The sequence below is a fragment of the Candidatus Nitrosacidococcus tergens genome, assembly GCF_902810445.1.
Taxonomy (GTDB): Bacteria; Pseudomonadota; Gammaproteobacteria; order Nitrosococcales; family Nitrosococcaceae; genus Nitrosacidococcus; species Nitrosacidococcus tergens.
This window is the reverse complement of the sequence record NZ_LR778175.1, coordinates 1,481,029-1,538,172: the sequence shown is the minus strand read 5'-3', so window position 1 is coordinate 1,538,172 and position 57,144 is coordinate 1,481,029. Positions and strand designations below refer to the sequence as shown.

61 protein-coding genes (2 of these 61 cut by a window edge) are annotated in these 57,144 nt (G+C 37.8%); 41 read left to right on the top strand and 20 right to left on the bottom strand.

Going from position 1 to position 57,144, the window contains the following annotated elements:
* A protein-coding gene (gene glnA, locus NSCAC_RS07375; RefSeq protein ID WP_197745351.1) for a glutamate--ammonia ligase crosses the window boundary here: on the top strand, window positions 1-1,390 show its 3' portion. Its footprint begins 20 nt before the window's first position; only the last 1,390 of its 1,410 coding nucleotides appear in the window; the start codon falls outside the window, past its left edge; its stop codon occupies window positions 1,388-1,390.
* 95 nt (window positions 1,391-1,485) lie between these two features.
* Window positions 1,486-2,097 carry a DUF4124 domain-containing protein gene (locus tag NSCAC_RS07370; RefSeq protein ID WP_197744170.1) on the top strand — a complete coding sequence of 204 codons (612 nt, stop codon included), beginning with the start codon at window positions 1,486-1,488 and terminating at the stop codon, window positions 2,095-2,097.
* A gap of 183 nt (window positions 2,098-2,280) precedes the next feature.
* Here NSCAC_RS07370 and mutM read toward each other — a convergent pair whose 3' ends face one another.
* Genes mutM through NSCAC_RS07345 form a run of 5 tightly spaced genes read right to left on the bottom strand, consistent with a single transcriptional unit; the run spans window position 2,281 to window position 7,569 of the window.
* Window positions 2,281-3,108 carry a bifunctional DNA-formamidopyrimidine glycosylase/DNA-(apurinic or apyrimidinic site) lyase gene (gene mutM / locus NSCAC_RS07365; protein WP_197744169.1) on the bottom strand — a complete coding sequence of 276 codons (828 nt, stop codon included), beginning with the start codon at window positions 3,106-3,108 and terminating at the stop codon, window positions 2,281-2,283.
* 34 nt (window positions 3,109-3,142) lie between these two features.
* On the bottom strand, window positions 3,143-4,084 hold the full coding sequence (locus tag NSCAC_RS07360; protein WP_197744168.1) for a DUF4340 domain-containing protein: 942 nt from the start codon (window positions 4,082-4,084) through the stop codon (window positions 3,143-3,145).
* An 18-nt stretch (window positions 4,085-4,102) separates the two neighbouring features.
* Complete coding sequence (locus tag NSCAC_RS07355) at window positions 4,103-5,833, bottom strand: GldG family protein (RefSeq protein ID WP_197744167.1); 1,731 nt, start codon at window positions 5,831-5,833, stop codon at window positions 4,103-4,105.
* Window positions 5,834-5,863: 30 nt separating this feature from the next.
* Window positions 5,864-6,619, bottom strand: coding sequence for an ABC transporter permease subunit (locus NSCAC_RS07350; protein ID WP_197744166.1), 756 nt, complete (start codon window positions 6,617-6,619; stop codon window positions 5,864-5,866).
* 2 nt (window positions 6,620-6,621) lie between these two features.
* Window positions 6,622-7,569: an ABC transporter ATP-binding protein gene (locus NSCAC_RS07345; protein WP_197744165.1), complete on the bottom strand. Its 948-nt coding sequence runs from the start codon at window positions 7,567-7,569 to the stop codon at window positions 6,622-6,624.
* 178 nt (window positions 7,570-7,747) lie between these two features.
* Here NSCAC_RS07345 and NSCAC_RS07340 point away from each other — a divergent pair, with 178 nt between their 5' ends.
* Entirely contained in the window at window positions 7,748-8,917 is a 1,170-nt protein-coding gene (locus NSCAC_RS07340; protein WP_197744164.1) for a DesA family fatty acid desaturase, read from the top strand.
* Window positions 8,918-8,984: 67 nt separating this feature from the next.
* Here NSCAC_RS07340 and rpmG read toward each other — a convergent pair whose 3' ends face one another.
* The 7 genes from rpmG to gatC all read right to left on the bottom strand — a co-directional run bounded on the left by rpmG (window position 8,985) and on the right by gatC (window position 14,209).
* Window positions 8,985-9,140, bottom strand: a complete 156-nt coding sequence (gene rpmG / locus NSCAC_RS07335) for a 50S ribosomal protein L33 (RefSeq protein WP_197744163.1) — start codon at window positions 9,138-9,140, stop codon at window positions 8,985-8,987.
* A 12-nt stretch (window positions 9,141-9,152) separates the two neighbouring features.
* Window positions 9,153-9,389: a 50S ribosomal protein L28 gene (gene rpmB / locus NSCAC_RS07330; protein WP_197744162.1), complete on the bottom strand. Its 237-nt coding sequence runs from the start codon at window positions 9,387-9,389 to the stop codon at window positions 9,153-9,155.
* A 264-nt stretch (window positions 9,390-9,653) separates the two neighbouring features.
* Window positions 9,654-10,031, bottom strand: coding sequence for a hypothetical protein (locus tag NSCAC_RS07325; protein WP_197744161.1), 378 nt, complete (start codon window positions 10,029-10,031; stop codon window positions 9,654-9,656).
* 49 nt (window positions 10,032-10,080) lie between these two features.
* A complete protein-coding gene (locus tag NSCAC_RS07320) occupies window positions 10,081-11,091 on the bottom strand; it encodes an NAD-dependent epimerase (protein ID WP_197744160.1) in 1,011 nt (336 codons plus the stop codon).
* 43 nt (window positions 11,092-11,134) lie between these two features.
* On the bottom strand, window positions 11,135-12,412 hold the full coding sequence (tviB, locus tag NSCAC_RS07315) for a Vi polysaccharide biosynthesis UDP-N-acetylglucosamine C-6 dehydrogenase TviB (RefSeq protein WP_197744159.1): 1,278 nt from the start codon (window positions 12,410-12,412) through the stop codon (window positions 11,135-11,137).
* A 34-nt stretch (window positions 12,413-12,446) separates the two neighbouring features.
* Window positions 12,447-13,898 (bottom strand): Asp-tRNA(Asn)/Glu-tRNA(Gln) amidotransferase subunit GatA, encoded by a 1,452-nt coding sequence (gene gatA, locus NSCAC_RS07310; protein WP_197744158.1) that lies wholly within the window; start codon window positions 13,896-13,898, stop codon window positions 12,447-12,449.
* Window positions 13,899-13,921: 23 nt separating this feature from the next.
* Window positions 13,922-14,209 carry an Asp-tRNA(Asn)/Glu-tRNA(Gln) amidotransferase subunit GatC gene (gene gatC / locus NSCAC_RS07305; protein ID WP_197744157.1) on the bottom strand — a complete coding sequence of 96 codons (288 nt, stop codon included), beginning with the start codon at window positions 14,207-14,209 and terminating at the stop codon, window positions 13,922-13,924.
* A gap of 265 nt (window positions 14,210-14,474) precedes the next feature.
* Here gatC and mltB point away from each other — a divergent pair, with 265 nt between their 5' ends.
* The 8 genes from mltB (at window position 14,475) to NSCAC_RS07265 (ending at window position 21,622) form a co-directional block, all read left to right on the top strand.
* Window positions 14,475-15,464 carry a lytic murein transglycosylase B gene (mltB, locus tag NSCAC_RS07300; RefSeq protein ID WP_197744156.1) on the top strand — a complete coding sequence of 330 codons (990 nt, stop codon included), beginning with the start codon at window positions 14,475-14,477 and terminating at the stop codon, window positions 15,462-15,464.
* 19 nt (window positions 15,465-15,483) lie between these two features.
* Window positions 15,484-16,287 carry a septal ring lytic transglycosylase RlpA family protein gene (locus NSCAC_RS07295; protein WP_197744155.1) on the top strand — a complete coding sequence of 268 codons (804 nt, stop codon included), beginning with the start codon at window positions 15,484-15,486 and terminating at the stop codon, window positions 16,285-16,287.
* 6 nt (window positions 16,288-16,293) lie between these two features.
* On the top strand, window positions 16,294-16,692 hold the full coding sequence (locus NSCAC_RS07290; protein WP_197744154.1) for a septal ring lytic transglycosylase RlpA family protein: 399 nt from the start codon (window positions 16,294-16,296) through the stop codon (window positions 16,690-16,692).
* A gap of 87 nt (window positions 16,693-16,779) precedes the next feature.
* Window positions 16,780-17,940, top strand: coding sequence for a D-alanyl-D-alanine carboxypeptidase family protein (locus tag NSCAC_RS07285; RefSeq protein WP_197744153.1), 1,161 nt, complete (start codon window positions 16,780-16,782; stop codon window positions 17,938-17,940).
* Window positions 17,940-18,803, top strand: coding sequence for a D-amino acid aminotransferase (locus tag NSCAC_RS07280; RefSeq protein WP_197745350.1), 864 nt, complete (start codon window positions 17,940-17,942; stop codon window positions 18,801-18,803). Before NSCAC_RS07285 ends, NSCAC_RS07280 begins: the two co-directional genes overlap by 1 nt.
* 2 nt (window positions 18,804-18,805) lie before the next feature.
* The gene (gene lipB / locus NSCAC_RS07275) at window positions 18,806-19,435 is read left to right on the top strand and encodes a lipoyl(octanoyl) transferase LipB (protein ID WP_197744152.1); all 630 of its coding nucleotides are present in this window, start codon (window positions 18,806-18,808) and stop codon (window positions 19,433-19,435) included.
* A 9-nt stretch (window positions 19,436-19,444) separates the two neighbouring features.
* Window positions 19,445-20,413 (top strand): lipoyl synthase, encoded by a 969-nt coding sequence (lipA, locus tag NSCAC_RS07270; protein ID WP_197744151.1) that lies wholly within the window; start codon window positions 19,445-19,447, stop codon window positions 20,411-20,413.
* Window positions 20,414-20,470: 57 nt separating this feature from the next.
* Window positions 20,471-21,622 carry a citrate synthase gene (locus NSCAC_RS07265; protein ID WP_232085918.1) on the top strand — a complete coding sequence of 384 codons (1,152 nt, stop codon included), beginning with the start codon at window positions 20,471-20,473 and terminating at the stop codon, window positions 21,620-21,622.
* Window positions 21,623-21,629: 7 nt separating this feature from the next.
* Here the strand turns inward: NSCAC_RS07265 and epmB are convergent, their stop codons facing one another.
* Complete coding sequence (gene epmB / locus NSCAC_RS07260) at window positions 21,630-22,634, bottom strand: EF-P beta-lysylation protein EpmB (protein WP_197744150.1); 1,005 nt, start codon at window positions 22,632-22,634, stop codon at window positions 21,630-21,632.
* Window positions 22,635-22,697: 63 nt separating this feature from the next.
* Between epmB and efp the strand changes: the two genes are divergently transcribed.
* From efp to sucD, 5 genes are all read left to right on the top strand, one after another.
* A complete protein-coding gene (gene efp, locus NSCAC_RS07255) occupies window positions 22,698-23,267 on the top strand; it encodes an elongation factor P (protein ID WP_197744149.1) in 570 nt (189 codons plus the stop codon).
* A 6-nt stretch (window positions 23,268-23,273) separates the two neighbouring features.
* Entirely contained in the window at window positions 23,274-24,269 is a 996-nt protein-coding gene (gene epmA / locus NSCAC_RS07250) for an elongation factor P--(R)-beta-lysine ligase (protein ID WP_197744148.1), read from the top strand.
* 49 nt (window positions 24,270-24,318) lie between these two features.
* Window positions 24,319-24,456: a hypothetical protein gene (locus tag NSCAC_RS07245; protein ID WP_197744147.1), complete on the top strand. Its 138-nt coding sequence runs from the start codon at window positions 24,319-24,321 to the stop codon at window positions 24,454-24,456.
* A gap of 91 nt (window positions 24,457-24,547) precedes the next feature.
* Entirely contained in the window at window positions 24,548-25,708 is a 1,161-nt protein-coding gene (sucC, locus tag NSCAC_RS07240) for an ADP-forming succinate--CoA ligase subunit beta (RefSeq protein WP_197744146.1), read from the top strand.
* A gap of 13 nt (window positions 25,709-25,721) precedes the next feature.
* Window positions 25,722-26,591: a succinate--CoA ligase subunit alpha gene (sucD, locus tag NSCAC_RS07235; RefSeq protein WP_197744145.1), complete on the top strand. Its 870-nt coding sequence runs from the start codon at window positions 25,722-25,724 to the stop codon at window positions 26,589-26,591.
* A 1-nt stretch (window position 26,592) separates the two neighbouring features.
* On the opposite strand, the gene NSCAC_RS07230 is transcribed toward sucD, so the two are convergent.
* On the bottom strand, window positions 26,593-27,450 hold the full coding sequence (locus tag NSCAC_RS07230; RefSeq protein ID WP_197744144.1) for an outer membrane protein assembly factor BamD: 858 nt from the start codon (window positions 27,448-27,450) through the stop codon (window positions 26,593-26,595).
* 143 nt (window positions 27,451-27,593) lie between these two features.
* Here NSCAC_RS07230 and NSCAC_RS07225 point away from each other — a divergent pair, with 143 nt between their 5' ends.
* From NSCAC_RS07225 to NSCAC_RS07180, 10 genes are all read left to right on the top strand, one after another.
* Window positions 27,594-28,388, top strand: coding sequence for an inositol monophosphatase family protein (locus NSCAC_RS07225; RefSeq protein WP_197744143.1), 795 nt, complete (start codon window positions 27,594-27,596; stop codon window positions 28,386-28,388).
* A 100-nt stretch (window positions 28,389-28,488) separates the two neighbouring features.
* Window positions 28,489-30,318: a translational GTPase TypA gene (gene typA / locus NSCAC_RS07220; protein ID WP_197744142.1), complete on the top strand. Its 1,830-nt coding sequence runs from the start codon at window positions 28,489-28,491 to the stop codon at window positions 30,316-30,318.
* Window positions 30,319-30,324: 6 nt separating this feature from the next.
* The gene (locus tag NSCAC_RS07215; RefSeq protein WP_197744141.1) at window positions 30,325-30,558 is read left to right on the top strand and encodes a PP0621 family protein; all 234 of its coding nucleotides are present in this window, start codon (window positions 30,325-30,327) and stop codon (window positions 30,556-30,558) included.
* A 48-nt stretch (window positions 30,559-30,606) separates the two neighbouring features.
* Complete coding sequence (locus NSCAC_RS07210; RefSeq protein ID WP_197744140.1) at window positions 30,607-32,766, top strand: two-component system sensor histidine kinase NtrB; 2,160 nt, start codon at window positions 30,607-30,609, stop codon at window positions 32,764-32,766.
* A gap of 1 nt (window position 32,767) precedes the next feature.
* The gene (locus NSCAC_RS07205) at window positions 32,768-34,102 is read left to right on the top strand and encodes a sigma-54-dependent transcriptional regulator (protein WP_197744139.1); all 1,335 of its coding nucleotides are present in this window, start codon (window positions 32,768-32,770) and stop codon (window positions 34,100-34,102) included.
* Window positions 34,103-34,735: 633 nt separating this feature from the next.
* On the top strand, window positions 34,736-35,215 hold the full coding sequence (locus NSCAC_RS07200; protein WP_197744138.1) for a pilin: 480 nt from the start codon (window positions 34,736-34,738) through the stop codon (window positions 35,213-35,215).
* A 149-nt stretch (window positions 35,216-35,364) separates the two neighbouring features.
* Complete coding sequence (locus NSCAC_RS07195) at window positions 35,365-35,529, top strand: type IV pilin protein (RefSeq protein ID WP_197744137.1); 165 nt, start codon at window positions 35,365-35,367, stop codon at window positions 35,527-35,529.
* Window positions 35,530-35,534: 5 nt separating this feature from the next.
* Window positions 35,535-36,023, top strand: a complete 489-nt coding sequence (locus tag NSCAC_RS08905; RefSeq protein WP_269474121.1) for a pilin — start codon at window positions 35,535-35,537, stop codon at window positions 36,021-36,023.
* 50 nt (window positions 36,024-36,073) lie between these two features.
* A complete protein-coding gene (locus tag NSCAC_RS07185) occupies window positions 36,074-36,535 on the top strand; it encodes a pilin (protein WP_197744136.1) in 462 nt (153 codons plus the stop codon).
* A gap of 43 nt (window positions 36,536-36,578) precedes the next feature.
* On the top strand, window positions 36,579-36,989 hold the full coding sequence (locus tag NSCAC_RS07180) for a YqaA family protein (protein ID WP_197744135.1): 411 nt from the start codon (window positions 36,579-36,581) through the stop codon (window positions 36,987-36,989).
* Here NSCAC_RS07180 and NSCAC_RS07175 read toward each other — a convergent pair whose 3' ends face one another.
* From NSCAC_RS07175 to NSCAC_RS07160, 4 genes are read right to left on the bottom strand one after another with little or no spacing between them, the layout of a single operon-like run.
* Window positions 36,990-37,451 carry a hypothetical protein gene (locus NSCAC_RS07175; RefSeq protein WP_197744134.1) on the bottom strand — a complete coding sequence of 154 codons (462 nt, stop codon included), beginning with the start codon at window positions 37,449-37,451 and terminating at the stop codon, window positions 36,990-36,992.
* 55 nt (window positions 37,452-37,506) lie between these two features.
* Window positions 37,507-38,712 (bottom strand): ABC transporter permease, encoded by a 1,206-nt coding sequence (locus NSCAC_RS07170; RefSeq protein ID WP_197744133.1) that lies wholly within the window; start codon window positions 38,710-38,712, stop codon window positions 37,507-37,509.
* A 3-nt stretch (window positions 38,713-38,715) separates the two neighbouring features.
* A complete protein-coding gene (locus NSCAC_RS07165) occupies window positions 38,716-39,417 on the bottom strand; it encodes an ABC transporter ATP-binding protein (RefSeq protein ID WP_197744132.1) in 702 nt (233 codons plus the stop codon).
* Between the two features lie 2 nt (window positions 39,418-39,419).
* Window positions 39,420-40,760, bottom strand: a complete 1,341-nt coding sequence (locus tag NSCAC_RS07160) for an efflux RND transporter periplasmic adaptor subunit (protein WP_197744131.1) — start codon at window positions 40,758-40,760, stop codon at window positions 39,420-39,422.
* Between the two features lie 173 nt (window positions 40,761-40,933).
* On the opposite strand from NSCAC_RS07160, the gene NSCAC_RS07155 reads away from it, so the two are divergent.
* From NSCAC_RS07155 to NSCAC_RS07115, 9 genes are all read left to right on the top strand, one after another.
* A complete protein-coding gene (locus NSCAC_RS07155) occupies window positions 40,934-41,614 on the top strand; it encodes a TPR end-of-group domain-containing protein (RefSeq protein WP_232085916.1) in 681 nt (226 codons plus the stop codon).
* Between the two features lie 30 nt (window positions 41,615-41,644).
* Entirely contained in the window at window positions 41,645-42,508 is an 864-nt protein-coding gene (locus tag NSCAC_RS07150) for a YicC/YloC family endoribonuclease (RefSeq protein WP_232085915.1), read from the top strand.
* A 7-nt stretch (window positions 42,509-42,515) separates the two neighbouring features.
* On the top strand, window positions 42,516-43,130 hold the full coding sequence (gmk, locus tag NSCAC_RS07145; protein WP_197744130.1) for a guanylate kinase: 615 nt from the start codon (window positions 42,516-42,518) through the stop codon (window positions 43,128-43,130).
* 88 nt (window positions 43,131-43,218) lie between these two features.
* The gene (gene rpoZ, locus NSCAC_RS07140) at window positions 43,219-43,485 is read left to right on the top strand and encodes a DNA-directed RNA polymerase subunit omega (RefSeq protein ID WP_197744129.1); all 267 of its coding nucleotides are present in this window, start codon (window positions 43,219-43,221) and stop codon (window positions 43,483-43,485) included.
* 8 nt (window positions 43,486-43,493) lie between these two features.
* The gene (locus NSCAC_RS07135; protein ID WP_456298420.1) at window positions 43,494-45,671 is read left to right on the top strand and encodes a RelA/SpoT family protein; all 2,178 of its coding nucleotides are present in this window, start codon (window positions 43,494-43,496) and stop codon (window positions 45,669-45,671) included.
* Between the two features lie 12 nt (window positions 45,672-45,683).
* The gene (locus NSCAC_RS07130) at window positions 45,684-46,067 is read left to right on the top strand and encodes a RidA family protein (RefSeq protein ID WP_197744128.1); all 384 of its coding nucleotides are present in this window, start codon (window positions 45,684-45,686) and stop codon (window positions 46,065-46,067) included.
* On the top strand, window positions 46,045-48,180 hold the full coding sequence (gene recG, locus NSCAC_RS07125) for an ATP-dependent DNA helicase RecG (protein WP_197744127.1): 2,136 nt from the start codon (window positions 46,045-46,047) through the stop codon (window positions 48,178-48,180). Before NSCAC_RS07130 ends, recG begins: the two co-directional genes overlap by 23 nt.
* A gap of 28 nt (window positions 48,181-48,208) precedes the next feature.
* A complete protein-coding gene (gene ubiA, locus NSCAC_RS07120; RefSeq protein ID WP_197744126.1) occupies window positions 48,209-49,066 on the top strand; it encodes a 4-hydroxybenzoate octaprenyltransferase in 858 nt (285 codons plus the stop codon).
* Between the two features lie 5 nt (window positions 49,067-49,071).
* A complete protein-coding gene (locus NSCAC_RS07115; RefSeq protein ID WP_232085914.1) occupies window positions 49,072-49,920 on the top strand; it encodes a thermonuclease family protein in 849 nt (282 codons plus the stop codon).
* Here the strand turns inward: NSCAC_RS07115 and NSCAC_RS07110 are convergent.
* Entirely contained in the window at window positions 49,913-50,632 is a 720-nt protein-coding gene (locus NSCAC_RS07110; RefSeq protein ID WP_197744125.1) for a ComF family protein, read from the bottom strand. The two genes, NSCAC_RS07115 and NSCAC_RS07110, sit on opposite strands and share 8 nt — an antisense overlap.
* A 29-nt stretch (window positions 50,633-50,661) precedes the next feature.
* On the opposite strand from NSCAC_RS07110, the gene bioB reads away from it, so the two are divergent.
* The 6 genes from bioB to NSCAC_RS07080 all read left to right on the top strand — a co-directional run bounded on the left by bioB (window position 50,662) and on the right by NSCAC_RS07080 (window position 56,074).
* Window positions 50,662-51,696, top strand: a complete 1,035-nt coding sequence (bioB, locus tag NSCAC_RS07105) for a biotin synthase BioB (protein WP_197744124.1) — start codon at window positions 50,662-50,664, stop codon at window positions 51,694-51,696.
* A gap of 8 nt (window positions 51,697-51,704) precedes the next feature.
* Window positions 51,705-52,865, top strand: a complete 1,161-nt coding sequence (gene bioF, locus NSCAC_RS07100) for an 8-amino-7-oxononanoate synthase (RefSeq protein WP_197744123.1) — start codon at window positions 51,705-51,707, stop codon at window positions 52,863-52,865.
* Window positions 52,862-53,638: an alpha/beta fold hydrolase gene (locus tag NSCAC_RS07095; protein WP_197744122.1), complete on the top strand. Its 777-nt coding sequence runs from the start codon at window positions 52,862-52,864 to the stop codon at window positions 53,636-53,638. Before bioF ends, NSCAC_RS07095 begins: the two co-directional genes overlap by 4 nt.
* Before the next feature lie 18 nt (window positions 53,639-53,656).
* Entirely contained in the window at window positions 53,657-54,556 is a 900-nt protein-coding gene (gene bioC, locus NSCAC_RS07090; RefSeq protein ID WP_232085913.1) for a malonyl-ACP O-methyltransferase BioC, read from the top strand.
* A gap of 13 nt (window positions 54,557-54,569) precedes the next feature.
* On the top strand, window positions 54,570-55,241 hold the full coding sequence (bioD, locus tag NSCAC_RS07085; RefSeq protein ID WP_197744121.1) for a dethiobiotin synthase: 672 nt from the start codon (window positions 54,570-54,572) through the stop codon (window positions 55,239-55,241).
* Window positions 55,242-55,372: 131 nt separating this feature from the next.
* Window positions 55,373-56,074, top strand: coding sequence for an MlaC/ttg2D family ABC transporter substrate-binding protein (locus NSCAC_RS07080; protein WP_197744120.1), 702 nt, complete (start codon window positions 55,373-55,375; stop codon window positions 56,072-56,074).
* Window positions 56,075-56,113: 39 nt separating this feature from the next.
* Here NSCAC_RS07080 and NSCAC_RS07075 read toward each other — a convergent pair whose 3' ends face one another.
* Window positions 56,114-57,144: the 3' portion of an NAD(+) synthase gene (locus tag NSCAC_RS07075; RefSeq protein ID WP_197744119.1), read on the bottom strand. It continues 1,003 nt past the right edge of the window; the window shows 1,031 of its 2,034 coding nt (coding positions 1,004-2,034); its start codon lies off the right edge, out of view; its stop codon occupies window positions 56,114-56,116.

The following is a 57,144-nucleotide window of genomic DNA, read 5'->3' as shown; positions in this document are numbered from 1 at the left end:
AAGAATCGTAAAAGAGGAGGAGATAAAATTTATTGATTTTCGCTTTACAGATACTAGAGGAAAGGAACAGCACCTTTCTATACCTGCCTATCGGCTTGATGAGGAAGTGTTCCAGGATGGAAAAATGTTTGATGGCTCGTCAATTGCAGGTTGGCGATCTATTCACGATTCAGACATGATTTTGATGCCTGACTCGACAGGAGCAATGATTGATCCTTTTATGGAAGATAAAACCCTAATTCTACGTTGCGATATTATGGAGCCTGCTACACTACAAGGGTATGATCGGGATCCTAGATCCATTGCAAAGCGGGCTGAAATATATCTTAAATCCACTGGAATTGCTGATATAGCTTATTTTGGCCCTGAACCTGAATTTTTTATATTAGACGATGTACGTTGGGGTTCTGGAATATCTGGATCGTTTTACAAGATTGATGCCCAAGAATCCCATTGGAACTCTGAGCGAGTATATGAAAAAGGCAATATAGGTCATCGCCCTTCAGTCAAGGGAGGGTATTTCCCTGTACCTCCTGTGGATTCTTTACAAGATCTCCGCTCTACTATGTGTCTTATTCTAGAGCAGCTAGGGTTACCTGTGGAAGTACATCACCATGAATCAGCCACAGCAGGACAATGCGAGATTGGTACCCAATTTAATACCTTAGTACGTAGAGCAGATGAATTACAAGTACTTAAGTATGTAGTGCTCAATGTAGCCCATACTTTTGGGAAAACAGCAACTTTTATGCCAAAACCTTTAGTTGGAGATAACGGTAGTGGTATGCATGTTCATCAATCCTTAGAAAAGGATGGGAAAAATCTTTTCTCTGGTAGTAAATACGGTGGCCTTTCAGATACTGCGCTTTATTATATAGGGGGAATCATTAAGCACGCTAAAGCACTTAACGCCTTTACTAACCCTTCTACTAACTCTTATAAACGGCTTATACCTGGCTTTGAAGCACCGGTATTATTAGCTTATTCTGCTCGAAACCGATCTGCATCTATTCGAGTGCCCCATGTCACTAACCCTAAAGCTAGACGTATTGAAGTAAGATTCCCTGATCCGACTGCTAACCCTTATCTCGCCTTTTCTGCTATGTTGATGGCGGGATTAGACGGTATTCAGAATCAAATTCATCCTGGCGATCCTATGGATAAAAATTTATATAATTTACCTCCGGAAGAAACAAAAAATATTCCAACAGTATGCTTATCTTTAGAGCAAGCTTTAAAATCTTTAGATAAAGACAGAGAGTTTCTAAAAGGAGGAGGAGTATTTACTGATAATGTCATTGACGCTTTTATTGCACTTAAAATGGAAGATGTGACTCGTCTTCGAATGACTACTCATCCTATTGAATTTGATATGTATTACAGTCTTTAGTATAAGAAAGAATAAATATAAGTAATTATGCTGCCTAGAGTTATATTGTTATTATAAAAAATATTTTTATTACTCTTCTTACCAATAAAAATGAAATGGTCCATTTATTTCTATATTCTATTTTTTTCATACCACTTGCTATCCAAGGCAAAGTTTATGAATATACTGACTCCGATGGCACCGTTGAGTATTCTGATCAGCTAAGAAGTGGCGGGAAAGAAGTGAAAATAATACCACTGCGGACTTATACACCTCCTGTTCGAGAATCCTCTTACTCAGAAGAGTTGAAAGATGAATCTCAATCTCCAGAAGAGAGGAAAGAAATAACTTATCAAATAGGTATTTTAGCCCCACCAGATGGCGCAAGCATCCAGAATGATGGTGGTCAAATGGAAATAGTATTACAAATTGCCCCTAAGCTTGAAGCAGATGAACAATATATATTTCGAATCATAATGGATAACGAAATCGTTGGCATGGGTAAAGCAGATAACATGGTTAGATATATTCTGACTAATATTAACCGTGGTGCCCATATGCTTCAAGCACAGCTATTTAACCCTTCGCAGAAGTTAATTGCTCAATCACAAATTATCACTGTTTACATTCACCGCATGTCTATATTATTTCACAGCCAAGGCGATGGGGTACAACGAGCACCCATGGTGCCAATGGCACCTAGTATGCCAGGTCCCGCTCATCCTTAGTGAATACAATATGCTTAAGTATGATAAGTGTTTTTAAGTAAAAATCCGTATCTAGATGGGGACTTATACCCTTCAGGTTTAGTAAACCATCCAATAAAATTGATCAGAAAAAATAGCAGAACCATAGCAATAAGAATTTTAGGTACTAAATTATTCATAATTTATCTTCACCCTGTTAAATAATTAAATATTACTCATAGATTGACACTTATCACAGTAGTAACTTGCTCTTTGATGAGTACGCTCATAGACAATAGTACTACTACATACTAAACAAGGTTGATCCTTGCGTCCATACACCTTAAGTTGTTGAGTAAAATAGCCGGGACTACCATCAATAGCATGAAAATCCTTTAAGGAAGTGCCGCCTGCTTTAATCGCATTAGATAATACTATTTTGCTATTTTTAGCGAGTTTTTCATAGCTAGATAAAGAGACTTTCCAAGCAGGCATCCGGGGATGTATACCTGTTTGAAATAGAATTTCATTAGCATAAATATTCCCAATGCCGACTACTATCTTATTATTCATTAAGAAATTCTTAACTATGATCTGTCTAGTTCTTGATTTTTGAAATAGGTAAGAGCCATTAAATTTAGAAGTTAGAGGTTCTATACCTAAATTCTTTAATAAAGGATGGCATAGTGGATCTTCTGTAGTCCATAGCATGGTACCAAATCGTCTAGGATCCCGGTAACGTAAGCAATAATTACTACTTAAAATAATGTCAATATGATCGTGTTTTTCAGGCGGCTTATTAGCGGATAAAACTCGCAGTGTACCGGACATACCTAAATGGAGAATAATAGTACCTTTAGTGCAAACTAATAGAAGGTACTTACCTCTTCTTTGAACCGCAAAAACAACCTGATCTATTAACCCTGTAGATAAAAATAAAGGAACTGGCCAACGAAGATTAGGTTGGCGGATAATAACAGATATTATTTTCTGATTGACTAAATATAGCTCTATACCCTGTCGTACCGTTTCAACTTCAGGTAACTCTGGCATCTATATTTTCATTACTGCTTAGTTACTCTATTTTTTAATCTCCTTGATTGTCATCTGTTAGCCCTGGTGATACTTGTTCTTCTTGCGTAAGTTGGAATAAATTTTTCCAAGCAAGTGCTGGAAGATTATACTGAACTCCAAAGTCTGGGCGTGCTAATATTAATTGAGGTAGATCAGAGAGTAATTCAAAGCGGATAGGAGCAGTACCTTCCCCTTGAATTACCTCAATAGTAGCAAGCACTGCTTTATTACCCCTAAGATCTACTTGCCGAGTAGTTTGATCTTGCCATGCCTGTACTAACTTTACGATGGATCCAGTAGAAAATCTGTGATCAGTAGTACCTTCAGCTGTCCAATGTCCCTTTTCTTGTTTTAAAATAATTGTATGTTTTACGTCTACATTTGGGTTACCGCCACTGGTTGTGACTAAGGGAAGATGTATTTCAGTAATTTCCTTATTTCCAGGCAATAGGGCAGGATCAACAAATTTAGCTGAATTTCCACTAATGGACGGAAAGACAATATCATCAACTAAATGTACCGTATCTTTTAACAATACATATCGACGATGGTTTATGGGCTCAGTAGAGCCAAAACCAAATTTTGTATTATTAAGGTATAAATTAATTTCAGGTAAGTTTAGTTTTAACTCACCTAAGTTTATATTTTCTACCGAATAATGACTATAACTTGGGGTTTTTAATATATCTAATAGGGTTTCTACCTTCACGATATTTGCAGGAGCTTGAATAGGTGCAACAATCTCCCATTTCCCTTTTTCTTTTTTCTTAAACTGAATCTGGTTTTGAGATTGAGTATGAATAATTTTAATTGTGTCAATTTTATCTGCATTAGTAGAGGTTAGTGGAGAAGTTTCTACCTTATCCTCACTTTTATCTGGTCCATAAAAGAATATAAGTGCCAAAATAATAACAGCTGCAGATAAACCAAGATTAAGTAATATACGAGTATTCATAATGTTTATAAATGCTACTTAATACTGACGACGACGCCACCAAATAAGTAATCCAGATATTAATAACATAACAGGCAGTATAAATAGGAACCCTAGCCCCATAAGCCATGAAGTCATAGGAGATATCTCAAGGGTACTATCTACTCGTGTCCTTGCAGGAACAGAGATTAATTTATCCTCATGGGCAAGCCAATTTACTAAATTTAGTGCTAGATCTAAGTTCGATCCATTACCAAGATAAGCATTGGAGATAAAATCTCCATCACCAATAACAGCTATTCTCTGCTGTCCATTTCTTATAACCTCTTGATCGCTCTCTTTAGTTCCAGAACTATCTAACTCATCCTGATTTTCTTCTATATCATCTTCTTCAGTAATTTGTTCCAAATTTTCAGAATCATTTTGAGTCACTGTAGCTTCTATAGACTCTTGCATTTCTTCATTTGAAGTAGCATTTGCAATCTCTTGACTATCCTCTTGAATCGAAGTAGTTTCACCCACAGTATCGTCTTTAAGAGAAGACTCCGTAGATTCCAATTCTTGATCAGCTTCAGAAGCTTTTTCATCCTCCACTATTTTACCTTCAGGAATAGGAGAGGCTTTTTCAAATTTAAGTGCTGGTGTACTAGTTTCTACCTCTTCTTTCTCCTCTTTAATAGAATCTGTCTTGGACTCAGAAGATTCCAATTCACGGGTTAATACATATCCGATGGTTAAAGGACCTAATATATCCTTACCTTCATCATACTGTACTTTTCTATCAAGTCTTGAAGTTTCTACCCAAGCCTGTGGTAAGGTTGTTAATATAGGCTGTTGCTGCCATGTATTACTTTTTAATGTTTCTAAAGCAGCTGCTTGAGGAAATATACTTACTGAAGAAAGCTCTTCAGTTATAGGGTGGTTATCATATTTGCTTATTAAGGCAAGTGCAGCACTACCAAATAGAAGTTGAGCATTTGGATCAATAACTGTACCTGAAAGCATTTTAATATCTAAGCTCTTAGCCAAGGAGTCTAGTCCGTGTGGAGACCCAGGCTCTACAAGCCATAGTAAATGCCCACCAGTTTTAACATAGTTTTTAATTAAATTAGCTTCTCCAGGAAGAAAATTAGTTTGTGGACTTGCAATAACGATAATCTGATTAGGATTATTAGGAATTTTAGGATCAACAGATAAGTTTAAAGTTTGAATATGAAACCCTTTTGATTCTAGCTGCTGGCTAAAATTCCCCAGTGCAAACTTAGCACTTCCATTGGGATCTCGTTCTCCATGACCCTCAATAAAGATCATTTCTACTTCTTCATTGCTACGTGCTACCTTATTTAGGGCGTTAGTCAAGCTTTTTTCAGTAAGATCCTCTACTTTTTCTTGTCGATTGTTTTTTTCAACCACTAATTCATTTTCAAATCTAACCCCTAGCTCACGTACTTTTTCTGGGGAAAGCTCGGGATTAACATATTCTAGTTTTAGATCTGGTTTATACCGTTGGTAACGATTAACTAATTTTGTAATTTCCTGCTTAACCCCTGGTTTTTGAGCAAAGCTTAGAATAGTAATTGGTCCTTCAATTTGCTTTAAAAGCTTTTGGCTTGACTCAGTCAAAGAATTACGACCGCTAGCAGTCCAGTCAGCTTCATAATTATAACGAGCACTTAATGCTGCAATAAAGCCAATAATTGCTAGAAACAAAAGAATAAAAGAATGATTTTGTAACTTAATATGCCTATGGGTTTTTTGAGTGACACGCATATGCTTTTAGTATGAATTTTTTACTGTTAATCAATAGAGTCGATCTGAATCAAGTCGACGAATACTAAGCACTAAAAAGGTAGTGACAATAAGTAGATAATAAATGATATCGCTACTATTAAATTGACCTTCTACTAGTGCTTGATAGTGATGGAGTAAAGAGAGATAGGTAAATATTTCACTTCCCTTCTCCAAAACACCACTACTGCCTATCCAATCAATAATCCAGAGTAGAAGAAGCACACCAAAAGATCCTGTGGCTGCAACAATTGCTTGTTGCGTAAGTGAGGATAAAAATAAACCAATCGCAGTAAAACTAGCAAGTAGTAAGCTTAACCCAAGTGCTCCTGAAACTAAAAGCCCTAAATCAAGGGGGCCGCCGAATAAGAGAGATAGAGGCATTAATAGGAGTAGTAATGCCATAATAGCAAAAAAGATAAGTGTGCCTAAATATTTTCCTAGTACGATTTCAGTCATGGATAAAGGGGCTGAAAATAACAAAGCAAGAGTACGACTACGTCTTTCATCGGCAATTAAGCGCATAGTCATCAAAGGAGCAATAAGTAGCATAATGACTGCTGCATTTTGAAACATAGGCATAGCTACTACTTCAGTGACTCCAGGTGCCTCTGGCATCCCCATAAGCTGAGGTTGAAGTTGCTTAAAGTAAGATACTTGAGCTAAAAACATATACCCTAAAAGGATTTGAGTAACTGCAAGTGTGACCCAAGCCAAGGGGGAAAGGAAAAGGCGACGTAATTCATGCGAAGCAATTGTTAGAATCATCCTTAAGTAGCCTCCTGTTGCGTTTGGTTTTGCTGAGTGATAGCAACAAATATTTCTTCTAAACTATGCCGCTCTGGAGTAAGTTCTCGTAAACGCCAACCTTCATTAGCTGCACGAGTGACCAATTCATCAATAGGATCTTGTTCAGGGTTATAACTGATACGAATTTGACCATCTCCTTCAATAGTAACTTGATTCACCCCTTTAAGCGACATAAGGATTTCTTTTTGTGGAGGCTGGTTAAATCGTACAAAGATACTAGAAGAACCCATCCGATGGCTTAGCCCTTCAATGGTATCTGTTAATACAAGCTCACCTCGATTAATAATCTGTACTCGATCACAAATGGTCTGAACTTCTGGCAAAATATGGGTAGAGATAATGACACTATGCTCTTGTGCTAATTGGCGAATCAGATCCCTAATTTCACGGATTTGAATTGGATCTAAACCTACTGTAGGTTCATCTAAAATAATCACAGGTGGAGAATGGATAATAGCTTGGGCAATACCTACCCGTTGCTGATATCCCTTAGATAGATTACCAATAAGCCTTCCATAGACATTTTTTAAGCCACACCGCTCAACAGCAGTCATCACCGCATTGGTTTGCTGATTATCTGGTATGCGATTAATACGCGCACAAAATGAAAGGTATTCTTTAACTATTAGATCTCGGTAGAGTGGAGGGTCTTCTGGGAGATAGCCTAAGCTTTGTTTTGCTTCTTTAGGCCGATCAAGCAGATCAACCCCATTAATCCAAATTTGCCCAGCACTAGGAGCTAGATTTCCTGTAAGCATTTGCATTGTGGTAGATTTTCCAGCCCCATTAGGGCCTAGAAAACCCAGCACCTCACCTCTACGAACATCAAAACTAACTTCTTTAACAGCACAGTACCCACCATAGTACCGATAGAGCTGTTCTGCACGTATAAGTGTATCTTGATCCATAAAAATAGTATCTATTTGTATTATTTCCGATTAATGTTTATTAATAATACGGGCTTAAGATGTTTGAATACAATAAAAGTTACTAAGAACAGTAGCCCAAGATCTTACTATTATAGTATTCTAAGCACATTATTTGAAATAATTATTAAAAAAAAACAAAAAAGCGGAGATTAAACTTATGTTTTTTGGTCTACTTAATCTATCCTTTTGGGGATATGTAGCAGTTACACTAATATTAACCCATATTACAATTATCAGTGTAACGATTTATCTTCATCGGCACCAAGCCCACCGTGCCTTAGATCTTCACCCATGGCTTGCTCATTTTTTTAGATTTTGGCTTTGGCTAACTACAGGTATCATTACAAAACAATGGGTAGCAGTACATCGTAAACATCATGCCAAATGTGAAAGTCAAGATGATCCCCATAGTCCACAAGTTTTAGGAATTAATAGGGTACTTTGGCAAGGTGCTGATGTATATCGGATATCAGCTAAGGATCAAAAAATTAATGATCAGTATGGTCATGGTACCCCTGACGATTGGGTAGAAAACCATCTCTATACAAAACATGGCAATTCAGGCATTGTATTTATGTTGTTATTAGACTTAGTGTTATTCGGTGTGCCTGGAATTCTAGTGTGGTTGGTTCAAATGATTTGGATTCCTTTCTTTGCAGCAGGTGTGATTAATGGATTGGGGCACTATTGGGGGTATCGCAGTTATGAAGTTGCAGATGCCTCTACTAACCTGCTTCCTTGGGGAATTTTAATTGGTGGAGAAGAATTACATAATAACCATCATGCTTATGGTAGCTCAGCGAAGCTTTCTTCAAAATGGTATGAGTTTGATATTGGTTGGATGTATATTCGTTTGTTTAGAGCATTAGGTTTAGTTCAAATAAAGAAAATTGCTCCAAAGTTGCTTGTTCGCTTTGATAAGCGAGATGTTGATCAGGAAACGGTGCGTGCCGTTATTGCTCATCGTTTTCACTTAATTACTACTTATGGTAAAAAAGTAATTATCCCTGTGCTTAAGGAAGAGGCTAATTACTTCTCAGGTAAGAAGCTATATCAACAAGCTAGGAATTGGCTTACTCGTAATAGTGCTTTGGTAGATTCTAAAGATCAGGCAAAACTAACCAGTATGATCCAGCAGAATCAAAAATTAGAAACAGTTTACAGATTCCGCCAACAATTACAGGAAGTCTGGACTCAAGCTTGGTCAAGCCAAGAAGCTCTTCTGCAAGCTCTTCAAGAATGGTGCTATCAAGCAGAGCAATCTGGGATTAAAGCACTTGAGGATTTTGCCTTTTCTTTGAAAGGCTATGCTCTACAGAAGATATAAAGAATAAATTCTAAAAAAACCCGCTATGTTGCTAGCGGGTTTTTACTTTTATTAGGTAAAAAATAATTTACTTAATTTTTGCCTCTTTATAAAGCACGTGCTTACGTACCACTGGATCGTATTTTTTCATTTCTAACTTCTCTGGAGTAGTACGTTTATTTTTAGTAGTCGTATAGTAGTGGCCAGTGCCTGCACTAGAAACTAATTTAATTTTATCTCGCATAAAAATTACCTCCTATACTTTTTCTCCACGAGCACGCATATCAGATAAAACGTGATCAATTCCTAATTTATCAATAATGCGAAGCCCTTTACTGCTTATCCTTAATCTTACCCAACGCTTTTCGCTTTCTACCCATAATTTATGATGATGAAGATTAGGTAAAAAACGACGTCTTGTTTTATTGTTGGCATGGGAAACATTGTTGCCACTCATAGGGCGTTTCCCTGTTATCTGACATACCTTTGACATTTTTAGTTGTTCCTAGCTAGATTCAAAAAAATAGTGCTATCCCCTTAGTTTTAATAATTCTTATCTAAAATCCGCTAATACCTAATACTCAGTGACAGTAGATCTTTTGAATATTAAATTAATAGATTTTAGTTAAACTACTAGAGCAAGTAATATATTCTCTTAATTCTAAACGAGTCCTCTACCTTATTCCAATTTTTTCTACTTATTCTAATAAAACAATTTTAATTCTCATTAAGAGAGAATAATTAGATGCCCTAGCATTTATAGATAAGGAAAATCCTCAGAATCCGTAATTATATAGTCGGGATTTGGTAGTGTTGGCAAGAAATACCCATAGATATGAGTATGACCCTCTAATAGAGCTTTTACAACTCTATGCATACCATCCATAACTCTTTTATTAGGGCATAAAATAATTGGATAGGTAAGATCTGCTTCTTGTACTAAGCGCATATGATTAGCAATTGATTTACAGGATGGAATTTCGTTGTTGCTGTACCAGTAAGGTTCATTTAGTTCCAATATAGAATTAAGAGGTATTACCTCTATTTTAAGTTTAGAAGTAAGTAAAACTAACTTATGAATGTCCCAAGCTAAGATACCATCAGAGCTATTACGAAAATGGTATTGCTTTCTCATTCTAAAGCAATCAACAGTATTCTACAAAAGTAGATATTACTACACTACTTTAGGCTTTAAAATAATCCTTATACCAAGCAACAAAATTTGCTATCCCATTTGCAATAGGAGTAGCAGGGCAGAATCCTACATCTTTTATTAAATCATCCACATCTGCGTAGGTTGCAGGCACATCACCTGCTTGCATAGGTAGCATATTTTTTTCTGCGGTACGTCCTAAACACTCTTCTAAAATTCGGATAAGCTCCAAAAGCTCTACCGGCTGATGGTTACCAATGTTATATAAACGGTACGGAGCAATACTTGAGCTAGGATTCGGATGATCTCCATTCCAGTTAGGATCATAACTTGGAATACGATCTAGAGTACGAATGACTCCTTCGACAATGTCATCAATATAGGTAAAATCTCGTTGATGATTTCCATAGTTATAAATATCAATAGGTTTATTTGCAAGAATATTACGAGTGAATTTAAATAATGCCATATCCGGTCTTCCCCATGGACCATATACAGTAAAAAAACGTAACCCCGTAGTAGGTAGACGATAAAGATGGCTATAACTATGGGCCATTAATTCATTGGCTTTCTTAGTGGCTGCATAAAGGCTTAAAGGATGATCCACATTATCATGGGTGGAATACGGCATTTTTGTATTTGCTCCATAAACAGAGCTGCTTGAGGCAAATACTAGATGATCAATTTTGTGATGGCGACAGTTTTCTAAGATATTAATAAATCCCTGTAAATTACTATCCACATAGGAGTAGGGATTTTCCAGAGAATAGCGAACACCTGCCTGAGCAGCTAAATTGACGACTCGTTGAGGTTTATGTTGAGTAAATAAAGAATCTATTGCTTTTCGATCTTCTAAGCTGATACGAGCTTCAATAAAAGCAGGATGAGATTGAAAGCGAGCAAGGCGAGCAAGTTTTAAATTTACGTCATAATAGTCATTAAGGTTATCAATTCCAATAACTTCGTCACCCCGTTCAAGTAATTTTTTAGTCAGCGCTGATCCAATAAAGCCAGCACTACCAGTCACTACAATTTTTGTCATTGTTAATTTATTTGTTTACAAGGTGAATTTTGGTAAATAGTTTTTAGAGTCGACCGTCAACATCTTCTTTAGGTAGAAGGTGTTTTACATCGTAGAGAATACTTTTAGGCTTTCCTAATGCCCGTATATATTCAACCCCCATTTCTTTAAATTGATGGTGAGCAACAGCTAAAATGATTCCATCATAGTAATTTTGACGTAACTCAGTGACCAAAGTAAGTCCGTATTCATCTTGTGCTTCTTTAGTATCTACCCAAGGATCATATACATCAATTTGAGCATGGTAGTCTTCCAACTCGACAATAATGTCAATGATTCTTGTATTTCTTAAGTCAGGACAATCTTCTTTAAAAGTAAGGCCTAAAATAAGAATTCGGCTATCAGCTACATGGAGACGGTTTTGGGTCATAAGTTTGACGACTTGATTAGCCACATAGCTACCCATGCTATCATTGATTCGGCGACCCGCTAAAATCATTTCAGGCTGATACCCTACTGCTTGTGCTTTATGAGTAAGATAATAAGGATCAATCCCAATACAATGCCCTCCTACAAGACCAGGACGAAAAGGAAGAAAATTCCATTTTGTTCCTGCTGCTGCGAGCACTTCTTGAGTATCAATTCCTAAACGGTAAAACAGCATAGCCAGCTCATTGATTAAAGCAATATTGACATCTCTTTGGGTATTTTCGATGACTTTTGCTGCTTCTGCAACACGAATGCTACTTGCTTTATGAGTACCTGCAGTGATAATACTAGCATAAAGATTATTTACAAATTCAGATACCTCTGATGTTGATCCTGAAGTAACTTTAAGAATAGAAGTTACTCGGTGTTCCTTATCTCCTGGATTAATTCGCTCTGGACTATAACCTGCAAAGAAATCTTGATTATAGATAAGTCCAGATTCTTTTTCTAAAATGGGAACACATACTTCTTCAGTGGCTCCGGGATAAACAGTAGATTCGAAAATGACTGTATCTCCTTTTTTTAATACCTTTCCTACAGTACAGCTTGCTGACTCTAGTGGTTTAAGATCTGGACGTTTATGATCATCAATAGGGGTAGGCACAGTGACAATATATACATTACAAACAGTGAGATCTTGTATCGTATCTGTATATTGAAGTTGATGAGCTTGAGCTAATAATTCAGGCTCTACTTCTAAGGTACGATCCTGCCCTGCTTTTAGCTCAGAAATACGTTTAGAGTTGATATCAAATCCTAGCGTAGGGAACTTTTTACCAAACTCTACAGCTAAAGGTAAGCCCACATAACCTAGACCAATAATACCGATATGTACTTGAGTAAGTGTTTGCATATTTTATTTATTTTAAAAAAATCATAGAAAAACTTTAATATCCTTTCGGAGTTTTTAGATGCCAATCAGTATTTTGCTGATAGCGATGTGCCATATTGAGTAGTTTAGATTCCTCAAAATAATTACCTATAATTTGTAATCCTATCGGTAATTCATGACTCATTCCAGCTGGAATTGAAATTGCTGGTAGTCCTGCTAAATTTGCCCCAATGGTGTAAATATCAGCTAAATACATTGCAACAGGATCAGCTACTTTCTCCCCAAGCTCAAAAGCAGGAGAAGGTGAGGTCGGACTAATAATTGCATCCACTTGGTTAAATGCTTCTTTAAAATCGTTACTAATAAGATAGCGTAACTTTTGTGCTTTAAGATAATAAGCATCATAATAGCCAGCAGAAAGTACATACGTACCTATTAAAATACGACGTTTGACTTCAGCACCAAATCCCTCACCTCGAGATCGACAATAAAGATCAAATAAATCTTTAGGGTCATGACAGCGATGACCAAAGCGAACCCCATCATATCGAGAAAGGTTAGAAGAACATTCTGCAGGGGCTACTATATAGTAAGTAGGTGCTACTAATTGACTATTAGGTAAATTAATTTCTTTAATTTGAGCACCTAATTTTTCAAATTCCTTAATTCCACCTTCAATAACTGCACCCACATCAGGGGATAATGCTTCACCAAAATACTCTTTGGGAATCCCAATTCTCATACCCTCAAGACTGTTTTCAAGAAAATCAAGATAGGAAGGTACTGGCTCATTGATAGAGGTAGAATCCTGCTTATCAAAACCTGCCATACTACTTAATAATAAAGCAGCATCTTCGGCAGTACGTGTCATTGGTCCCCCTTGATCGAGGCTTGAAGCAAATGCAATCATTCCATAGCGAGATACCCGACCATAAGTAGGTTTTAAACCAGTAATACCGCATAAAGAAGCAGGCTGGCGAATTGATCCTCCTGTATCTGTCCCTGTAGCCATAGGTGTTAATCTTGCAGCTACTGCTGCTGCAGAACCACCAGAGGAACCACCAGGTACCCTGTTATGATTCCAAGGGTTCTTTACTGGACCATAGAAGCTTGTTTCATTACTAGATCCCATAGCAAACTCATCCATATTTGTCTTGCCTAGTAATACAGCACCTGCTGCTTTGAGCTGAGTAACTACAGTAGCATCATAGGGAGCAATAAAATTATCTAGCATTTTAGAGCCACAGCTCGTCTTGAGTCCTGCCGTGCAAAAAATATCTTTATGCGCAATAGGGATACCTGTTAATGGTCCAGCCTTATTTTTTTGTAGCAACGTATCAGCAATTTTTGCCTGTGCAATTGCAGAATCAGGAGCTATAGTGATAAAGCTATTTAAATCCTTATCAAATTGTTCAATCCGATCAAGATAGTGCTGTGTTAGCTCTTGGCTAGTGAACTCACCTGCTCTAAGACTATTGGCCAGTTGAACTAAGGATTTATTATGCATGAACTGTTTTCCAAAAAATTTAATTATTCAATAACTTTAGGGACAAGATAAACACCAGCCTCAACACTAGGGGCATTTACTTGAAAATCCTCTCGTCTATCTATCTCTGTAACTTCATCAGGACGTAGTCGTTGATAAGCCCCTAAGGGGTGAGAAATAGGCGTTATACCTGAGACATCTACTCGATCTATCTGTGCTACAAACTCTAGAATATGACTTAAATTTTCAGTATAAGCAGGAATATCCTTAGTGTTAATCTCAAGCCGTGCTAAATAAGCAATACGTTCAACATCAGAGGATTTTAGTGTCATGATTTTCTTAGTTTCAAATTTGAATTAGTAAATCTAAAGTTTAAGGTAAAAAATAAATCTTCTTATACTTCGTTTAAGAGACGAATTTTTAATCAAAGATCTGAATTATGCAAAAACTTAAACTACTATAAATAACATATTATTTTAGCATTAAGCTAAAATCTAAGTGAACAGTTATAACTAAGTAAAAATACTATTATTCGTTTAGAATGTAGCTCTAAAAGCCACTGATGTGATATTTAAAATTACTATATTAAACTCATTAATGAATAAACACATTTTCTTTATCCTATTTTTTGCCTTATTCATTACTACTGCAGTTACTGCTGATAATAACTCAGTGGAAGTGACTCAGTTCATTCATCATATGGTAAAGCAATATCATTTTGATAAATCAGAATTAGAACAATTATTTGAGAGAGCAAAAATCAATGATAATATCTTGCGGCTAATTTCTAAACCAGCAGAAAAAAGTAAGCCTTGGAGCGAGTACCGTAGTATTTTAGTTACTCCTAAGCGTGTTAAGGATGGCATAAGTTTCTGGAACATAAATCGAGATATTTTATCTCAAGCACAGCAAAAATTTGGTGTTCCTGCAGAAATTATTACTGCGATTATTGGTATCGAGAGTAGCTACGGAAGTAACACAGGTAAATATCATATTTTTGATTCCCTATTTACGCTAGGTTTTCACTATCCTTCAAGAGGCAAGTTTTTTCGTCAGCAGCTAGTGGAATTTTTATTATTAGCTCGAGAGGAAAAAAGGGATCCCTATTGGTTTATGGGATCTTATGCTGGTGCTATGGGGTATATTCAGTTTATGCCAGATAGTTTTCGGAGTTATGCAGTAGATTTTGATCAGGATGGTAAAAGGGATATTTGGGGAAATTCAACAGATGCCATTGGTAGTGTAGCTAATTTTTTAAAGAAAAAGGGTGAATGGCAGAGAGGAGCCCCTATTGCCCAAATGATAAATCCAGGTAACGTAGATTATCAGCAATGGCTACATCAAGGATTAAAGCCCTCTATTCCCTTACAGGCTCTAATAAAGCAAGGAATTAAAATTCCAGGACTACAACCTACTTTTAAAGATAAACTAATTTCTGTATTTGTGCTTGAGGCAGCGGAACAAACCCAAGTACTCCTTGGGTTTTATAATTTTTATGCGATTACCCGATATAATCCAAGTCTTTTCTACGCCACTGCCGTGTACCAACTTGCAGAGGAAATAAAACAACAAGTACGGCAGGAGTAAACACTATTTTTATTAGTGTATGAAGTATTATAGTACGCTTGTTATTTTTTTGTTACTTTTCTCTATCCTCTCGGTTGTTTCCTGTAGCAATCCTAATTTAATTAATCAATATAACAGAAAATATATTTCCCCTTACAAACCTACATATAGCGGAGATAATAGTTCTGAATTAATTCATCTCCCTAGATCAAAAATAAAGTTTGATAAAGAGATTGCTTCTTCTTATGAGATAGATGGGCATCGCTACTATACATTTAAAAACTGCTTAGGATTTGAAGAATCAGGTACTGCTTCTTGGTATGGTGGTACATTTCATGGTCGTACTACAGCTAATGGAGAAACCTATAATATGTATGGCATGACGGCAGCCCACCGTAGTTTACCTTTTGAATGTTACGTACTAGTAACAAACTTAAATAATGGTCGCCAGGTTGTCGTGAAGATTAATGATCGAGGTCCTTTTTATAATAATCGTGTTATTGATCTTTCCTATACTGCTGCTTTAAAGCTTGGTTTAGTAGAACCTGGGACTGGTCCAGTTGAAATACGAGCAATAACACTCGAAACAGTAGATAAAGAAAAATCACCTTCTAAAAATCTTTATATTCAAGTAGGCTCTTTTCAAAACCGGAACGCTGCCACCGAGTTACAAAAAAAAGTGCAGACTACTACTCAATTTCCAGTAGAAATTAATTCTGCTCTACAGCAGCAAGCACTGCTCCATCAAGTGCGGATTGGTCCCATATCCGACGAGAAAATATTTAACAATTTAATTCAAAAACTTCCGAGTATGGGTTTTTCTGACTATGTCATTATTCAATAGGTGAGAATGAAATTACATCATTTATTTTTAATATATTGCGGGCTATTTCTGATAGCGACTAATCCTGCTTTTGGTAAAAAAGAATCATCTAAGCAAAAATGTTTAGGGTATCAAGAGAAGGGAGTAGCTTCTTGGTATGGCAGTAAATTTCAAGGTCGTCCTACTGCAAGCGGAGAGGTTTTTGATGAAAATCAAATGACTGCAGCTCACCGCACTCTGCCTTTTGGATGCTACGTGTTAGTCACTAATTTAAAAAATGATCAGCAGGTCATCGTTAAAATAAATGATCGTGGAGGGTTTCATGGAGAACGAATTATCGATCTCTCCCGTGCTGCAGCCGAAAAAATTGGTTTAGTTAAATCTGGATTAGAGTCGGTCAAAGTAGAGTCTATCAACCTAAAATAATTAAGTATTTATTTGTTAAATTCTTATATTTTATGTTACCTATATAGTATTGGTTTCAAAATTTAATTGATTACTTGATTGGTAAAGATGAAATTGCATCACTTCTTTGTTTTGTATGTTTTTTTCTTGCTCTTTGCAAATACAATTGCTTTTGGAGAGACAGTAATACCTATTCCGGGTCCTCCCTCTGTCAGTGCTAAATCCTATGTTTTAGAGGATTTCAAGACAGGGCAAATCATTGCAGAATCTAAAGCGGATCAGAAAGTTGCTCCTGCTAGTATCACGAAATTAATGACTGCTTATATTGTATTTAGTGAACTTAAGCGAGGTAACCTTCATTTAGAAGATCAAGTACTCATTAGTGAACACGCCTGGAAAACAGGGGGATCACGTACTTTTATCGAAGTAAATACCCGGATACCCGTAGAAATATTGATTAAAGGTATGGTGATTCAATCGGGTAATGATGCTAGCGTTGCCTTAGCAGAGCATATTGCAGGTACAGAAGAAGTATTTGCTGCCATAATGAATCAACAAGCACAAAAACTAGGTATGACTGGATCCCACTTTATGAACAGCACGGGATTGCCTAGTGATAATCATTATGTTACTGCACGAGACATCTCTACTTTAACACGAGCGATCATACAAGATTTTCCTGAATACTATGGCTGGTTCTCTCAAGAGAGTTTTACCTATAACAATATTACTCAATACAATCGAGATACCTTGTTAAAGAGAGATCCTAGCGTAGATGGTCTTAAAACGGGGTATACTAAAGCAGCGGGCTATTGCTTAGTTTCCTCAGCAAAGAGAGAAGATATGCGATTAATTTCTGTGGTTATGGGATCAAAAAGCCCACAATCACGTGCTAATGAGGCGCTTGCTCTATTAAATTATGGATTTCGTTTCTATGAAACTAATAACATTTATAGCGCCCTAGAGCCTATTACTAACGCCTTAGTACGTAGAGGTGCTGAAAAGGAAATACCATTAGGGGTTGCTCATGATTTAGCAGTCGTCCTTCCCAGAGGGCAATGGAAGAAACTATCCTCAGCGATTCAGGTGACAAGCCCTATTATTGCACCCATAAAAAAAGGAGAAGAGCTAGGAGCAATTACCGTTAAATTTAAGAGCGATCTAATTCTAGAAAGACCCTTAATAGCATTAACCACTATCCCAGAAGGAAGTAGATGGCAAAAAATGTCTGACTGGGTTTCCTCTTTTTTCTCTAAAGAAACACCTTGATACCGATTGTCTATCTTAATGGGGCATTCCTACCTTTAACTGAGGCTAAAATTTCCGTATTGGATCGGGGATTTTTACTTGCTGATGGTGTTTATGAGGTGATTCCAGCTTATGGAAAACATTTTTTTCGATTGCGTGCTCATCTAGATCGACTTGAGTATAGCTTACAAGGTATTCATTTAGAAAACCCTATGTCATTGAATCAATGGCAATCTATTTTACAGCAGCTTCTTTTACAAAATGAAGGGCTAGATCAAGCGGTTTATTTACAAATTACTCGAGGTGTTGCACCACGAGATCACGCTTTTCCTAAAGGTATTCAACCCACTGTGTTTGCCATGAGTAACCCTATTAAGCCAGTTCCAGAATATTGGCTACAAAGGGGTATCAGTACAATTACTTTAGAAGATATTCGCTGGCAGTGGTGCCATATTAAATCTATCGCATTACTGGCTAATGTATTATTACGACAAGAAGCAGTAGCTACTGGAATGCAGGAAGCGATTTTATTAAAAGATGATCAAGTCACTGAAGGAGCAGCAAGTAACGTATTTATTGTTACAGGCGATCAATTAAGAACACCACCAGTAAGCTCTGAACTACTCTCTGGTATTACTCGGGATTTAGTATTGGAACTAGCAAGAGAGGCAAATATTTCTTGTAAAGAGACTAAAATCTCTACTCATGATTTGTACCATGCAGATGAAATTTGGCTCACTAGCTCAACCCGAGAGATTTTACCAGTAACTACATTAAATGGGGCTTTAGTAGGTACTGGAAAGCCTGGGGCTAAATGGCAACAACTTAATCATTATTATCAAGCCTATAAAGAAAAAATACGCTTAGGAATGTATCAAAACTAAAGTTGACAACAAGCCAATTCTACGATGTAAAAATAAAAACATTAGGCTGCCAAGAATACTCTCAAATATGGCAAGCTATGCAAGATTTTACCCAGTCTAGAACTGTAGACACCTCTGACGAATTATGGATAGTAGAGCACCCGCCTATATTTACTCTAGGACTTAATGGTAAAATCCTTTATATACGAGATACTAGAGGTATTCCAGTGGTTCACTGTGATCGGGGAGGTCAAGTAACTTATCATGGCCCTGGGCAAATCATCCTCTATACCTTGCTCGATTTAAAACGAAGAGAGCTAGGAATTAAAGTATTAGTAAATATGCTAGAACAGTCAGTAGTCAGTTTATTACAATCAGTTGATCTCTATGGAGAACTGAAAGTAAACGCACCTGGAGTCTATGTGGATAATAAAAAAATTGCCTCTCTTGGGTTACGGGTACGAAAAGGGTATACCTACCACGGATTAAGTATGAATGTGACCATGGATCTCTCCCCGTTTTCCTATATTGATCCTTGTGGTTATCCTGGGTTGGAAGTTACGGATTTAAAGAATTTAGGAGTAACCCTAAATTCAGAAGAGGTTGGACTGGAACTGGCGAAAAACCTAGCTAAACAACTAGAAACTAGATAATGTCTTAAAATGAGTAGTTATTCTCCATCAGAAGAAACAGCACGGGATATTCGAAATTTAAAAGGTGCTTCTAAAGTTGCACGTATCCCCATTAAAATTGAGCCTACGACACAACGGCAGCCTAAACCCAGTTGGATTAGGGCTAAGGCACCTATTAGCCCAGAAGTAACCAGAATAAAAAAATTACTTCGGGAGCACCAATTACACACAGTATGTGAAGAAGCCTCTTGTCCTAATCTAGGAGAATGTTTTGGTCACGGAACAGCTACTTTCCTTATCATGGGGGATATTTGTACCCGTCGTTGTCCTTTTTGTGATGTTGCCCACGGTCGGCCTGATCCCTTAGATATTGAAGAGCCTGAACACTTAGCTAAAGCAGTGCAGGCAATGAAATTGCGCCATGTGGTAGTTACCTCAGTAGATAGGGATGATTTGCGAGATGGTGGAGGATCTCACTTTGCAGCATGTATTCGTGCACTACGTACTTACACCCCTAATACCCTGATTGAAACCTTGGTACCTGATTTTAGAGGGCGTATGGATAAAGCACTTTCCACCCTAATTCTAGATCCTCCTGATATTTTTAATCATAACTTAGAGACTATTCCTCGACTTTATAAAGCAGTGCGACCAGGGGCAGATTATTTATGGTCCTTACGATTACTTGCACGTTTTAAAGAAACTCATTCTAATATTCCAACAAAATCTGGAATCATGCTTGGATTAGGAGAGGACTTAGAGGAAGTAGTACAAGTAATGAAAGATTTAAGAGATCATCAGTGCGATATGCTTACCATAGGTCAATACTTACAACCTAGCCGCTATCACTTAGCTGTCCAACGATTTGTCACGCCAGAAGAATTTCATGAACTAGGAAAAAAAGCCAGGGCAATGGGATTTAGTCGAGTAGCAAGTGGTCCTATGGTACGTTCCTCCTATCATGCAGATATGCAAGCGGCAGGAGAAACAGTTAGGTAACCGTAATAATTAAATTTTTTATTATTTTTAACCATTTAAAAATGGGAGTGTTTATTATTGGATATAAAGAATAACTATTCTCCAGGGCTGGAAGGAATTCCTGCGATTCAATCAAGTATTTCAAATATGGATGGTAAGCAAGGTTCCTTATTTTATCGTGGTTATCCTATTGAAGAACTTGCATGCTATAGCACTTTTGAAGAAGTAATCTTTTTATTACTCAGCGGAGAATTACCTACAGAGAGCAATCTTACCAACTTTGTAAATAAAATAAAAAAAAATTATTTTATACCCTACTATGTAAAGCAAGTTATGGAAGGGTTACCTAAGCATGGATCTTCTATGGCAGCGTTACAAACGGGGATTTCTTCTTTAGGTGTATCTTCTAATAACTATAATATATACGATTTTCAAAATAATGAAGCTTTTGAAATAGCTATTAAAATTATAGGATCTATACCTACTATAGCTGCTCTATGGGATCGAACCACTAAAGAACAAGACTTTGTTCCCCCTCGATCTGATCTCGCTATTGCTCAGAATTTTCTTTATATGCTTCATGGTAAGGTGCCAGATCCACATATTAGTAAAATACTAGATACTTGCCTCATACTCCATGCAGAACATACGATTAATGCGTCTACTTTCGCTACTTTAGTAACAGGATCTACCCTAGCAAATCCCTATAGTGTAATCTCAGCAGCGATTGGCACTCTATCCGGGCCACTTCATGGGGGAGCTAATGAACAGGTTATTAAGATGCTAACTGAAATTGGTAGCCCTGAAAATGTGACTCCATGGCTTGATATGCAGCTACAAAAGAAGCAGAAAATTTGGGGATTTGGTCATCGAATTTATAAAGTAAAAGATCCTCGGGCTAAAATCTTACAAGATCTTATCACTCAACTTACTCACCAAAAAGAAGATAAAGTAAGCCAAATTCTAGAAATTGCTTTTACCCTAGAACAGGAAATGACTGATCGCATGGGTCATAAAAATATTTATCCAAATGTGGATTTTTACTCAGGGATTTTATACACAGAATTAGGAATTCCTACTACTCAATTTACTCCCTTATTTGCTATTGCTCGATCTGCAGGTTGGCTAGCTCACTGGCTGGAGCAACGATCTGATAATCGAATTTTCCGTCCTACCCAAATTTATGTTGGCAACTCTTTGCAATCTTATATCCCCTTAGATAAGCGTTAACTACTATCTAGAAGAATAAAGGTAGTTTATTAGGTGCCCCTGCTTGCTCTTGTACTAACAAGGGGACTAAGTATCCGGGCAATTGGGCACGTAGTTTTTTATATAAACTCTGAGCTTTTATAAGATCTACTTCGAAATGGGCTGCTCCTTGGACTTTATCTAACATATGAAGATAGTAGGGGATGACTCCTACTTCAAATAACCGCTCACTTAGATTTACTAAAGTATCCACTTCATCATTTATTCTCCGTAGTAGCACAGTTTGGTTAAATAGGTAACATCCTATATCTGAAAGTTTTCTAAGTACTGAGACTACATTCTGATCAATTTCATTGGCATGGTTCGTATGAATCACTATAACTCTTTGTAAAGAGGTGTTCGCTAACCAATAAAGTAGTGACTCATTGATTCGTTCAGGAAGTACAATAGGTAATCGAGTATGAATTCTAATCCGCTTTACATGAGGGATATCTTCTAGTTTTTGTACTAAATTAGCTAAACGATTATCAGAGAGTACTAAAGGATCGCCCCCACTTAGAATGACCTCTTTAATACTAGAATCTTGAGCAATATATTGCAGCGCCTCTCTCCAATAATTTTTTACCGCATGATGTTCAGTATAGGGAAAGTGGCGACGAAAGCAGTAACGACAGTGAATAGCACAAGCACCTGTAGTAATTAAGAGTACTCTGCCTATATATTTTTGCAGAACACCGGGTACAGTGGTAGCAGTTAAATCGCCCACTGGATCTAAACTAAAGCTAGGATCTGTTTTATCTTCTATAGCTAAGGGAAATACTTGGAGAAATAAAGGATCATTAGGATCTCCTTTTTTCATTCGAGCAACATAGCTATGGGGTACTCTTAAGGAAAATCCTCGCTCAATAGATTTACTTATTTCTTGAGGATAGCTATCCAATTCCATTAAAGCTAATAATTCCTTTGGATCATGAATAGCGTTAGCAAGCGTTATTTGCCAAGACTGCGGAGAATCTAAAAATTGCTTTATCATAGTGGGCAGTGTAACCCAGATAGGAACTTAATTTTTAACCTCGTTATTTATTTGGAGAATCTTATGGCAGTGTATAACACAAGTGAATTTAAATCTGGACTTAAGGTGATGATGGATGGAGATCCTTATAATGTTTTAGAAAATGAATTTGTAAAACCAGGAAAAGGCCAAGCTTTTAATCGGGTAAAATTACGTAATTTAAAAACAGGACGAGTCATTGATCGTACTTTTAAATCTGGTGACACTCTAGAAGGTGCTGATGTCTTAGAAACCCAGCTTCAATATCTTTACAATGATGGAGAGCTTTGGCACTTTATGTCCCCTTCAAGTTTTGAGCAATACTCAGCCGATGCTCAAGTCGTTGGAGATTCAACAAAGTGGCTTAAAGAACAGGATGAATGCACTGTAACCTTATGGGATGGGGTACCTCTATCTGTTGAACCACCTAATTTTGTTATCCTGAAAGTAATTGAAACCGATCCTGGGTTACGTGGAGATACTTCTGGGGGTGGAAGCAAGCCAGCTACCTTAGAAACAGGAGCAATAGTCAAAGTACCTTTGTTTATTAATATAGACGACATATTAAAGATAGATACCCGTACTGGAGAATACGTAGAGCGGGCAAAAGAATAAATTTCTATGGAAAGAGAACAGGGAGATCAATGGCAACCTACGGCAACTAAAGCAGCTTTAGTTGCCCGTGCTCAACTGCTCGCAAATATTAGATCTTTTTTTGCTGAACGGGATGTATTAGAGGTAGAAACACCTATACTTTCCCAATCAGGTGCAATAGCTCCTCACCTCGAAAATATGGTGGTTTCTTATCATACACCCTCTTCAAAATCTCAACAATTATTCTTACAAACTTCCCCCGAATATGCCATGAAGCGTTTACTTGCTAGTAGCATAGGATCTATTTATCAAATTACAAAAGCATTTCGTAATGGGGAAGTAGGGCGTTATCATAATCCTGAATTTAGCTTACTAGAATGGTATCGAATAGATTTTGATCATTTTAATCTTATGAATGAGGTAGACTCTCTACTAGCACTCATTCTAAGAACATTTACTAGTACTAAAATTTCCTACCAAGAATTATTCGATCATTATTTTAGAATAGATATATTTACTATCCCTGATAAATTTCTAGCACAACTTGCTACAGATTATGGGTTTTATCATACTGAAGTAAACAATATATTACCTAGGCAAATCTATTTAGATTTTCTGTTATCTACTGTGATAGAGCCTAATTTAGGTCATGAATGTCCTTATTTTATTTATCACTATCCTGCCTCTGAGGCACAGCTTGCTCGAATTTGCCCTATTTCATCAACTAATTCAACTTTAATAGCAGCGCGGTTTGAAGTGTACTATCAAGGCATAGAGTTAGCTAATGGCTATCATGAATTATCCAATCATAAAGAGCAACTCCAGCGATTTAAAGAGAACTTAACCTATCGAAAAGAGCACGGATTAGCAGAAATACCTATAGATAAAAGAATCTTAGCTGCTCTTGCCTGTGGTTTACCAAACTGTGCCGGAGTGGCACTTGGCATTGATCGTTTACTCATGCTACAGCTAGGCAGCTACCACATCAAAGAAGTGCTAACTTTCCCTATAGATATTGCTTAAAATTAATTATACTTATTTAGAATAAATATGCTTCTAGGAGTTTTCTCCCATGTCTCATCACAACATTAAGAGCAAAATCGCTTTAATTACAAAAGGAGTGAAAAATATAGGTGGATTGATTGCAAAAGACCTTGCTGTACAGAGAGTTAAAGTAATAGCAATCCATTATCATAGCTCAGAAAATTAAGTGATGGCTGGTAGATTACTAGTCAAACTATTCTGATTAATGGTAGCTACACCACTAAATAAATACAAATAATCCTATTAGGTTTTAATCCATGATTCTCCACGAATTTCAGGCTAAAGAGTTATTTGCTCAATATAAAATCCCTATACCTAAGGGGGAAATAATAAACTCTAATACAAAAAATAAGTTACTTAATGCCTTACCTACACATCGTTGGGTGGCTAAAGCTCAAATTCATGCAGGAGGACGAGGTAAAGCAGGTGGGGTTTTAGTCAGTGATGATCCAAATAAAATCGCTGATTTTTGTCACCAACTTTTAGGAATTAATTTAGCTACTCATCAAACTTCAGTACAAGGATTACCTGTACATAATATTTTAATTGAAGAAGCCTCTACCATTATTCAAGAATGCTATCTCGCTTTTATGATTAACCGACAACTGAACCAAATCACTATTATCGCCTCACGGCATGGAGGGGTAGATATTGAGCAAGTTGCCCAAACCCATCCAGATGAGATTATTCAGCTAGGTATTGATCCCGTAATGGGGTTGATGCCTTATCAATGCCGTCAAATCGGGTTCACCCTTAAATTAAACTCTGATCAGCATAAACAGTTAAAACATATTATGGAGCAAATGTATCAACTGTTTATAAGTCATGATGCTAGTTTAGTAGAAATGAATCCTTTAGCGATAACTGATCAAGGAATTTTAGTTGCGTTAGATGCAAAAATTGTCTTAGATGATAATGCCAGCTTTCGTCATCCCCATTGGGATACCTTGAAAGATACTACCCAAGAAGATCAAAGGGAAGTAAAAGCAAGATCCTATGGACTAAATTATGTCGCTTTGGATGGAGATATTGCCTGTATGGTTAATGGAGCAGGATTAGCGATGGCAACTATGGATTTAATTAAACTCCACGGGGGCAAGCCAGCTAATTTCTTAGATGTAGGGGGTACCGCTACTGCTGAACGGGTTGCAGAGGCATTTAAGCTGATTTTAGCTGATGGTACAGTCAAATCTATTTTAATTAATATTTTTGGTGGAATTGTCCGCTGCGATCTCATTGCAGAAGGGATTATTCAAGCAGTGAAAGAAGTCAATCTACAGATTCCTGTTGTGGTGCGCTTGGCGGGGACCAATGCAGATCAGGGTCAAAATTTGCTCGATCAAAGCGGGTTAAATCTAATATCAGCCAATAATCTTACCGATGCTGCCCACAAGGCAGTGCTTGCTGCCCAATCCTAAATTAAATTAGAAAATGAGCATATTAATTAATCATTATACTCGAGTTATTTGCCAAGGGTTTACTGGTAAACAAGGGACTTTTCACTCAGAGCAAGCAATAAAATATGGTACTCAACTGGTAGGTGGCGTTACTCCGAGTAAAGGTGGCCAAACTCATCTAGATCGCCCAGTATTTAATACCGTAGCAGAAGCGGTAAAAGCTACGAGTGCTAATGCTACTATGATCTATGTGCCAGCTGCTCTTGCTGCCGATGCAATTTTAGAAGCAGTCGATGCAGGAATAGAAATTATCGTCTGTATTACTGAAGGAATTCCTATTCTCGATATGCTGAAAGTGAAAAGAGCCCTCATAGGTAGTTCATCCTATTTAATTGGTCCAAATTGTCCCGGAATTATCACCCCTGGTGCTTGTAAAATTGGTATTATGCCTGGCAATATCCATCAACCTGGGAAGGTAGGTATTATTTCCCGATCTGGCACTTTAACCTATGAAGCGGTGTATCAAACCACTCAACAAGGATTAGGTCAAAGTACCTGTATTGGTATTGGCGGTGATCCTATTCAAGGAATGAATTTTATTGATTGTCTTAAACTCTTCCAAAAAGATCTCCAGACGGAAGGGATTATTTTAGTTGGGGAAATTGGGGGTAGTGCTGAAGAAGAGGCTGCTCGCTATATTCAAGAGTATATTACCAAGCCTGTGGTTGCCTATATTGCTGGAATCACTGCCCCTAAAGGAAAACGAATGGGTCATGCTGGGGCAATTATTAGCGGTAGCCAAGGGAAAGCAGAAGATAAAATTAACGCACTACAAAGTGCCGGTATTATCATCGCTCATTCTCCAGCAGATATGGGAATTCGAATGGCAGAACTGCTTTCTTAAACTATTTTTTAGCGGTAGTGCCGGTGATTTCTTCTTGTTTTTCTTTAATAATTTTAAGTTCCTTAGCTCGAGATACCCCAAAGTAGCCGGGGTAGTTATGTTCAAGAACTTCAAAATTACTTTTAGCTAAGTCATCTAATCCTAAAATTTTATAACCTCGCACCATAAGAGTTAAGGCTTCTGGCACAGCAGGGGTACGCTGATAGTTTTCCACCACATATTGAGCACGGTTAATAGCACCAATATAGGCATTTCGCCTCATGTAATAGTGGGCTACGTTAAGCTCGTGCTGCGCAAGTCGGTTGCGTAGATAAACAATCCGTTGGGCGGCCTCTTTAGCATACTGACTATTGGGAAATCTCTGTACTAGAGATTTAAAATCTTTTAAGGATTCCTCAGCAGAAGCAGGATCTCTCTGGGTTTCATCGTAGGGAACATATTTTTGAATGATCCCCACTCCCCGATTAAAATTTACCAGCCCTTTTAGATAGTAAGCGTAATCTAGATTTTTGTTTAATGGATAAAGTTGAATAAATCGGTTAATAGAAGCAAGGGCTGATTCATCTTGATTAGTTTTATAATAAGCATAGGCAGATTCTAATAGGGATTGTTGGGCATATTCCCCAAAAGGGTAGCGAGATTCTAGCTGCTCATAGAGTTTAGCAGCATCTTTATATTCTTCAGCCTCAAGTTTAGATTTTGCCTCAGCATAGTAGCGATCTACTGTCCATTCACTACGATTTTTCTCTTCTTTTTTTGCTTTCTCCTCATCTGCATTTTTTTTTATATTCTTTAGTGCAGAACAACCCCCCAAGGATAGAAAAAAGATTAATAAAATAAATATCTTAAAAATGTGCACGATTTGATTATAAAATAAATAAAATTACCATAAGCTAAAATGGAAGCAAAATATTGCGTATATAAATCAGGTATAATTAAAGAATTCGTCTATAAAAAATCTCTATTTAAATCTAAATTTTAAAAAGTTACTTATTCTAATTTATGCACCCTCTTTTAAATATCGCTACTCAGGCAGCTCGTAATGCAGGTAACATTATTGTACGGTCTTTGGACCGGGTAAATCATCTGGAAATTACTGAAAAAGGCCGCAATGATTTTGTCAGCGATGTGGATAGATTTGCCGAGCAAGAAATTATTAGAACAATTCACAAGGCTTATCCTCACCATAATATTCTAGCCGAAGAAGGAGGAGAACAAACAGGGCATAATAATAAAGAAGAAGTAACTTGGATTATTGATCCTTTAGATGGTACAACTAACTTCCTTCACGGATTTCCCCAGTTTTCAATTTCTATTGGGATTACCTATCAAGGTCAGTTGCAGCATGGATTAGTTTATGATCCCCTACGACAAGAAATTTTTACTGCATCGAAAGGTAGCGGCGCTTTCCTTAATGATCGACGAGTTCGAGTAAGTAAGCAACAAGGATTAGAAGGAGCACTATTAGGCACAGGATTTCCCTTTAAAAAACAGCACTATTTAGATACTTATCTTACTACCTTTAAAGCTTTATTTCCTCATGTAAGTGATATTCGTAGACCCGGTTCAGCTGCACTTGATCTAGCTTATGTAGCATCAGGTAGGCTCGATGGCTTTTGGGAAATGGATCTAGCACCTTGGGACATTGCCGCCGGAATTTTACTTATCCGGGAGGCAGGTGGTTTTGTCACTGATTTTGCAGGGGATCATAACTATTTTACCACAGGTAATGTGATTGCAGGCACTCCATCTGTTCATAAAGAAATTTATCAAATTATCTACCCTTTGCTTGAATAATTTCAATTAAAATATATATATAGTATAATGTATATATGTAATACTTGTTTAATCCAAAATAGATAATTACTTTAATTTATATTAACACTTCCTATCATCTATGCTTAATAAGCTCCGTAATATTGCAATTATTGCCCACGTTGATCATGGTAAAACCACATTAGTCGATCAGCTCCTAAAACAATCAGGTACTTTTGATTCATGGGAAAGTGTGGGTGAACGGGTTATGGACTCTAATGATCTCGAGCGAGAGCGGGGAATCACCATTCTTGCTAAAAATACTGCCATTGAATGGAATGATTATCGAATTAACATTGTAGATACCCCCGGCCATGCCGATTTTGGTGGAGAAGTAGAGCGGGTACTCTCCATGGTAGATTCGGTACTACTTTTAGTGGATGCGGTAGATGGTCCCATGCCACAAACTCGTTTTGTGACTCAAAAGGCTTTTAATATGGGATTAAATCCTATTGTAGTCATCAATAAAATCGATCGCTTAGGTAGTCGCCCGGATTGGGTTCTCAATCAAACCTTTGATTTATTTGATCGACTAGGTGCTACAGATAAACAGCTGGATTTCTCAGTAATTTATACTTCGGCTTTAAATGGTTATGCCAGCCATGATTCTAGTGTGCGCTCTGGCACCATGAATCCCTTATTTGAAGAAATTATTTCTCGAGTGCCCCCTCCAGATGTGAGCCTTGTAGGACCTTTTCAGATGCAAATTAGTAGCCTAGATTATAGCTCCTATGTAGGTGCTATTGGGGTGGGTAGGATTCAGCGAGGAACGGTGCGCACTAATTTTCCGGTGGAAATTGTAGACAGGGAAGGTAAACGCAGAAAAGGGCGAATTCTCCAAGTCATGGGATTTACTGGGTTAAAACGTACTGAAGTTCCTGAAGCGAACGCTGGGGATATTATCGCTATTTCAGGCATTGATCAGATTAGAATCTCTGATACCCTTTGCGATCCTAGTCAAGTAGAAGCTCTACCTCCCTTAACGGTAGATGAACCTACCGTCAGTATGACCTTTCAGGTGAATAATTCTCCTTTTGCCGGCCGAGAAGGAAAATATATTACTAGTCGCCAAATTAAAGAGCGGCTAGAGCGAGAGCTGATTCATAATGTGGCTTTACGAGTAGAAGAGGGAGAAGATCCGGATAAATTTAAAGTCTCAGGAAGAGGAGAATTACACTTATCCATCCTCATTGAAAATATGCGTCGAGAGGGTTATGAACTTGGTGTTTCCCGGCCAGAGGTGATCATCAAAGAAATAAATGGGGTGCTTTGTGAACCCTATGAGCAATTTACTGCAGACGTGGAAGAAGAACACCAAGGTACCATTATGGAAAAGTTAGGTACCAGAAAAGGAGATCTTACCAATATGACCCCTGATGGTAAAGGACGGGTACGCCTTGAGTATATGATTCCTTCCCGAGGATTAATTGGGTTTCAAACCGAATTTATGACTGCCACTTCAGGCACTGGACTGATGTACCATGTATTTGATCACTATGGATCAATTAAACCCGGGGAAATCACTACTCGTAATAATGGGGTACTCATTGCTACAGGTATGGGTAAAGCCCTAGGTTATGCCTTATTTAAATTACAAGAGCGGGGTCGACTCTTTATTAATCCGGGCACTGAAGTATATGAAGGGATGATAATTGGGATTCATAGTAGGGAAAATGACTTAGTGGTCAACCCATTAAAAGCAAAACAACTCACCAATATTCGGGCAGCCGGTAGTGATGAAAATATCTTACTCACACCTCCTATATGCTTTAGTTTAGAGCAAGCTCTTGAATTTATTGATGATGATGAGTTAGTAGAAGTTACACCAGAGCATATTCGGTTACGAAAAAAATTGCTGCTAGAACATGAAAGAAAACGTGCTTCTAGGACAAAAATAGCAGCAGAATTATAATAAGTAATGCGTCTTTTATTATTTTGTATATTATTTATTTTAGTTTATTTATCTACTAAAAATTATTTATCTAGTACATCAGATCGGCAAAAAAAACGGAATCAGGAAAAGAAAAAACACTCAGAGCATACCATGGTACGCTGTGCTTATTGTCATGTATTTTTACCAGAGCAAGAAGCAATTAAAGCCAATGACCACTATTTTTGCTCCAAGTTACATCAGGATTCTATGAAGAATTAATAATAAAAATGTTTTTTAACCATCCTATCACTTTAGTACACCATTGTTATGAAAGAGATACAAAGCGAAATCTTTGGCAAAAATCCTTGGGATCTACTCTCTGTATTCAGTATTTACCGTCTTATTATCGCCTCTCTTATGTTGGGAGTAGCCCTAATAGGCATTGGATCTTTAGGACAAAACTATCCTACATTATTTTTGCGAGCGAGTATTGCCTATGAATGTAGTGCGATTATTTTTATTTTAGCAACTCTATTTAAATTTGGCGATTTTAATAATCAGGTTTGGCTACAGCTAGGCACAGATATTGTTGTTATTTCTCTATTTACTTATGCAAGTGGGGGAATCAGCAGTGGGTTAGGGGTACTTTTGATTGTTATTGTAGCTGCTGGAGGTATTTTAACCCTAGGCCGTCATTCTAGCGGACTAGCAGCTCTTGCCGTATTAGCACTACTATTTGAGCATTCTTATGGTTTTTTATCTGAAAACTCATTTCAAGGTACCTATACTCAAGCAGGTCTACTGGGTATTGCCTTATTTTCTACGGCTTTACTCTCTCAAGTACTTGCTCAACATATTCGAATGAGCCAAGTGTTAGCCTCTTCAAAATACATACCGAGTAAAAGTGAGATCCATCAAGCTTGGGGACCACTGACGGTATTTTGTATTTATCGACTCATGCTCGCTACCCTTTTGGTAGGGATTGCATTTACGGGAACACACCCTAATCTTCTAGGCGATCATAAACCCTATCTTTTTTCAATTGTAAGTGCCACCTATTGTGTCTTAAGTGTAATTTTTATTAGTATTACCTTAATTAAAATAGGAAAATTCAATACCCAAATTTGGTTACAGTTAAGCATAGATATTGGCATTATCGTGCTTTTGATGCACACCAGCGGGGGAATTAACAGTGGCTTAGGTATGTTACTTATCGTAACAGTAGCTGCAGGGGGTATCATGACCTTGAGCACTACTGCAAGTGGGCTTGCAGCATTGGCTGTGCTAAGTCTATTGTTAGAACACTCCTATGCTTATTTTTTGGAAGATGATATTGATATAGGTAGCTATACCCAAGTAGGGTTGTTAGGTATTTCTCTATTTACTACGGCGTTACTCGCACAAGTACTAACCACACGAGTACGATCCAGTGAACTTTTAGCCGTGCGTAAAGGACAGGATTTAGAGGAATTAAAGCAGCTCAAAGATTATATCTTTCAGCACCTACAAGATGGAGCACTTGTGGTTGGAGACAATGGCAATATCCAGTTGATCAACCAAAAAGGTCAAGATTTTTTAGGATTTACTCAAAATAACCAAAATGTATTAAATATCCAAACCATACCTGCATTAGCTCAAGCCATGCAAGATTGGCAAAATTGCTCTGATTATTACCATCCAAAGGCACTGCATATTGCCCCAGATCTACCTGAGTTACAGCCTCAATTTATCCGCTTAATAGGCACTGAAAGTACCCTTATTTTTCTAGAAAATTATTCCTATTTACGCCAGCAAGCTCAACAATTAAAGCTAGCCTCTTTAGGACGATTAACTGCAAGTATTGCCCATGAAATTCGTAACCCTTTAGGAGCGATTAGTCATGCGAGTCAATTACTTGAAGAAACCCTTGAGTTAGATAAAGGCAATCAAAGGCTATTAGATATAATTCTTACTAACAGTAACCGAATCAATGAAATTGTGAAAAATGTACTACAACTCAGCCGTAAGGATTCAGGGGTTGTAGAACAGATTGCCTTAAAACCTTGGCTTACTCGTTTTTTAGAGGAATTTTATGTTAGTAAAAAAACCGATGAAACCCATGTGTCCTTAGAGATTGAATCCAATTCGATTTATATCGAAGCTAATCCTTCTCAGCTTCATCAAATTATTTGGAATCTTTGCGATAATGCGTGGCATTATGGAAGAAAAATAGATCAACCACCTTATCTTAAAATTGTTGTGTGCGTGAAAACAGGACCTTACCCCATTATGGTAGAAGTTATAGATTCAGGTCCGGGTATTTCTAAAGAAATTATAGATCATCTTTTTGAGCCCTTTACCTCTACCAAAGGTACTGGATTAGGGCTGTATCTCGCTCGAGCACTTGCGGAAAATAATGGAGCAATATTAGAGTATTGCCCAAATCCTCCTAAAAGTGGTACCTGCTTTCATATCTGTTTTCCCGCACCTAAATTAGAGAACCAATAACATGAACAAATCACCAATCGTACTCGTTGTTGATGATGAACCTGATATTTTAGAGCTTCTTGATTTGACTCTAATGGGGATGAAAATTAATTGCCAAAAAGCAATGAATTTTATTGAAGCCAGTAAACATCTTAAAGCAAACTCCTTTAACCTATGCTTAACCGATATGCGACTACCCGATGGTAGTGGGTTAGATTTAGTCAAACTGATTAACCAAGACTACCCTCAAATCCCTGTAGCAGTGATCACTGCCTATGGTAGTGTAGAAACTGCAGTAGAGGCTTTAAAATCAGGTGCCTTTGATTTTATCTCTAAACCTTTGGATGTAAAATCTCTACGCAATTTAGTGAAAATGGCATTAAAAATGCCTTTTGCTCCCCTGCAAAAAGCGAAGGGTAACTACCAGCTCCTTGGGGAATCTTCTACTATGGAAGCGGTGCGAAGCAAAATTACTAAGCTGGCGTGTAGCCAAGCTCCTGTCTATATCAGTGGAGAATCCGGTACCGGTAAAGAATTAGTGGCTCGCCTTATTCATCGCCAAGGACCCAGAGCATCAGGTCCTTTTGTGCCTGTCAACTGTGGCGCCATTCCAGAAAGTCTGATGGAAAGTGAGTTCTTTGGCCATGAAAAGGGAAGTTTCACTGGAGCCTCTCGAGATAAAGAAGGGCTTTTCCAAGCCGCTCAAGAAGGTACTTTATTTTTAGATGAAGTGGCAGATTTACCCATACAAATGCAGGTAAAGCTCCTTCGTGCCATTCAAGAGCGTGCAGTTCGCCCCATTGGTAGCCAAAGAGAAGTACCAGTAGATGTACGGATTTTATGTGCCACCCATCAGGATCTTTCTCAACTGGTGAATGAAGGGAAATTTCGCCAAGATCTATTCTACCGACTCAATATTGTCGAGCTACAAGTACCTCCTTTAAGAGAGCGTGCAAAGGATATTCCTGTTTTAGCCAAGCATATTCTTACCCAGCTGGCACTGCGGGGTAATCATGCCTGTCCTCAAATTACGCCTAGTGCACTTGAGAAACTGCAAAGTTATCCTTTCCCCGGCAATGTACGGGAGCTAGAGAATATCCTTGAACGGGCCCTAGTGCTCCATGAGGGAGGAATCATTGATGCCAGAAATTTACACCTACCTAAAGACACCAGCTGGCCAGATAAGCTCCATTCTCTTGGAGAGGCTTCCCTAGAGCGTCACCTTGAAGATCTAGAAAAACAAGCAATTCTACGGGCATTAGAGCAAACTGGCTATAACAAAACGGCAGCAGCAAGGCTGCTAGGGATTACGTTTCGTGCCCTTCGCTATCGCTTAAAGAAACTTAATTTAGAATAAGCGACTTACTTCAATCATTCTTTCACTCTTTATAGAAGTGTAGTGACAATTTTTGTTATTACGCTTCTATAAGTAGTTTAGTTTCTTCTATATATGACAAAAATTGTCATATACAAGCTAAAATAAAATTTATTTCTTAGTAAAATTACTAAAAAATTTATCATATAAGAAATTATTTTTAATTTTTTAGCTAAATTTAGCTAATTTTCTTAATTAGTTATAGAAAATTTACTCCTGATAATTACCAACTAATCAAAGTTTTTGGGAAGGAGAGCATATTTTGGAGTAAATATGACATTTTAGGTCATAAAAATGACTAAAAATGTCATATTAGTTAAGGTAGAAATAAGACTTTACATATTTTTTCACCTTATTATATTAATATAATCTTTTAATTACCTAATATAGACACAATATTATGACCTTATGTGGCATATAAGTTGCTCTACTTAGTTGTGAGATAAATCGCTTAACAAAAAATATTTACTTTGTTGATTTAAAAAATAGTTTTTATCTGAAATAATAAGCAATAAAAATAATATACCTTTCATTTTCTAGGTAACTTAACATACAAAGTGACCTAAATTATCAACACAACATTCATTGCCTATTTTTTTTAGGGAGAAAAAAATAATGAACAAAGGTTTTTCTTTAATTGAACTGATGATCACCGTCGCCATTGTCGGAGTACTTTCAGCAGTCGCTATTCCTCAATATCAAACTTATATTGCCAAAGCACAAGTGACTCGTGCTATTTCCGAAGCCAGCGCGTTAAAAATGGTAGTGGAAGATTGCATCAATAATGGAATATCTGATATGACAACATGTGCTCAAAATTCTACTGCTACAGGCTCAGATATCCTAACGGGTAGCTCTCAAAGCACTCCTCCACTGTTTAGTGGCGGTCTAGGGGCTCCTCAAATAGATGGAACTGCACCAGATGTAACCATTACCGCAACACTGGGTAACCATGCATCAACTGCCATCACAGGAGGTACTATTACCCTTACTCGAAGTGGTACTGGTACTTGGACTTGTGCACCTGATGGCACAGAAATCACTGCTCAATATACCCCTGCGAGCTGTGCTCCTAGTGGTAGCACTTCGCCGTAGTTAAACTTAATTCTCTATCTTTTGCTATAACATCTTAATATTTACTTTTGAAAACCATCACTCCACTCACCCTTACTGATATAAGTTGGGGTGAGTATTTTTTAGGATCCTAATAGGATTAAATATTTAACTATCTATTTTTCCCTATCATGACTATCCAAAAAAATAAATCAGGTTTCTCCTTAATTGAGTTAATGACTGTAGTTGCTATTGTGGGGATTCTCACTGGAATTGCCATCCCTCAATTTCAAACTTATATAGATAGAGTAAAAAATCTACAAACGATCCCTATCGATGATGATTACCTAGATTAATTATAATGATAGCCATCCAAATAAAAAATAATACAGGTTTTTCCTTAATGGAAATTATGATAGGCATTGCTATTGTGGGGATTCTCACTGGGATTGCCCTTCCCCAATATCAAACCTATGTGGCGCAAACGGAAGTGATTCGGGCAGTCACCGAAGCCAAGAGCCTGACCCCTATTGTGGAGATGTGCATTGAACATCAATATACTACCGTAGCAGCAGGTACGGCCTGCCAAAATACTTTTCAAGGATCCAATATTCTGGTGGGCAATGGCAATGGCATTGCCGATCTTTCTACAGGAGAAGGGGCTCCTACCATTACGATTAATATAGATTTTACCGCTAATATTAGCGCTACTTTAGGAGGCAATGCCACCAATGTACTCAATAGCAGCTTGGTCAGTTTAGATCGAAATAGCAATGGCCGCTGGACCTGCACTTTTAGTGGAAATGTCAAATATGCCCCTATTAGCTGTCCAGTAGCGGCAATGGAATAAATATAAAATTTTACAAAAGTTACATAAAAATTTATCTTACCTAAATATATATGAAGGCTAGTTTAGGATTTAGCCTACTTGAAATCATGATAGGCGTAGGAATAGTTGGGGTACTCATAGCTGTGGCACTACCTCAATATCAAGATTATATGATTAGGACTCAAGTGACGCTCATTTTTAGCCAACTCAGTGGATTAAAAATGGTAGTTGAAGAGTGCCTCGCCCGAAATCAAATGGGCGATGCTTGCGAAAATCCGGCGAGTAGCTCGGATTTGCTGGCTAATATTAGTGCGAATGGTCAAGTTTCTGAGGGTGCGGGAACACCATTGATTAACGTCAATAGCACAGCTAGTTCCATTACTGCCCAGTTTGGTAATCATGCTGTCTCCGCTCTCACAGATCAGACACTTACCCTGTATAAAATGCAAAACAATAATTGGACTTGTGCGTTTGTAGGAGAAGTAAAATACATGCCTAGAGGATGTACTACCTCTAGTAATCCTTCACAATAATTAATAATAAGGAACTATTTTTGTCCGCTCATTTACCTCAACCATGACTCTGTGGGGATTATTCTTGAGTGGTTTTTTAGGTGCTACCTTACTCCCCGGTGGATCGGAAGGGGTCTTTGCTTGGTTAGTCCTGCATCACAGTTATCTACCCCATCTGTTAATTGGAGTAGCCACCTTGGGAAACACCTTAGGAGGCATTGTGACGTTTCTGATGGGCAGGTGGCTTGAGCAAAAAATCCCCCAAGGGCAAGTTGCTCAAGCGACTCATCAAAAAGCGGTTGCTTGGATTCAACGCTATGGATCGGTAGCTTTGCTGGGAGCTTGGCTGCCGATTATTGGAGATCCTTTATGTTTGGTGGCCGGCTGGTTAAAAATTAACCCTTGGCCGGCGTTTTTCTTTATGGCACTCGGGAAGGGGATTCGTTATGTTTTTCTCTGGCAAGCCCTTGCTTAATTAGTAACTACAATCTAATTGGTTGACAATTACGCCCCCAATCAATTTATGATCTTTGCCATAAAATATATAATGCACATTAATCCCATGGCTTAAATAGGCTTCCATGTCATAACTATGGCAGGCTAAATCAATAGCTTTGGGTTTCATCATGGCAATAAATTCATTGGCATTAAATTCATCAGCATTTTTGTTAATTTTATCGTAATCATAAATTAACTCCCCTTCTTTAGCTTCTACCAAAGTAAGCTTGGTATCCTGATCTACCACTCGGGGCAACATTTTGTTCATTTCTGCCGCAATGGAATTGAGGACTTTTTCTGTTTTTAGTTCGGCAGGAAGGACTTTACTGCCATCAGGTAGAATGATTTTGCCCCGATCGATAATGATGGATTTAAACTCATACCCGAATAATACAAGGAGGGGGAGATAAATGAGTAGGTATTTTTTAGCTTTGTTCATGGGTGTTTATGTTTTAAGTTAAAAACCATAATATACCCATCAGTATAGCAAGATTTTATTCATGGCGAAGGGCTTCCATCGGATCGAGCATAGCCGCTTTTCGGGCAGGAAAATAACCAAACACAATACCTACTCCACTGGAAAATAAAAAAGCTATCGACATAATTCCGGGCTTTAAAATAAAGGGAATTTGTAGCAGGGTGCTTAACCCCAGGGAAGTAATTAAAGCTAATCCTACTCCGATTAATCCCCCCAAAGAAGAAAGAACCACCGCTTCTACTAAAAATTGGAGTAATACTTCCCGTTCTAAAGCCCCAATCGCAAGTCTAATCCCAATTTCTCGGGTTCGTTCTGTCACCGATACCAGCATGATATTCATAATCCCAATCCCACCTACCAGTAAACTCACCGCAGCCACTGCCCCTAAAAGGGTAGTCATGATTTGGGTAGTGCCAGTGAGCATTTGGGTAATTTCTTTCATATCTAGCACAGAAAAATCTTCCCGATCCGAGGGGGAAATATGACGACGTTTGCGCATAATCTGGGTAATTTCTTCTTTTGCTTTTTGCTCTGAAACCCCATTTTGTAAGGAAATTTGAATGATTCCTATATCTTGATTGCCAATAATTCGTCGCTGAAAGGTACGTAAGGGAATTAAAATGGTGTCATCTTGATCCATGCCCATCATGGTTTGTCCCTTAGCTTCTAATATACCGATGACTTGGCAAGAGAGTTTTTTAAGTCGAATATATTTTCCTAAAGAATCTTGGTCGTCAAAGAGTTGGTCCTGTACGGTTGCTCCTAAAATACAAACTCCTTTACCGCCGTGAAATTCGCTTTCTAAAAAATTACGCCCAGATACAAGATGCCAGTTTCGCACGGTGAAATAATTTTCATCTACTCCATTAATGGTGGTTGCCCAGTTATGATTACTATAAATAGCAATTACTGCATCAGAGGCAGATCCACTAATAGCACGGATAGAATCCATCTCTCGATTTAAGGCTTCTTGATCTCGAAGGGTAAAGGCAGGAGCAGTGGTAGCGTTGCTCGCATGACGACGTTGCCCTGGGCGTAGAATTAATAAGTTACTTCCTAGACTGGCAATTTGATTCGTAATCTTTAAAGTAGCACCGTTACCTAGGGTTACCATAGTAATCACCGAAGCCACCCCAATAATAATTCCTAAAATAGTCAGAAAAGATCGCATCAAGTTACGGCGAATTTCTCGCCAAGCCAATAATAGTGCATTTAACCACATGGTTTAGACTCTATTTTTTCGTTCATCTTGGGCGATTTGCCCATCAATAAAATGGATAATCCGTTTGGCATAGGCAGCAGTTTCTTCCTCATGGGTGACCATGACAATAGTAATCCCTCGGGTTCGGTTTAATTCTGTGAGTAACCCCATAATTTCATGGCTTCGTGCCGTATCTAAATTTCCAGTCGGTTCATCGGCAAATAATACTTGAGGTTGGGTAACAATAGCTCTGGCAATGGCTACTCGTTGTTGCTGTCCTCCAGAGAGTGCCCCCGGAGTATGACTCTCCCAACCAGATAAACCAACGGTTGCCAAGGCTGCTTTACCTTGGTGATGTCGCTGGGTGGCAGAAAAGCCTCGATATATAAGTGGTAGCTCCACATTTTCCAAAGCAGAAGTTCGATTGAGTAAATTAAATCCTTGAAACACAAATCCTAAATAGTGTCGTCTAATCCATGCTCGTTGATTACGGGATAGGTTAGCCACATTGACCCCTTTAAAAAGATAATTTCCTGATGTGGGCGTATCCAAGCAGCCTAAAATATTAAGGCAGGTGGATTTACCTGAACCACTATGGCCCATGACGGCAATAAAATCCCCTGAATCAATTTGTACATTAATTCCCTTTAGGGCTTTCATAGCGGCACTGCCCGTACCATAAATTTTTTTTATGTTTTGTAAAGCAATAATGGGTAAGTTTTCCATTCTTAGGATTGACTTTTTCTTACCGTATCTAAAATGACTTCCATCCCAGCAGTGAAATCCCCTTTTAAAATCTGGGTATGAATTCCATCGCTTTCCCCTAAAACTACCGAAACAGGGGTAGGCTGCCCCTCTTTTAGTATCCAAATTTGTTGAGATTTTTTATTACGCTTAGTTTGATCTGAATACTTTTTAGGTGGACCAGGGCGAGGTCCCGGGAACAGCATCCCAACTAATCCTCTTTTTGGGGTAGGTTGAGTTGTTTTATCTTTCTCTATCGGTACAAATCGTAAGGCTTTATTTGGAATCAGTAGGGCATGATTAATTTCATTAACAATAATGTCAGCAGTGGCAGTCATCCCCGGACGGAGAGCTAAATCTTGATTTTCTACCTTAAGTAAGGTTTCGTAGGTAATTACCCCGTCTACTTCTAAAGCTCCGTAGCGGACTTGGGTAATTTGAGCAAGAAATTGCCGATCTGGATAAGCATCTACGGTAAAATGGGCTTTTTGTCCTACTTGCACTTGACCAATATCTGCTTCATCCACATTGACATAGAGCATCATTTGACTAAGATTTTCTGCTAAAGTAAAGAGTACAGGGGTTTCAAAGGAAGCAGCGACTGTTTGCCCTGGCTCTACCGATCGAGTCAGTACGATTCCATCAATAGGTGCCCGAATGGTGCTTTTTTCAATATCCGTTTGCTCTGTGCTTAGAGTAGCTTCTGCCATGGCCACCTGTGCCTTTGCACTCATTTCTGCGGCTTGTGCTCGGGCGTAAGCAGCTTGATCTGTATCTAATTCTTCTTGGGAGCAAAGTTGGCGTTTTGCAAGCTGACCACAGCGTTGAAATCTAAGCTTGGTTTCTAGTACAGTGGCTTGAGCTTCTTTTAAACTTGCTTTTGCTGCATTTAAAGAGGCTATTGCTTGCATTTCTTGGGTTTTTAACCGATCAATGTTCACTTGTGCGAGTACTTGCCCTTTAGTGACTTGATCGTTGTAATCAACTGAGACTGAATCCACAATCCCAGAAAGCTCACTACCTACATCCACCTGATTGACTGGCTGTAAGGTACCGGTAGCAGTAACTACAATGGTTAAATTACCTGCTTGGATAGGTAAAGTTTGAAAAGAAAGTGGGGTATTAGGGTGGTAAGTTTTATACACCATCCAGCCAATTCCTATACTGAATAGAAGTATTGAACTTAGCCATAGTTTCTTACATTTTTGTTTTTCTAGCTGTACCTCTTGTGCCAGTAATTGATCTATATCTGTGGAATTTTCAAGATAAGAATGAGATTTAGTATCATTAATTTTTACAGTACTAAGTGAAGAAATAGATTCCATAGTATAGGGTAGATGAAAGTAGGCTTTTTATAGATAAATAACAGGGTTTATATTAGAAATAAGCTCGCTTTTGAGGAGTATTTTAACTCTTTTCTTTGATCACTTAGAAGTAAGGCAGAGTTTAGGATTATTCGTTAAAATAGCAATTATTTATATGGCTAAAGGGACGGAGTATGATAAAGAGGTTTAAAAAGTGGCTAGCTAAGGCTTTATTTCATTTGGGAAGATATCAGGGAGATCGGGTTAGAAAAGCAGATTATAATAGAGTAGATGCTCTATTTGAAGTGGTGTACCGTCGTTTATCTTCTGCAGCATTACTAGATCCAGAAAATCCAAAATTCTTTCATTATTGGGGATCGGTACTCTATGAGCAAGCTTCTCAATATAAAAACGGAAAAACCGCAAAGAATCTATGTAAAGCAGCAAGCAATAAGTTTGAAACTGCCCTTAAATTTGATCCAGAGAATGCTAAAATTATAAACGATTGGGCCGCTGCACTTATTGGTCAGGCTAAAGAAAGTTCGGAGAAAAATGCAGCGACTCTGCTACGTGAAGCACAAGAAAAAATCAACACTGCCGAAGCCATGGTGCCTGATATTGGTACTTATAATTTAGCCTGTATTTATAGCTTGCGCAATGAAGGACTTAATTGCAAAAAATATTTAGAAAAAGCAAGGCAAATTAATATGCTTCCTCCTGTGGTTCACTTAAGAATGGATCGGGATTTAGATAGTGTCCGTAAAGAATCTTGGTTTGAAGCATTTCTGAAACAATGTGCTGAAATAGAAGCACAAAATAAAGCACAGGAGCCAGTCAAAAAATCTTGGTGGCGACGATTATTAAACCGTAGCTAGTTTAAACTTAGCCACTTTGAGGATATCCCTATGTACAGTATGACTGCTTTTGCTCGTCAAGAAACCCAAGGTACTTTAGGTACTTTTGCTTGGGAGATTAGATCAGTTAATCACCGGTATTTAGAAATCAGCCTTCGATTACCAGAAGAGCTACGTACGATTGAAACTCAGATTCGGACTCAGATTTCCCAAGTACTAAATCGAGGAAAAGTAGATTGTGTTTTTCGCTATACTTTGTTTAATACGGAACAAAGTCAGTTTTCTTTAGATCAACCTTTAACCAAAACTCTAGTTGAGCTAAGTGCCCAAGTAAATACTCTGCTATATAATTCTGCGCCCATTAATAGTTTAGAGATTTTACGTTGGCCAGGGGTATTAAAATCTCCTACTATTGATACGGAAGCTCTTAAATCAGAAGCCTTAGCTGGATTAGAAAAAGTACTTGATGAAATTTTGATAGCCCGAGCAAGCGAAGGAAAGAGGCTACAAGTATTTATTCTTCAACGCTGTGAGGAGATTGAAACTATTGTAGCGCAAATATATGCTCGTATTCCCGAAGTAGTCCGCTTATTTAAAGAGCGTCTACAAAATAAATTAGAGACTATTTTAAGTAGTTTGGATCAGGGTCGGTTGGAGCAGGAAATTGTACTTTTTGCTCAAAAATCTGATATTACCGAAGAACTCGATCGACTCAAATCCCATTTAGTTGAGATTAAGCAGACTCTTGATCAGAGAAAACCTGTAGGACGGCGCTTAGATTTTTTAATGCAGGAGTTAAATAGGGAAGCAAATACCTTAGCGGCAAAAGCGGCAGATACTGAAACAAGTCAGCATGCAGTAGATTTAAAAGTATTGATCGAACAGATGCGAGAGCAAATTCAAAATATTGAGTAAATTGTAGATGTTAGGGAAATTATTTGTTATTTCTGCACCATCGGGTGCAGGAAAAACCAGCTTAGTAAAAGGGCTTATCTCTTCTGCTGTACATAACCTTTGCCTTTCTATTTCTCATACCACTCGTCCACCACGCCTTGGTGAACAAGATGGGGTAGATTATCACTTTGTAAGTGAGCCTACTTTTCAGCAGATGGTACATAAGGGAGATTTTCTAGAGCATGCTCAAGTATTTAGCCACAACTACGGTACAGCCTATAAAAATATTCATGACCAATTAGCCCAAGGGAAAGATGTGCTACTTGAAATAGACTGGCAAGGGGCACGGCAAGTACGATCTAAATTCCCAGATACGATTGGCATTTTTATCCTTCCCCCTTCAAAAGAGAAGCTTAATGAAAGATTACATGGAAGAGGACAGGATTCAGAGGCAGTGATTAACCAACGAATGGAATCCGCTTACTCAGAGCTTTCTCACTATAAAGAGTTTGATTATTTAATTGTCAACGATCAATTCGATCTTGCATTAGAAGAATTTAAATCTGTAGTAATCAGCCAAAGACTTCAATCTGCAGCACAGGAGGAACAATTAAAAATGCTACTTATTGACCTATTAAGATAAATTTTACTTTACCATTTAGGTTATAAGAAAAATCATTCTATAATGATGTAAGGAAGTTCACTATTAAACCATAAACACTATTTATTATATGGCACGTTTAACTGTTGAAGATTGTATTAAGCATGTTGATAATCGTTTTATGTTAATTTTAGTTGCTGTAAAACGGGCACGACAATTAGCAAATGGAGCAGAATCTATTATTCCATTGGATAATGATAAACCCACTGTAGTTGCTTTACGAGAGATTGCTGAAGGTCATATAAATACAGATATCCTCAATGAGGACTCGCACTCACTACCTAGTCTATTTGAGAGTTCTTATGAAAGAGAGGAGCATGTTCAGGGGGAATTCTGAGCACACAAATAAATACAAGTAACCCATCCGTAGTAGTAACTGGCTACAATTCTAAGCCTATTCCTGCTGGGCTTAGTCAATTATGCACCACTGCAGGAAATTATCTAGATTCTGATTCTTTAAATCTAATTAAAGAAGCTTATTATTTCGCTGCAGCGGCTCATAGTGAACAGAAGCGTTGTTCTGGTGAACCTTATATTATCCATCCTTTAGCTGTTGCTAATATTATGGCAGAAATGCACACGGATCATCAGTGTATTATGGCTGCCTTACTACATGATGTTTTAGAAGATACGGAGTCTTCTAAACAAGATCTAGCCCACTATTTTGGTGAAGAAGTGGCAGAATTAGTAGATGGTGTAAGCAAATTAGCACAAATTAACACTATTTCCCGAGAACATGCTCAGGCGGATAACATACGAAAAATGCTTCTTGCAGTTACTCGGGATATTCGAGTCATTCTGCTGAAACTTGCCGATCGGCTTCATAATATGCGTACCTTAGAACCTCTTTCTAGAGAAAGACGGCATCGTATTGCCAAAGAAACTTTGGAAATTTACGCCCCCATTGCTAATCGACTTGGTATTCATAATATTCGCAGAGAGCTTCAAGATTTAGGATTTAGAGCACTTTACCCTTTACGATATCAAGTATTAGAGGCGGCAGTAAAACGAAACCGGGGTAGTCATAGAGAAATAATTTCAACTATTCAAAATGCGATCATACATCGGTTATCCCAAGAAGCGTTAGAGGGAAATGTTGAAGGTCGAGAAAAAACGCTCTATAGCCTCTACCTTAAAATGCTGCAAAAGCATTGTCCCTTATCAGAGGTTATGGATTTATACGGATTTCGTATTACCGTACATTCTTTAGACTCCTGTTATCGAGTATTAGGTGCAGTGCATAATTTATATAAGCCTGTTACTGGCAAATTTAAAGACTATATTGCTATTCCTAAAGTAAATGGCTATCAAGCACTACATACTGTTTTATTTGGTCCTCATGGTATACCTATTGAGATACAAATTCGCACTCAAGAAATGAAGCAAATTGCAGAAATTGGAATTGCTGCCCATTGGTTATATAAGGAGGCTGGAGAACATGGAAATAAAAGTGTAGGAACCCAACAAAGGGCAAGGGAATGGCTTAAGGGTTTATTAGAAATACAGCAAAATACTGGGGATTCTTTAGAATTTCTTGAAAATATTAAGATTGATTTATTTCCTGATGAAGTTTATATATTTACCCCTAAGGGTGAAATTATGATTCTTCCTCAAGGAGCCACCGTTATAGATTTTGCTTATAGTGTCCATACAGATGTAGGTAACCATTGCATTGCAGCAAAAATTGATCGAAATTTAGTTCCTCTCTCTACTCCATTAAGAAATGGTCAAAGTGTACAAGTAATTACTGCACCTACTGCCCAACCTAGTCCTTTTTGGCTCAATTTTGTAGTCACTGGAAAAGCAAGAACTAACATTCGTCATTATCTAAAAAATTTAAGACAAGAAGAATCTATCAAACTTGGAGAGCGCCTACTTAACCGTTATTTACATAGTTATTCCCTTTCTTTAGAAAATATTTCAACAGAGCAGATTAGTCACCTGCTTAAGGAATTTGGTCTAGCAAATATCCAACAGCTTTTAGAATCTGTTGGGCTAGGTAATCATCCTGCTTTGCTTGTTGCCCGTCGGTTACTTCCGGATAAGATGGAAGAGTTTAATAAAGAGGGTAACAAAGATTATTCCCACCAGCCTTTACAAATAAAAGGTACAGAAGGAATGGTCGTCACCTTTGCTAAGTGTTGTCATCCTATTCCAGGTGATTCTATTCTTGGGTTTATTACTGCAGGTCGAGGGATTGTTATTCATGCAGAGCGGTGTAAAAATCTAGCTGGTTTTCGTGGTCAGCACGAACGCTGGACTGATGTACAGTGGGCGACAGATATTCAAACTGAGTTCTCTGTTGAAATTAGAGTAGATGTAGAAAACCGCCGAGGTGTACTTGCTACTGTTGCAGCAGCTATTCCTGCTAATATTGATAATGTGACTATTCAGGATCGAAACGGGCTTATTTGTAGTATTTTATTTACTATTGAGGTTCAAAATCGCCATCAGCTTGCTCAAGTAATGCGACGTGTGCGAAGATTAGAAATGGTAGTCCGTATCATACGAACAAAACACTAGAGAAGGAGTATTATGACTCGCCAAATCATCCAAACAAAAAATGCACCTACCGCAATTGGTACTTATTCGCAGGCGGTTAGAGTAGGAGATACTATTTATCTTTCGGGTCAGATACCTCTAGTTCCTGAAACTATGACTTTAGTCGAGGGAGATATGGAAACTCAGATTCGGCAGGTATTTAATAACCTTAAAGCGGTAGCAGAAGCTGCAGGTAGTCATCTAGATCAAGTGGTTAAACTAAACGTATATCTAACCGATTTAGCCAATTTTTCTTTAGTAAGCGAAATTATGGCAAATTATTTTAGTTCTCCTTATCCAGCACGAGCAGTACTTGGTGTTTCAACACTTCCCAGAGGAGCCTCGGTAGAAATGGATGCCATTATCTACCTTAGCTAATAAAAAATATACCTCTTACCTTAATTGTAAAAATAAAGAGAATAGATTCTTACAAACTTTAATTTCTGATCTAGAAGAAATTAAGCCGAGTACAATTAAGCAACTAGCAAAATTAGGACTTTATAGAGTCCAAGATTTGCTTTTTCACCTTCCCCAACGCTATCAAGATAAAACTAGAATTACACCTATCGGTAATTTACAGATAGGTACAGAAGCACTTATTCAAGGAAAACTCACCTCTAGTTATATTTACCCAGGTCGTCAATCTTCACTATTTTGCTGCTTAACTGATAACACTGGAAGTATTTCTCTTCGATTTTTTCATTTTAGTTATTGGCAAAAAAAGCTACTTATTCTTAATGCTCATATACGTTGTTTTGGGGAAATTCGCCAAGGGGCTAAAAGCTTAGAGCTTATTCATCCAGAATGGATGGTATTGAGAGATAAGGATGGTTCAATCGAATCTCATCTTACTCCTATTTATCCTACAACAAATGGGTTAAGTCAAACTACTTTGAGATATTTAATACAAAGAATTATCAATGAGTTAAACACTAAAGAAATAGAGGAGAATTTATCTACCGAACTTCTTAAGTTCATCCATTTACCTAGTCTTCATCAAGCGATTTCCTATCTTCATCAACCACCTCCTGATGCTTCTATAGCCCTTCTTACTGAAGGGAAGCATCCAACGCAACAACGATTGGCTTTTGATGAGCTGCTTGCACACCGTCTTGCTTTAAAACAATTAAAACTTCATTCTTATCAGTTGCAAGCACCTGTATTGCAAGCAAGCAGAAAGCTGATTAAGCAGTTTTTGACTATCTTCCCCTTTGCCTTAACTCAAGCACAGCAACGAGTAACTGAAGAAATTTTAGGAGATATTGCAAAAAATACCCCTATGCAAAGGCTCCTTCAAGGAGACGTGGGATCAGGGAAAACCATTGTAGCAGCTTTTGGGGTATTACAAGCGGTAGAGACAGGTTATCAAGCTGCATTGATGGTGCCTACCGAATTATTAGCAGAGCAACATCTAGCGGTATTTCAACACTGGGTTTCTCCCCTTGGAATTAAGGTCGAGCGTCTTCCTACAAAAGGAAATATTAAAGCGCGGAGACAGTGCTTGATGGAGTTAAAGCAAGGGGATATTCATTTAATTATTGGCACTCATGTACTATTTCAAGAAGAAGTTATATTTCATAATCTAGGGCTAGTCGTCATAGATGAGCAGCACCGTTTTGGGGTAACACAACGGCTTGCCCTGCTAGAAAAAGGACAAGGTAATAATTATTGCCCTCATCAGTTGATTATGACAGCAACTCCTATTCCTCGTACTTTAGCCATGGCTACCTATGGAGATTTTAATACGTCAATTATTGATCAATTACCTCCAGGGCGCTCTCCCATTATGACAGTAGCTATCCCTGATTTTCGCCGAAATGAAGTTATCATAAAGATACGAGAAGCATGTAGGGAGGGGAAACAAGTATACTGGGTGTGTACTTTGGTAGAGGAATCAGAAACCCTCCAAGCTCAAGCTGCAGAAAAAGTAGCCTCAGATCTTAACCAGCTATTACCAGAATTGAACATTGGATTAGTACATGGTCGACTAAAGCCTCAAGAAAAAGAATCGGTGATGACAGATTTCAGGGTAGGAAATATAAAGTTATTGGTAGCCACTACAGTAATTGAAGTGGGGGTAGATGTACCAAATGCTAGTCTCATGGTGATAGAAAATGCAGAACGGCTAGGCCTATCTCAGTTACATCAGCTACGAGGACGAGTTGGGCGTAGTACCGAGCGTAGTTATTGTATTCTACTATATCATGGTCCTTTATCTAAATTAGGTAGAGCTCGTTTGGATTGCTTACGTACTACCCAAGATGGTTTTGAAATTGCTCGCCTTGATCTCGAGCTTCGAGGTCCCGGGATATTATTAGGTACCCGCCAAACTGGATTAATTTCTTATCGAGTTGCTAATTTGCTCCGTGATCAAGATTTGTTAGCAAAAGTAGATCAAGTAGCAGATAAACTGATAGCCCAATATCCTCATTATATTCCTAAAATTATCTATCGATGGCTAGGAGAAGGAAGTCGCTATAAGGATGTATAGTATTGTTTCAAATAATAACTAAATGAATATGATGAATCAGCTAATAGTCTATGCCAAATTAATGCGGTTAGATAAACCTATTGGAATCTATTTACTCTTATGGCCCACTTTATGGGCATTGTGGATTGCAAGTGAAGGGCAACCTAATTTAAAAATACTCATGGTATTTTTAATTGGTACTGTTTTAATGCGCTCTGCAGGATGTGTGATTAATGATTTTGCTGATCGGGACTTTGATCCCCATGTACAACGCACTCAAAACAGACCTTTAGCCACAGGTGCTGCCTCATCTAAGGAAGCGATTCTACTGTTTATTGGGCTTAGCTTAACCGCATTTAGCTTAGTATTATTGTTAAATACCTTTACTATTCAACTCTCTTTTATCGGGGCATTTTTAGCAGCAACTTATCCTTTTATGAAACGCTACACTCCTTTACCTCAAATCTATTTAGGTGCTGCCTTTAGCTGGGGAATACTCATGGCTTTTGCGGCACAGACAAATACCATACCACTTGTAGCTTGGTTGCTATTTCTAGCAGCTATTATCTGGACCACTGTATATGACACTTTTTATGCTATGGTGGATCGGGAGGACGATTTACGAATTGGGGTAAAATCAACAGCAATTTTCTTTGGTTCCAATGATCGATTGATCACTGGAGTATTACAAATTGTATTAGTTTTACTATTAATCTGGATAGGGTTGCAATCCCAATTAAGGTATTTTTATTTCACTGGATTATTCATTGCAAGTTGTTTTGCTATTTATCAGCAGTATCTAATTAGAAACCGAGAACCGAATAAGTGCTTTCAAGCTTTTCTAAATAATAATTACTTTGGTATGGTTATTTCTATTAGTATAGCCATCCATTATTTAATTACTTAATTAGGGTGAAGATATTTATTCCTAAATTAAAAAATAGCTGGCTGTTATGGATTCTTTTACTTAGTCTATTTTCTGTAGAGGCTGCCATATATGAGTGGACGGATGCTGAAGGAGTAACTCATTATAGTGATCGTCCTCACCCAGATGCTAAGGAAATTCAGGTTAAGGTAGATAACCCAAGTCATCACGAATATGAAGTAGAAAGCGTCCATGATGGAGATACTATTCGTCTTAAAGGAGGAGAAAAGGTACGTTTATTAGGGATTAATACCCCTGAAATAGAAAGCCGTTTTCGCTCTGCAGAGCCTGGTGGGGACGAAGCAAGAGATTGGCTTAAATTCCAGCTTGAAGGAAAAAAAATAACATTAGAATTTGATAAGGAAAAACGGGATCATTATCAGCGGCTTTTAGCCCATATATTTACCTTAGACGGTACTCATATTAATTTACGCTTAGTAGAAGAGGGTTTAGCAATCGTTAGTTTAATTCCTCCTAACTTTAAATATAGTAGTCAACTTACCCAAGCTCAAAATAAAGCCGAGGCTACCAAGTTAGGAATTTGGAATATGGCTGCCTACACTCCACAGCCGATTACTAAGCTAGCAGCAGAAAAATATGAAAAAGGTTGGCAACGTTATTGGGGTACTCCAGCAAAAATTAAGCAAACACAAAAATATAGCTATTTAGTATTTAATAAAAATATTGATATACGCATCCCTCAAAAACAACTTTCTTATTTTGATCCTCTTGAAAATTATCTTGAAAAAAAAATAGAAGTACGAGGTTGGGTAAATCGTCGCCAAAATCACTACTCTATTTTAGTTAACCATCCAAGTAGCCTTAAAATTATTTAAGTAGGGTACGAGCACAAACCCAAACTTCTACTCTTTCTACACCACTTTGGTATAACACTTTAGCCAATTCCCCTACAGTAGTGCCTGTAGTAAACACATCATCCACAATAGCTACATGTTTTACTTGAATATTTTTTTTAACTAAAAAAGCGTTATGTAAATTAATTTTTCGATCCACTTGTAATAACCCTAATTGTGGTGGGGTATCTCGAACTCGCTTCACAGATTGATAATCAATAGGAATGTTAAATGCACGTGCAATAGGGCGAGCAATTTCTAGGGCTTGATTAAATCCCCGATCTCTTAATCGTTTGGGATATAAAGGAACTGGAATAATACACTCAGGCATTGTGTTTAAACGAGTTTTTAAAAACTGAACCATCAGCTCCCCAAATAGGGGAGCTAAGTATAATTTATGGTGAAATTTTAATTGTTGGATTAAATAGTCTATAGGTTGATCATAGCGATAAGGGCATAAGGTGCTTTTTTGAAGCGGAGGATCTTGTTGGCAAGTACCACAAAGTATAGGAGTATTTTCAGTAAGTGGATTACTGCATCGGGAACAAACGGTGCCTAACAAAGGAAGCTCCGATCGACATGGAATACAAAGATCTAACCCTAAATCTCCAGCCGCACCACACAAGATACAAGCGGGAGGATATAGACTTTGTTTTAATGCTGTTAGAATAAGTGAAACATTCTGAATAAACACAAGTTAATCTTTTTTTTAAAAATAAGAATATGGATTTCTCCTCGCCTAGCACAATACAATCTCAGTTACGTCATGATTGGACTATAGCTGAAATACTCAATTTATTTGAGATCCCATTCATGGATTTGCTTTATCAAGCACACACTATTCATCGTCAGCATTTCGATCCTAATCAGATTCAGGCGAGTACCTTATTGAGTATCAAAACAGGGGGATGCCCAGAAGATTGTGCCTATTGTCCCCAAAGTATACACCACCAAACTTCAGTAGAATCTGAGCCTTTGTTATCTCTAAATCAAGTTGTTGAGGCAGCGACTCAAGCTAGAGCTCAAGGTGCAAACCGATTTTGTATGGGAGCTGCTTGGCGTAGCCCAAAGGAGCGAAGTCTCGAGAAAATTATAGACATGATAAAAGAGGTAAAATCTCTTGGTTTAGAAACCTGTGTTACTTTAGGTATGTTGGCACCGGGGCAAGCAGAACAACTTAAAGCAGCCGGATTAGACTATTACAATCATAATTTAGATACTTCGCCAGAATTTTATGAGGAAATTATTACCACTCGTACTTACCAAGATCGGCTAGATACCCTAGCACAAGTTAGAGCAGCGGGGATTTATGTCTGTTGCGGTGGTATTGTGGGGATGGGTGAAGATCGAGTGCACCGAGTGGGATTGCTGGCAAATTTAGCTAATTTACCCCAACATCCAGAAAGTGTCCCGATTAATCAGTTGGTTAAAGTTACAGGAACACCTTTAGCTGACGCACCATCTCTTGATCCTTTTGAATTTGTCCGTACCATAGCCTGTGCTCGTATTTTAATGCCTCAATCCTTTGTACGGCTGTCTGCCGGTAGAGAAACTATGAGCGATGAACTACAAGCCCTATGTTTTTTTGCAGGTGCTAATTCTCTTTTTTGTGGAGATAAGTTACTCACTACTCCTAACCCAGAAATGAATCGGGATCAACAACTGTTAAAGCGATTAGGGTTAGCTTTTTCAGCTACTGAAAACTTTGAAAAAACTTCTAGTTCTACTTGCCAAAGCATCGCTTCCATATCTTCTTAACATTAATTGTGACTTCCTTAAATGTCGCCCTTAAAGCCGATCTTGAGCAACGTAAAGCCCAATCTCTTTATCGATACCGGAAAATTACTCAAGGCCCTCAAGGCCCTTTTATCCAAGTAGATAATAAGAAACTTTTAGGATTTTGTAGTAATGATTATTTAGGCCTTGCTAATCACCCTACAGTACGCACTGCTTTTATTCAAGGGGCAAATCAGTATGGGGTAGGTAGTGGTGCTGCTCATCTTGTTACTGGTCACACCCAAGCGCACCATGATTTGGAGGAAGCATTAGCAAAATTTGTTAACCGTCCTCGAGCATTATTGTTTTCTACAGGCTATATGGCAAATATTGGAGTCATAAATGCCTTATTAGGACGACAAGATTTAGTGATTGAAGACCGTTTAAACCATGCCTCCTTAATTGATGGGGGTCGATTTAGTGGTGCAGAGTTTAAACGCTACCTTCATGGGGATGACTCTGCTCTTAAGAAAATTTTAGAGTCTCGCATTTATCAACGTAAGTTAGTGGTTACTGATGGGGTATTTAGCATGGATGGAGATATTGCTCCTTTAGCAGCACTAAGTACTGTGGTAGAACAACATGATGCTTGGTTAATGGTAGATGATGCCCATGGATTAGGGGTGTTAGGAGACCAAGGAAGAGGTACTTTAGAATATTTAAAATTAAATGAGGCTCAAGTGCCAATTTTAATTGGTACTCTTGGGAAAGCCTTAGGTACTTTTGGTGCTTTTGTAGCAGGAGAAGAGGCATTGATTGAAACTTTAATTCAACAAGCCCGCACCTACATCTATACCACAGCACCACCGTCTGCAGTAGCTACTGCTACCTTGGCTAGTCTACAACTTACCCAATCTGAATCTTGGCGCCGAGAGAGATTAATTTTTCTTATTCAACACTTTCGCAAAGGGGCTACTCAATTAGGGCTTAAACTGATGGATTCAATGACTCCTATTCAACCTCTTTTAGTTGGAAGTTCTGAAAAAGCTCTTCAAATAAGCCAGTCACTGCTTAAACAAGGTATTTTTATTACTCCAATTCGACCACCCACGGTACCTCAAGGAACTGCACGTCTTCGGATTACTTTAACTGCCAATCATACAGAAGAGCAAGTAAATCAGTTATTGGATAGCCTTGCTCGTATTATATGAGTCACCATAACCTCCATATTACCCAGTTAGGGTCAGGACCAGATATAGTATTACTTCATGGTTGGGGATTCTATAGTGGTATTTGGAGATCTTTAGTCCATCAATTATCTTTAGATTTTAGAGTGACTTTAATCGATCTACCAGGCCATGGTCATAGCCAGCCACTCACTGAGGAAAAATCTTTAGCTGAAATTTCTGCTATGGTTGCAGCAGTTGTCCCATTTCCTGCTATCTGGCTTGGCTGGTCCTTAGGTGGATTAATAGGGTTATATATTGCTATTCACCAATTAGCTATTGTTAATAAACTTATCTTAGTAGCGACTACCCCTAAATTCACTACTACTGATGATTGGCCCTATGGAACCAACCCGAAAATATTTGATAGTTTTTCTGCTAGGCTGCAAAAAAATCCAGAAGACACTTTAAAACGATTTTCGTTGTTACAAAATCAAGGACTTAAGGGAATTGCTCATTTAACTAAAGAACTTATTGCAGAAACTAAAGTAAATTACTCTCGTGGTGATAGCTTAGGGGTAATGCTAAATATTCTTAAAGAAGAGGATTTGAGAGAGGAGATGATTAAAATTAAATGCTCTCTTTCTTTTATTCTAGGAAAAGAAGATCGTTTGGTTCCTTCTGAGTTAGGGAACTGGATACAGGTTCAAATTCCATTAAGTCAACTTTATTTGCTTGATAATGCAGGACATATTCTGTTTCTTAGTCACTCTAAGGAGTTTTGGCATACCCTACAATTAATACTCAATCATCCTTAATTATAAATAGAGTACATTTTGGACTATACCATTGATAAGAAAAAAGTAGTAAAAGCTTTCAACCAAGCGGCTGCTCATTATGATGCAACTGCTGTCTTACAAAAAATGGTAGGAGAGCAATTAATAGAGCGCTTGGATTTAGAAAAACTAAATCCTAAATTAATTGTAGATTTAGGCGCAGGCACAGGTCTACAAGCAGAAGTGCTACATCATCGCTATCAACAATCCCATATTATTGCTTTAGATTTCGCATTTAATATGGTGCAACAAGCAAAAAAGCGATTTAAAAATACACTCCCTCAGGTATTTTCTAAGATTTTAGGAAGATTAAAATCTTCCTCTACATTAGGTGCTGTGTACTGTGTTTGTGGCGATTTAGAAAACCTACCTCTTGCTCCAGAGAGTGTAGATGTAATTTTTTCAAATTTAGCTCTTCAGTGGAACTGGCAACTAGATTCTGTTTTTGAAGAATTTAAACGTATTTTAAAGCCAAAGGGGTTGTTAGTATTTACTACCTTAGGTCCTGATACCTTAAAAGAGCTTCGAGAATCTTGGGTCACTGTAGATGAAGATCAGCATGTCAATACCTTTATGGATATGCACGATATTGGGGATAAACTGGTTTATAGAGATTTTGTGAATCCAGTGATGGATGTGGAGCGATATATCCTAAATTATCCAGATGTTTATAAACTCATGAAGGATTTGAAAAATTTAGGTGCTCACATAGTAGGATCCGGTAGAAATAAAGGCCTCATGGGGAAAAATCGGCAACAAAAAATGATTCAATACTATGAATCCTTTCGTAATCCAGAGGGATTACCTGCCAGCTTTGAGGTGATTTTCGGCCATGCTTGGCGTAGAGATTTAACTGGATTTAAACGAATTCCTAGAACTACTCCTAAAACATTATTTTAACTTTAACTTATTTATGGCAAAAGGGTTTTTTATTACCGGCACAGACACAGGGATCGGTAAAACTTGGATTAGCGTAGGATTAATTACTCACTTTAAACAAAAGGGCTACCAAGTAGCTGGAATGAAGCCAGTGGCTAGTGGCTGTATAGCTACTCCTATAGGCATATGTAATGAAGATGCTTTACAGCTTAAAGAGCATACCAATATTTCTCTCACTTACTCGCAAGTTAATCCCTATAATTTACCCCTACCCATTGCCCCTCATTTAGCTGCTCAAAATCAAAATGTAAATATTGATTTAAAAGTAATAAAAAATCGCTTTAGCGAAATAGCCACCAAGGTTGATGTAATAGTTGTAGAAGGAGTGGGGGGATGGATAGTACCTATTAACCAAAAACAAACTATGGTAGATGTTGCTCAGTCATTGAAATTACCTGTGATTCTAGTGGTAGGTATGAAACTAGGATGTCTTAATCATGCCTTATTAACTTCTGAATCTATTTTAAAATCTGGACTTTCTTTTGCTGGATGGATTGCCAATCAAGTACAATCAGAGATGGATTGGCTAGAGGATAATATTCAATTTCTTCGTGAACGTTTGCCTGTACCCCTATTAGGTATCACTCCTCATTTAGATCAACTAACTGCTGAAAGAATTTCAGAATGCTTTACTCTGGAACTATAAGGAATTACATAGGTCTATGTGATGTAAAATTAAGGAATGTTTAAGTTTATTGTGTTATTTTAAATAATTAAAAATCTCTATTTTTAAGCTTTAAAAAACTTATTTTTTAATTCACGGTGCGGATTCTACCTATGATTAAACAATGCAGAACTATTGGGATTTTTTTCTTAATTGCTTTAGGATTAAATATCGCTCAAGCAGGAGATGATCTCTCTCCTAGAGATGTAGTACTCACCACTTCTCAGAAAGTACTTGAAGAGCTCAAAGATAAAAATGTCAATGTGAATGATAATCCAGAGTTCTTCTATGAGATAGCTAATAAATATATTGTTCCTCATTTTAATTTTAGCAGATTATCTCAACGTGCATTAGGAAAATACTGGCGTGATGCGACCGATCAGCAAAAAACAGATTTTACCGATCAGTTTCGCCAACTATTATTACGCACCTATATTGTTGCTTTAACTAAATATAGTGCTCAAGATCTCTCCACCTTTATAAAAGATAAAATTCAAGTTCCCCCAGTTAATTATCCGCCTAATGCAAAACGAGTTGATGTAAAAGTGATTGCAGAAAGGGACGGAGGTGGAGATCCTGCCAATATTACGCTCAGGCTTTATTTAGATAAAGAAAAAGACTGGAAGGTAGATGATGTATTGGTAGAAGGAATCAGTTTAATTACTAACTACCGAGCTGAATTTTCCAATAAAATCCGTACTAATGGGATGCAGGCTTTAATTGATGAGCTCGCCTCTCATAATAAGGAGGTAATGGAAAAGAAAGCAACAAATGATGATAAAAGCTCTCAGAAAACAAAATCTGATAAAAAATAATAATTTTACTTAAATAGCTAAACCTAAACCAGCAGATAATTATTTCTCTGGAATGTTATCTAGCTGGTTTAACCAAGCGGTAATTTCACTATCACTTGGTGCTTGATAACCTACTCTAGGCGATAGGGTATAGCCTACACTCGCACCGTCTACCATCGCGCTTCGTTTAAACTGACTGGAATGAAAAAAGCGTTTCAAAAATACACCTAGCCAGTGTTTAATTTCTTTCAAAGTATATTGGTAGCGGCGGTCTTCAATATGATTTGACCAATTTCCTTGCCTAAAGTCATGCCATGCAGACCAAGCAAGAAAAGCTACTTTACTAGGTGCATAACCAAAACCTATATAGTATAGATGGAAATCCTGAAGAGGATAAGGACCTACCGTATCTTCAGATCGTTGGATAGGTTGATTCTCATGAGCAGGAATAAGTTCTGGGCTGATTTCACTGACTTGGATAGCTTTTAGAGCAGTACTCATATTTTCTCCAAACTTTTGACTCTCTTCTATCCAAGAGATCATAGATTGAATTAGAGTTTTAGGGAGACTACTGTTTACGTGGTAGTGTGCCATGTGATCGCCCACTCCATAAGTACACCACCCTAAAGCCATTTCACTTAGATCTCCAGTACCAATCACAAGAGCTTGATGGAAATTAGCGAGCCGAAATAAATGACTTGTTCGTTCACCGGCTTGTACATTTTCAAAAGTTAAATCATAAACAAAGTTACCTTCTGCATAGGGATGACCAATATCTTTTAACATTTGCATCGCACTAGGGGAAATATCCATCTCACAGGTTTGACAACCACTTGCCATCGTAAGCTGCCTTGCTCGAATCAGCGCATTTTCACTAGTACCGAATCCCGGCATGATATAAGCGAGAATGTGAGCACGAGGTAGCTTTAAAACGTCCATAGCACCCATACATATAATTAAGGCCAAAGTAGAATCTAATCCTCCAGAAACTCCTAGCACTATTTTAATTATTCCGGTAGTTTGTAGTCGTTTAACTAGCCCCTGTACCTGCATTGCATAGATTTTTTGGTAGCATTTATCTAATTTTTCTA

What these genes read in the sequence shown, in the direction of transcription:
- NSCAC_RS07370 (WP_197744170.1), top strand. Translation starts at nt 1,486, where the DNA reads ATGGTCCATTTATTTCTATATTCTATTTTTTTCATACCACTTGCTATC.
- mutM (WP_197744169.1), bottom strand. Translation starts at nt 3,108, where the DNA reads ATGCCAGAGTTACCTGAAGTTGAAACGGTACGACAGGGTATAGAGCTA.
- NSCAC_RS07360 (WP_197744168.1), bottom strand. Translation starts at nt 4,084, where the DNA reads ATGAATACTCGTATATTACTTAATCTTGGTTTATCTGCAGCTGTTATT.
- NSCAC_RS07355 (WP_197744167.1), bottom strand. Translation starts at nt 5,833, where the DNA reads ATGCGTGTCACTCAAAAAACCCATAGGCATATTAAGTTACAAAATCAT.
- NSCAC_RS07350 (WP_197744166.1), bottom strand. Translation starts at nt 6,619, where the DNA reads ATGATTCTAACAATTGCTTCGCATGAATTACGTCGCCTTTTCCTTTCC.
- NSCAC_RS07345 (WP_197744165.1), bottom strand. Translation starts at nt 7,569, where the DNA reads ATGGATCAAGATACACTTATACGTGCAGAACAGCTCTATCGGTACTAT.
- NSCAC_RS07340 (WP_197744164.1), top strand. Translation starts at nt 7,748, where the DNA reads ATGTTTTTTGGTCTACTTAATCTATCCTTTTGGGGATATGTAGCAGTT.
- rpmG (WP_197744163.1), bottom strand. Translation starts at nt 9,140, where the DNA reads ATGCGAGATAAAATTAAATTAGTTTCTAGTGCAGGCACTGGCCACTAC.
- rpmB (WP_197744162.1), bottom strand. Translation starts at nt 9,389, where the DNA reads ATGTCAAAGGTATGTCAGATAACAGGGAAACGCCCTATGAGTGGCAAC.
- NSCAC_RS07325 (WP_197744161.1), bottom strand. Translation starts at nt 10,031, where the DNA reads ATGAGAAAGCAATACCATTTTCGTAATAGCTCTGATGGTATCTTAGCT.
- NSCAC_RS07320 (WP_197744160.1), bottom strand. Translation starts at nt 11,091, where the DNA reads ATGACAAAAATTGTAGTGACTGGTAGTGCTGGCTTTATTGGATCAGCG.
- tviB (WP_197744159.1), bottom strand. Translation starts at nt 12,412, where the DNA reads ATGCAAACACTTACTCAAGTACATATCGGTATTATTGGTCTAGGTTAT.
- gatA (WP_197744158.1), bottom strand. Translation starts at nt 13,898, where the DNA reads ATGCATAATAAATCCTTAGTTCAACTGGCCAATAGTCTTAGAGCAGGT.
- gatC (WP_197744157.1), bottom strand. Translation starts at nt 14,209, where the DNA reads ATGACACTAAAATCCTCTGATGTTGAACGTATTGCTTATTTAGCACGG.
- mltB (WP_197744156.1), top strand. Translation starts at nt 14,475, where the DNA reads ATGAATAAACACATTTTCTTTATCCTATTTTTTGCCTTATTCATTACT.
- NSCAC_RS07295 (WP_197744155.1), top strand. Translation starts at nt 15,484, where the DNA reads ATGAAGTATTATAGTACGCTTGTTATTTTTTTGTTACTTTTCTCTATC.
- NSCAC_RS07290 (WP_197744154.1), top strand. Translation starts at nt 16,294, where the DNA reads ATGAAATTACATCATTTATTTTTAATATATTGCGGGCTATTTCTGATA.
- NSCAC_RS07285 (WP_197744153.1), top strand. Translation starts at nt 16,780, where the DNA reads ATGAAATTGCATCACTTCTTTGTTTTGTATGTTTTTTTCTTGCTCTTT.
- lipA (WP_197744151.1), top strand. Translation starts at nt 19,445, where the DNA reads ATGAGTAGTTATTCTCCATCAGAAGAAACAGCACGGGATATTCGAAAT.
- epmB (WP_197744150.1), bottom strand. Translation starts at nt 22,634, where the DNA reads ATGATAAAGCAATTTTTAGATTCTCCGCAGTCTTGGCAAATAACGCTT.
- efp (WP_197744149.1), top strand. Translation starts at nt 22,698, where the DNA reads ATGGCAGTGTATAACACAAGTGAATTTAAATCTGGACTTAAGGTGATG.
- epmA (WP_197744148.1), top strand. Translation starts at nt 23,274, where the DNA reads ATGGAAAGAGAACAGGGAGATCAATGGCAACCTACGGCAACTAAAGCA.
- NSCAC_RS07245 (WP_197744147.1), top strand. Translation starts at nt 24,319, where the DNA reads ATGTCTCATCACAACATTAAGAGCAAAATCGCTTTAATTACAAAAGGA.
- sucC (WP_197744146.1), top strand. Translation starts at nt 24,548, where the DNA reads ATGATTCTCCACGAATTTCAGGCTAAAGAGTTATTTGCTCAATATAAA.
- sucD (WP_197744145.1), top strand. Translation starts at nt 25,722, where the DNA reads ATGAGCATATTAATTAATCATTATACTCGAGTTATTTGCCAAGGGTTT.
- NSCAC_RS07225 (WP_197744143.1), top strand. Translation starts at nt 27,594, where the DNA reads ATGCACCCTCTTTTAAATATCGCTACTCAGGCAGCTCGTAATGCAGGT.
- typA (WP_197744142.1), top strand. Translation starts at nt 28,489, where the DNA reads ATGCTTAATAAGCTCCGTAATATTGCAATTATTGCCCACGTTGATCAT.
- NSCAC_RS07215 (WP_197744141.1), top strand. Translation starts at nt 30,325, where the DNA reads ATGCGTCTTTTATTATTTTGTATATTATTTATTTTAGTTTATTTATCT.
- NSCAC_RS07210 (WP_197744140.1), top strand. Translation starts at nt 30,607, where the DNA reads ATGAAAGAGATACAAAGCGAAATCTTTGGCAAAAATCCTTGGGATCTA.
- NSCAC_RS07205 (WP_197744139.1), top strand. Translation starts at nt 32,768, where the DNA reads ATGAACAAATCACCAATCGTACTCGTTGTTGATGATGAACCTGATATT.
- NSCAC_RS07200 (WP_197744138.1), top strand. Translation starts at nt 34,736, where the DNA reads ATGAACAAAGGTTTTTCTTTAATTGAACTGATGATCACCGTCGCCATT.
- NSCAC_RS07195 (WP_197744137.1), top strand. Translation starts at nt 35,365, where the DNA reads ATGACTATCCAAAAAAATAAATCAGGTTTCTCCTTAATTGAGTTAATG.
- NSCAC_RS08905 (WP_269474121.1), top strand. Translation starts at nt 35,535, where the DNA reads ATGATAGCCATCCAAATAAAAAATAATACAGGTTTTTCCTTAATGGAA.
- NSCAC_RS07185 (WP_197744136.1), top strand. Translation starts at nt 36,074, where the DNA reads ATGAAGGCTAGTTTAGGATTTAGCCTACTTGAAATCATGATAGGCGTA.
- NSCAC_RS07180 (WP_197744135.1), top strand. Translation starts at nt 36,579, where the DNA reads ATGACTCTGTGGGGATTATTCTTGAGTGGTTTTTTAGGTGCTACCTTA.
- NSCAC_RS07175 (WP_197744134.1), bottom strand. Translation starts at nt 37,451, where the DNA reads ATGAACAAAGCTAAAAAATACCTACTCATTTATCTCCCCCTCCTTGTA.
- NSCAC_RS07170 (WP_197744133.1), bottom strand. Translation starts at nt 38,712, where the DNA reads ATGTGGTTAAATGCACTATTATTGGCTTGGCGAGAAATTCGCCGTAAC.
- NSCAC_RS07165 (WP_197744132.1), bottom strand. Translation starts at nt 39,417, where the DNA reads ATGGAAAACTTACCCATTATTGCTTTACAAAACATAAAAAAAATTTAT.
- NSCAC_RS07160 (WP_197744131.1), bottom strand. Translation starts at nt 40,760, where the DNA reads ATGGAATCTATTTCTTCACTTAGTACTGTAAAAATTAATGATACTAAA.
- NSCAC_RS07155 (WP_232085916.1), top strand. Translation starts at nt 40,934, where the DNA reads ATGATAAAGAGGTTTAAAAAGTGGCTAGCTAAGGCTTTATTTCATTTG.
- NSCAC_RS07150 (WP_232085915.1), top strand. Translation starts at nt 41,645, where the DNA reads ATGTACAGTATGACTGCTTTTGCTCGTCAAGAAACCCAAGGTACTTTA.
- gmk (WP_197744130.1), top strand. Translation starts at nt 42,516, where the DNA reads ATGTTAGGGAAATTATTTGTTATTTCTGCACCATCGGGTGCAGGAAAA.
- rpoZ (WP_197744129.1), top strand. Translation starts at nt 43,219, where the DNA reads ATGGCACGTTTAACTGTTGAAGATTGTATTAAGCATGTTGATAATCGT.
- NSCAC_RS07130 (WP_197744128.1), top strand. Translation starts at nt 45,684, where the DNA reads ATGACTCGCCAAATCATCCAAACAAAAAATGCACCTACCGCAATTGGT.
- recG (WP_197744127.1), top strand. Translation starts at nt 46,045, where the DNA reads ATGCCATTATCTACCTTAGCTAATAAAAAATATACCTCTTACCTTAAT.
- ubiA (WP_197744126.1), top strand. Translation starts at nt 48,209, where the DNA reads ATGATGAATCAGCTAATAGTCTATGCCAAATTAATGCGGTTAGATAAA.
- bioB (WP_197744124.1), top strand. Translation starts at nt 50,662, where the DNA reads ATGGATTTCTCCTCGCCTAGCACAATACAATCTCAGTTACGTCATGAT.
- NSCAC_RS07095 (WP_197744122.1), top strand. Translation starts at nt 52,862, where the DNA reads ATGAGTCACCATAACCTCCATATTACCCAGTTAGGGTCAGGACCAGAT.
- bioD (WP_197744121.1), top strand. Translation starts at nt 54,570, where the DNA reads ATGGCAAAAGGGTTTTTTATTACCGGCACAGACACAGGGATCGGTAAA.
- NSCAC_RS07080 (WP_197744120.1), top strand. Translation starts at nt 55,373, where the DNA reads ATGATTAAACAATGCAGAACTATTGGGATTTTTTTCTTAATTGCTTTA.